Origin of the sequence: Prevotella sp. P3-122, from assembly GCF_002251365.1 — a bacterium.
In the GTDB taxonomy this organism is placed as follows: domain Bacteria; phylum Bacteroidota; class Bacteroidia; order Bacteroidales; family Bacteroidaceae; genus Prevotella.
The window spans coordinates 1-57,671 of record NZ_NPJH01000091.1 but is presented as its reverse complement, the minus strand read 5'-3'; the positions used below and the strand labels follow the sequence as shown (position 1 = coordinate 57,671).

General features: G+C 51.3%; 38 protein-coding genes, 1 tRNA gene and 1 riboswitch (1 of these 40 running past the window's edge). Of the genes, 23 read left to right on the top strand and 16 right to left on the bottom strand.

The annotated features are described in order from the left end of the window. Window positions 1–408, bottom strand: the 5' portion of a protein-coding gene (locus tag CIL02_RS14650; protein WP_094402838.1) for an Lrp/AsnC family transcriptional regulator. It extends 66 nt beyond the left edge of the window; the window shows 408 of its 474 coding nt (coding positions 1–408); its start codon is at window positions 406–408; the stop codon falls past the left edge of the window. A gap of 240 nt (window positions 409–648) precedes the next feature. Continuing rightward, window positions 649–3,087: a S9 family peptidase gene (locus CIL02_RS14645; RefSeq protein WP_094402836.1), complete on the bottom strand. Its 2,439-nt coding sequence runs from the start codon at window positions 3,085–3,087 to the stop codon at window positions 649–651. 431 nt (window positions 3,088–3,518) lie between these two features. Here CIL02_RS14645 and CIL02_RS14640 point away from each other — a divergent pair, with 431 nt between their 5' ends. The 5 genes from CIL02_RS14640 to CIL02_RS14620 all read left to right on the top strand — a co-directional run bounded on the left by CIL02_RS14640 (window position 3,519) and on the right by CIL02_RS14620 (window position 16,368). After that, entirely contained in the window at window positions 3,519–8,945 is a 5,427-nt protein-coding gene (locus CIL02_RS14640) for an alpha-2-macroglobulin family protein (protein WP_170935121.1), read from the top strand. Continuing rightward, entirely contained in the window at window positions 8,942–10,021 is a 1,080-nt protein-coding gene (locus CIL02_RS14635; RefSeq protein WP_094402833.1) for a DUF1573 domain-containing protein, read from the top strand. The genes CIL02_RS14640 and CIL02_RS14635 overlap by 4 nt, the downstream gene beginning before the upstream one ends. Window positions 10,022–10,041: 20 nt before the next feature. After that, on the top strand, window positions 10,042–10,896 hold the full coding sequence (locus CIL02_RS14630) for a 4-hydroxy-3-methylbut-2-enyl diphosphate reductase (protein ID WP_094402831.1): 855 nt from the start codon (window positions 10,042–10,044) through the stop codon (window positions 10,894–10,896). A gap of 187 nt (window positions 10,897–11,083) precedes the next feature. Then, a complete protein-coding gene (locus CIL02_RS14625; protein ID WP_170935120.1) occupies window positions 11,084–11,419 on the top strand; it encodes a helix-turn-helix domain-containing protein in 336 nt (111 codons plus the stop codon). A gap of 1,112 nt (window positions 11,420–12,531) precedes the next feature. Continuing rightward, window positions 12,532–16,368: a TIM-barrel domain-containing protein gene (locus tag CIL02_RS14620; protein WP_170935119.1), complete on the top strand. Its 3,837-nt coding sequence runs from the start codon at window positions 12,532–12,534 to the stop codon at window positions 16,366–16,368. A gap of 656 nt (window positions 16,369–17,024) precedes the next feature. On the opposite strand, the gene CIL02_RS16465 is transcribed toward CIL02_RS14620, so the two are convergent. Further along, window positions 17,025–17,186 carry a hypothetical protein gene (locus tag CIL02_RS16465; protein ID WP_170935118.1) on the bottom strand — a complete coding sequence of 54 codons (162 nt, stop codon included), beginning with the start codon at window positions 17,184–17,186 and terminating at the stop codon, window positions 17,025–17,027. A 227-nt stretch (window positions 17,187–17,413) separates the two neighbouring features. Between CIL02_RS16465 and xylE the strand changes: the two genes are divergently transcribed. Further along, complete coding sequence (xylE, locus tag CIL02_RS14615; RefSeq protein ID WP_094402826.1) at window positions 17,414–18,880, top strand: D-xylose transporter XylE; 1,467 nt, start codon at window positions 17,414–17,416, stop codon at window positions 18,878–18,880. A gap of 677 nt (window positions 18,881–19,557) precedes the next feature. On the opposite strand, the gene cmk is transcribed toward xylE, so the two are convergent. Both cmk and porQ read right to left on the bottom strand, forming a co-directional pair. After that, window positions 19,558–20,253, bottom strand: a complete 696-nt coding sequence (gene cmk, locus CIL02_RS14610; protein WP_094402824.1) for a (d)CMP kinase — start codon at window positions 20,251–20,253, stop codon at window positions 19,558–19,560. After that, on the bottom strand, window positions 20,250–21,194 hold the full coding sequence (gene porQ / locus CIL02_RS14605; RefSeq protein WP_094402823.1) for a type IX secretion system protein PorQ: 945 nt from the start codon (window positions 21,192–21,194) through the stop codon (window positions 20,250–20,252). The genes cmk and porQ overlap by 4 nt, the downstream gene beginning before the upstream one ends. A 103-nt stretch (window positions 21,195–21,297) precedes the next feature. Here porQ and CIL02_RS14600 point away from each other — a divergent pair, with 103 nt between their 5' ends. From CIL02_RS14600 to CIL02_RS14540, 13 genes are all read left to right on the top strand, one after another. Then, a complete protein-coding gene (locus tag CIL02_RS14600; protein ID WP_094402821.1) occupies window positions 21,298–22,002 on the top strand; it encodes an energy transducer TonB in 705 nt (234 codons plus the stop codon). A 44-nt stretch (window positions 22,003–22,046) separates the two neighbouring features. Continuing rightward, a complete protein-coding gene (locus CIL02_RS14595) occupies window positions 22,047–23,021 on the top strand; it encodes a polyprenyl synthetase family protein (protein WP_170935117.1) in 975 nt (324 codons plus the stop codon). 22 nt (window positions 23,022–23,043) lie between these two features. Beyond that, the gene (locus CIL02_RS14590) at window positions 23,044–23,841 is read left to right on the top strand and encodes a TatD family hydrolase (RefSeq protein ID WP_094402820.1); all 798 of its coding nucleotides are present in this window, start codon (window positions 23,044–23,046) and stop codon (window positions 23,839–23,841) included. A gap of 101 nt (window positions 23,842–23,942) precedes the next feature. Next, window positions 23,943–24,030, top strand: a tRNA-Ser gene (locus CIL02_RS14585). Between the two features lie 185 nt (window positions 24,031–24,215). Next, window positions 24,216–25,097, top strand: coding sequence for a MotA/TolQ/ExbB proton channel family protein (locus CIL02_RS14580; protein WP_094402818.1), 882 nt, complete (start codon window positions 24,216–24,218; stop codon window positions 25,095–25,097). A 4-nt stretch (window positions 25,098–25,101) separates the two neighbouring features. Further along, window positions 25,102–25,608, top strand: a complete 507-nt coding sequence (locus CIL02_RS14575) for a hypothetical protein (protein ID WP_094402816.1) — start codon at window positions 25,102–25,104, stop codon at window positions 25,606–25,608. After that, entirely contained in the window at window positions 25,605–26,141 is a 537-nt protein-coding gene (locus CIL02_RS14570) for a biopolymer transporter ExbD (protein ID WP_094402814.1), read from the top strand. The genes CIL02_RS14575 and CIL02_RS14570 overlap by 4 nt, the downstream gene beginning before the upstream one ends. Beyond that, the gene (locus tag CIL02_RS14565; RefSeq protein ID WP_094402813.1) at window positions 26,138–26,593 is read left to right on the top strand and encodes a biopolymer transporter ExbD; all 456 of its coding nucleotides are present in this window, start codon (window positions 26,138–26,140) and stop codon (window positions 26,591–26,593) included. The genes CIL02_RS14570 and CIL02_RS14565 overlap by 4 nt, the downstream gene beginning before the upstream one ends. Before the next feature lie 89 nt (window positions 26,594–26,682). Further along, window positions 26,683–26,782: riboswitch (TPP riboswitch) on the top strand. A gap of 28 nt (window positions 26,783–26,810) precedes the next feature. Then, window positions 26,811–29,066 carry a TonB-dependent receptor gene (locus CIL02_RS14560; protein ID WP_094402811.1) on the top strand — a complete coding sequence of 752 codons (2,256 nt, stop codon included), beginning with the start codon at window positions 26,811–26,813 and terminating at the stop codon, window positions 29,064–29,066. Between the two features lie 4 nt (window positions 29,067–29,070). Next, a complete protein-coding gene (gene pnuC, locus CIL02_RS14555) occupies window positions 29,071–29,655 on the top strand; it encodes a nicotinamide riboside transporter PnuC (RefSeq protein WP_094402809.1) in 585 nt (194 codons plus the stop codon). Continuing rightward, entirely contained in the window at window positions 29,631–30,314 is a 684-nt protein-coding gene (locus CIL02_RS14550; protein WP_240513731.1) for a thiamine diphosphokinase, read from the top strand. The genes pnuC and CIL02_RS14550 overlap by 25 nt, the downstream gene beginning before the upstream one ends. Before the next feature lie 153 nt (window positions 30,315–30,467). Continuing rightward, window positions 30,468–30,785 carry an L-rhamnose mutarotase gene (rhaM, locus tag CIL02_RS14545; RefSeq protein WP_094402806.1) on the top strand — a complete coding sequence of 106 codons (318 nt, stop codon included), beginning with the start codon at window positions 30,468–30,470 and terminating at the stop codon, window positions 30,783–30,785. 89 nt (window positions 30,786–30,874) lie between these two features. Next, on the top strand, window positions 30,875–33,565 hold the full coding sequence (locus CIL02_RS14540) for a 3'-5' exonuclease (protein ID WP_094402894.1): 2,691 nt from the start codon (window positions 30,875–30,877) through the stop codon (window positions 33,563–33,565). 125 nt (window positions 33,566–33,690) lie between these two features. On the opposite strand, the gene clpB is transcribed toward CIL02_RS14540, so the two are convergent. From clpB to hflX, 5 genes are all read right to left on the bottom strand, one after another. Next, window positions 33,691–36,279 carry an ATP-dependent chaperone ClpB gene (gene clpB / locus CIL02_RS14535; RefSeq protein WP_094402805.1) on the bottom strand — a complete coding sequence of 863 codons (2,589 nt, stop codon included), beginning with the start codon at window positions 36,277–36,279 and terminating at the stop codon, window positions 33,691–33,693. 157 nt (window positions 36,280–36,436) lie between these two features. Then, complete coding sequence (locus CIL02_RS14530) at window positions 36,437–37,246, bottom strand: RsiV family protein (protein ID WP_094402803.1); 810 nt, start codon at window positions 37,244–37,246, stop codon at window positions 36,437–36,439. Window positions 37,247–37,379: 133 nt separating this feature from the next. Beyond that, on the bottom strand, window positions 37,380–39,026 hold the full coding sequence (locus CIL02_RS14525; RefSeq protein WP_094402801.1) for a fumarate hydratase: 1,647 nt from the start codon (window positions 39,024–39,026) through the stop codon (window positions 37,380–37,382). Window positions 39,027–39,077: 51 nt separating this feature from the next. Then, entirely contained in the window at window positions 39,078–40,934 is a 1,857-nt protein-coding gene (locus CIL02_RS14520; RefSeq protein ID WP_094402892.1) for a DUF4954 family protein, read from the bottom strand. Next, a complete protein-coding gene (hflX, locus tag CIL02_RS14515) occupies window positions 40,934–42,181 on the bottom strand; it encodes a GTPase HflX (protein WP_094402800.1) in 1,248 nt (415 codons plus the stop codon). Before hflX ends, CIL02_RS14520 begins: the two co-directional genes overlap by 1 nt. Window positions 42,182–42,649: 468 nt before the next feature. Between hflX and nagB the strand changes: the two genes are divergently transcribed. From nagB to CIL02_RS14500, 3 genes are all read left to right on the top strand, one after another. Next, window positions 42,650–43,435 (top strand): glucosamine-6-phosphate deaminase, encoded by a 786-nt coding sequence (gene nagB, locus CIL02_RS14510; RefSeq protein WP_094402798.1) that lies wholly within the window; start codon window positions 42,650–42,652, stop codon window positions 43,433–43,435. 38 nt (window positions 43,436–43,473) lie between these two features. Then, window positions 43,474–45,465: a glucosamine-6-phosphate deaminase gene (locus CIL02_RS14505; protein WP_094402797.1), complete on the top strand. Its 1,992-nt coding sequence runs from the start codon at window positions 43,474–43,476 to the stop codon at window positions 45,463–45,465. Window positions 45,466–46,041: 576 nt separating this feature from the next. Beyond that, complete coding sequence (locus CIL02_RS14500) at window positions 46,042–48,087, top strand: TonB-dependent siderophore receptor (RefSeq protein WP_094402795.1); 2,046 nt, start codon at window positions 46,042–46,044, stop codon at window positions 48,085–48,087. An 85-nt stretch (window positions 48,088–48,172) separates the two neighbouring features. Here the strand turns inward: CIL02_RS14500 and dnaA are convergent, their stop codons facing one another. From dnaA to CIL02_RS14475, 5 genes are all read right to left on the bottom strand, one after another. After that, complete coding sequence (gene dnaA / locus CIL02_RS14495) at window positions 48,173–49,579, bottom strand: chromosomal replication initiator protein DnaA (protein WP_094402794.1); 1,407 nt, start codon at window positions 49,577–49,579, stop codon at window positions 48,173–48,175. A 388-nt stretch (window positions 49,580–49,967) separates the two neighbouring features. Continuing rightward, complete coding sequence (locus CIL02_RS14490; RefSeq protein WP_094402792.1) at window positions 49,968–50,870, bottom strand: MlaD family protein; 903 nt, start codon at window positions 50,868–50,870, stop codon at window positions 49,968–49,970. After that, complete coding sequence (locus CIL02_RS14485) at window positions 50,867–52,078, bottom strand: N-acetylmuramoyl-L-alanine amidase (RefSeq protein ID WP_094402791.1); 1,212 nt, start codon at window positions 52,076–52,078, stop codon at window positions 50,867–50,869. The genes CIL02_RS14490 and CIL02_RS14485 overlap by 4 nt, the downstream gene beginning before the upstream one ends. A gap of 51 nt (window positions 52,079–52,129) precedes the next feature. Then, the gene (gene folB, locus CIL02_RS14480) at window positions 52,130–52,513 is read right to left on the bottom strand and encodes a dihydroneopterin aldolase (RefSeq protein ID WP_094402789.1); all 384 of its coding nucleotides are present in this window, start codon (window positions 52,511–52,513) and stop codon (window positions 52,130–52,132) included. Between the two features lie 81 nt (window positions 52,514–52,594). Further along, complete coding sequence (locus tag CIL02_RS14475; protein WP_094402788.1) at window positions 52,595–55,156, bottom strand: adenosylcobalamin-dependent ribonucleoside-diphosphate reductase; 2,562 nt, start codon at window positions 55,154–55,156, stop codon at window positions 52,595–52,597. 291 nt (window positions 55,157–55,447) lie between these two features. Between CIL02_RS14475 and CIL02_RS14470 the strand changes: the two genes are divergently transcribed. Continuing rightward, complete coding sequence (locus CIL02_RS14470; protein WP_094402786.1) at window positions 55,448–56,188, top strand: nitroreductase family protein; 741 nt, start codon at window positions 55,448–55,450, stop codon at window positions 56,186–56,188. Between the two features lie 307 nt (window positions 56,189–56,495). On the opposite strand, the gene CIL02_RS14465 is transcribed toward CIL02_RS14470, so the two are convergent. Beyond that, on the bottom strand, window positions 56,496–57,650 hold the full coding sequence (locus CIL02_RS14465; RefSeq protein WP_094402785.1) for a hypothetical protein: 1,155 nt from the start codon (window positions 57,648–57,650) through the stop codon (window positions 56,496–56,498). Between the last annotated feature and the right edge of the window lie 21 nt (window positions 57,651–57,671).

Below are 57,671 nucleotides of genomic sequence, written 5' to 3'. Positions count from 1 at the left end.
AGTCTCACTGCGCGACAATCCGAGCGGCTGCAGCTTGTCGTGAATGATATTGAGAAGATGATGGTTGTTCAGGGCATATATCTTGATGAACATGTCGAAACCACCTGTGGTATAGTGACATTCCACCACCTCAGGAATTTCCTTCAGTTTCTCGACCACATCGTCGAAGTCGGAAGGATCCTTTAGGTACAGCCCTACGTAGGCACATGTCTCATAGCCTAACTTTTCAGGGTTGAGCACAAACTGCGAACCAAGGATAACACCTGTACTGACAAGCTTCTGTATGCGCTGGTGAATGGCTGCGCCACTGACATTGCACGCTCTTGCCACCTCAAGGAATGGCGTGCGGGCATCTTGCGCAATAAGCTCTAAAATTTTTCTGTCCAAAGAGTCTAATACGTGTCCCATCTTATTATTGATAACAATTAGCGAGGAATGCAACTTACGGAAAGTAAGCGAGCACGGCCTCTAAACAACACTATTTTGTGCAAAGATACAACGTTTTGTTCGTATCTGCAACTTTTTTGCCGTTTTTTAGCTCAGAATAGTTCTACAATGGAACACTTGTGTAACAATCCGTAACTTACGGTTTACCACCAAGCGGGGTGCAACATGGTGGCAAGCCGTCAATCTGCGAGAAGGGTGGAACTACAATTGTTTAGGTGTATATATGGCGTTCCACCACGCATCGTCGTTCTTCAGGTATTTCTCAAACCATGCCATGATGGAGTTTATCCATTTAGCGCGCTTCACTGGGTCCATGATACCATGGTTCTCTCCCTCCACCTCAATGAAGGCCGTAGGCACGCCGAGCAATTTCAAGGCTGTATACATCTGAATAGACTCGCCCAGCGGCACATTGGTGTCGGCAGTACCATGAGTGAAGAGTATGGGCTTAGTAATCTTGTCGGCATTGTACAGAGGCGACCTGTCTACGAAGAGATCCTTGCGTGTCCAGGGGAAGCTGTTGGCGGCCGAGGTCTCGCTGTAGGAATATCCCCAGTAGCCCTCTCCCCAGTAGCTGGTGTGGCTTGAGATGCCTGCATGCGACACGCCGCATGCAAAGGGGTTGTCCTTAGTCATCATATACTGTGTCATGAAGCCGCCGTAGGATGCCGAGATGCAGCCTATATGGTCGGCATCGCATTGTGGCACATCCTTCACGAACTGCCGTGTGGCATCTATGATGTCTTGTGCAGGTCCCTCTCCCATGGTGTTCACATGCCTTGAGGCCCATTCCTGCCCGAAGCCCGAAGCTCCCGACGGATTAACAATAAACGTTATATATCCGAGTGCGTTCCAGTAGTGTGCGGGATAATGAGAGCCGTTGCCGAAACGGCGTGACGTTGGCGAGCATCCTCCATAGTAATGCACTATGACAGGATATTTCTTTGCCGGGTCGAAGTCTGCGGGCAGAGTGTAGAAGCCTGTAACCCTGTAGCCTCTCTCTGTCTCGAAGCTCCATGGCTTTGCCTCGCTCAGCCTCAGCCCTGCATAATCGTCCCTGTTGGGTGCCATTACCAGTGCGGCCTTGGCCTTCCCGGCAGGAGCCGTGATGTTGTACACCTCGTATGGTACAGACACCGACGAGCCATGTACCATGATGTTTCCGCCCTTGCTGGCAATGCTCATACCCGAGAGTTCCTCAAGCGGCTGTCTGACCATTTTCGATTTAAGTGTCTTCATGTCGAGCCTGTAAAGGCTTACGCTGTCGCCGTTCTGCGCTGTGTAATAGAGACATTTGTCAGCAGCCGACCATTCCATGTCCTCGATGCTTGTCGCATCGTCGGCAGTCACGGGTGTCACCTTCAGTGTCCTTGCATCCATGAGATAGAGATGATAGTCAAACATATTTGGTGTCTGTCCCTCAGGAACCCTGTTCCCTATGCCGCCGAATGCCTCGGTGCTTGCCGAGAACGCCACGAGGTCTCTGCTACCACAGTATAGGGCACCTCCGATGAAACCGTCTTTCTCCACGAGCATTCTTGTCTTCATGGTTTCCAGGTCAAGTTCATAGTATGTCCGGCGTGTGGTTGGCCGCTGCTGCAGCGTGTCTGATACCACGGAGAAGAGCAGGTATCGTCCGTCGGGAGATATATCCGACAACGACACATGCCTGTAGGAGTATGTGAGGGGCTGCGTGAGGCCAGTTTCGAAGTCGTACTTAGCAAGCGAATAGCGTGTGCGCCATCCCGGCTGCCTGTCGTCCGGATGAACAATCTCGAAGACACCATCCTCCTTCTTCGTTCCCTCAGTCTTTGGGGAGATTACAGCATATTTCTCTGTTGGAGAAATGACGAACCACTCATCGGGGAAGTCCTTTGCCAGCACAGTGACACTGCCCGTCAGCGGGTCAACGACCTTCAGGGACTTCTTTCCGCCAACTTTCTCCGTGAAATAGTACCTGTCTGAATTTGGCATCCATGTTGCCTCACCATTTAAAATTCGCTTCTCACCAGTCTTCAGGTCTGTAAGCCACTGCTCGCTTACGACCTTGTTCTCGGCATCATACCATCTGTACGCCACGAAGGCCCAGCGGCCCGATGGTGAGAGCGACGCGCGGGTAGTAACCTTGGTGCCAAGCACGTCTGACATGGAAAAGCGGCGCATACCATCCTCCAACAACGCAAGTCCGTCCTCTGGTACAGACAGCACGATGGCAGTGCTGTCGGCAACAAACTTCACGCTTATGCTGTGATAGCCAGGCTGCAGCGTTATTGCTCCAGACTGCTCCTTGCCGTCAGCAAACACCTTGTAATCCTTGCAGCCCATGACGCCTACCTTAATGTCTTTAAGATATTTTGCAGCCATCACGTCAAAGGCCACGATATGGACATCGCTACTGTCGAGGGCAAGTGCAGCAACATCCACAAAGGGCTTGTTCTCCACAAGAGACAGTGGCAGACGCATATCGAGGGGCTTTCTCTCAGCATACTTTTTCTGGGCATTGTCAACGCTATCCAACACAACCGGGCTCACGGCACGAAATGGTCCCGCATGCCTTACTTTCTTGATTTCCAAAGTGTCTGCAGATACTGTCACCTGCAATGTCATTACAATAATGGCAATCAATAATCTCCTAAACATAATCTATAAATATTTGTTCGTTCAATCAATTTCGTTCCTGACTCCCCGCTATAGCCATTGACAGACAAGAGCTGCTTGAAGAGCGGTTAACATAGGTGAGTCACATCAAATTCCACATTTATGCAAAGGTAATAAATATACGGCAAACAGCAAAGAAATCAGTTAATAATTTGCACAGCAAATATTACCTTATCTTTGGGAACGGACAATAAAACAACAGGAAAATATTCACTGGCAATATTACAAAGCGTACTCTTCTACAATTCACTGACGCTTACAATGCATACTGGCAGTTACGAAAAATTATCGAACTCACGTTAATCTAACATTAATTATTTGAAAAGAAGGGTATATTTGAAGCAAAGTAGGATATATTTGAAAAAAAAACATTATCTTTGCATTGTATAATGTAAATGCGACAACAACACGTTATGAAACGACTTCTAATAACATTCTTGCTGGGTTCCATGGTTGCCGCTCTCACTGTAAAGGCTGAGAGCTATACATCCCTGTGGAAACAAGTGGACAACGCCATACAGAAAGACCTTCCTGCTACACAGGTAGAGATACTGTGCCGCATAGCCGAAAAGGCCCAGACAGAGAAACAATACGGACACATGCTCAAGGCACTGCTAATGAGGGCAGACGTGAGTATGCAGGTATGCCCAGACTCGGCTGACACGGAAATGACAAGGCTGCACAACAGCGAGCGAACCGTGAGCGACAGCGTGGCCGTGGCCGTGTTGCGATGCGCACTGGGGCGCATATACCACAATAGAGCCGTTGGAACCAACAATGCCAAGGACAGAAAACTGTTCGTGCAACGCAGCAAGGACTACTACCGCCTGTCAATGGCAGACATCGACTTGCTCGGCAACGTCAAGGCCGAGGAATACAAGCCATTAGTAGTGGAGGAAGCATACAGCAGGATATTCTACAATGACCTGCTGCACATCATCGGCTACGAGGCCAAAGCGTTCAAACAGATGCACGACTACTATGCCGCCACGGGAAACAGGTACGCACAGTGCGTGACAGCACTGGAGATGGTGAGGGCTCAGAAAGGTGAGAATGAGGCGGAGGTGAAGAAGTCAAGATACCTGCAGAGCTTAGACTCGCTGATAACCATCTACGAAGACATGAAAGTGGCTGGAGAACTGGCAGTGGAGAGGTACAAGTGCATGGAGAACACCAACGATGCCACGGCCGCCGAGAAGGTACAGTACATAAACTACTCGCTGAGCAAGTGGGGCGGATGGCCTGGCCTGAACTACCTGCGCAATGCCAAGACAGAGCTTGAGCGGCCATCGTTCAACATCAATGCCGGCGACATCATGCTGCTGCCCGAGACACCGCGACTGGTAAGGGTGAATTCCATAAGGAACATTTCGCAGCTCAACCTCGCATTGTACCGTACATCGCTGCCCGGCGACACCAGGCTGAACCCTGACGACGGGAAGGACCTTGTGCAGATACAGAAGCACATAGTTGGTACAGTGGTGCAGAACGAGCAGCTGAGGTACGTAGGACGCGCACCCTATGAGGAGAGCGCCGACTCGCTGACCCTTGCACCACTGCCTGTTGGCGTATACCTTCTGGTAGTGAGCACCGACAACAAGGACATAGCGCCACAGCGGTGTCTACTGCACGTGTCTGACTTGTTCACCATATCCGAGACGCTCCCCGGCAAGAAAGTCAGGATAGCGGTTGTCAACGCCACCACCGGTAAACCCGTGAGCGGTGCCAAGGTGAGGCTGTCGACAAGCCAGGCATGGGAGAAAAACAGCGGCGTGACGGAGACGCTCACAACAGGCCGCAACGGTGAGGTTGTATACCAGTACACTAACCGTAAGCCTGTGCGGGCATACGCCTATACCAACCATGACAACGCCTGCGCCGAAGTATCGGTGGCTCCGGAATATTACGACCCTAATCCGAAAGACGCCACTAAAGTCGTTGTAAATACCGACCGCACGCTATACCGTCCGGGACAGACCGTCCACGCATCCGCCATTCTTTGGCAAGCAGACAGCCATAACCAGACAGCGGCACCCAAGGTTGGAGAGGCCGTGACGTTCGTACTGCAGAACGCAAACTACGAGGAGGTGGAACGCAAAACCGCAACTACAGACGAGTTTGGACAGGCCGCGGCAGATTTCACTCTTCCCGAAGTGGGGCTGACAGGCAATTGCTGCATCAGCGTTCAGGCTTCACGACGCTGCATCAAGCAGATAAGAGTGGAGAAATACAAACGGCCGACATTCGACATAGAACTTGAGAAACCCGACAACAAATACTCAGCCGGCGACACCATCACCGTGGAGGGAACGGCACGTACGTTCTCGGGCATGCCCGTGCAGGGAGCAAAGGTAAGCTATACCGTGACACGAAGGGCCTCGTGGTGGTGGAGGCCATGGAACATGCCAGAAGAGACGATACTCTCAAAGGACTCTGCCATCACGGACGACAGCGGACACTTCAGAGTGAGGATGCCAATGATGCTGCCAGAGCAGAAGAACTACTCTCACATGTACTTCAACATCGAGGCTGAGGCCACAGTGACTGATGGTGCAGGCGAGTCACACCAGAGCACGGTGAGCATTCCGCTGAGCAACCATACGACGGTGCTCACATGCGACATGCCCGAGAAGAGCCTCGCCGACAGCCTCGGCACAATAACGTTCGGATATATGAACATTGCCGGCGAGAAAATAGCAGCCAAGGTAAGCTACACCATTGACGGGAAACAATTGGAGGCCAACACCAATGAGGCTACGGACATAAGGGCACTGAGGTTGCGCTCGGGACAGCACAGCATGACGGCCATCTGCGGCGAGGACACCATAAGACGACAGTTTGTGGTATTCACCCTACAGGACAAGAAAGCACCCATAGAGACGCACGACTGGTTCTACCAGAGCTCCAGCAACTTCCCGGCCACCATACAGGTGGGGTCGTCTGACGAGGAACACCACATATATTATACCATACTGACAAGCGGCAAGATGCTGGAGTCAGGAATAATGGAGGGGCACGACTGTCTGCACAGTCGCACGTTCAGCTACAAGGAAGAGTACGGCGACGGCATACGCATCACCTACGCATGGGTGAACAGGGGAAAGCTTTACAGCCACTCGGCAACCATCAGCCGTACAGAGCCCGACAAGGTGCTCAGAACAGAATGGAAGAGCTTCCGCGACAAGCTTGTGCCAGGACAAAAGGAGACGTGGACGCTCACTATCAGCCGCGGCGACGGCAAGCCGGCCGATGCTCAGCTCCTTGCGACTATCTACGACAAGTCGCTCGACGCACTGCAGAGCCATAGCCTGCAGACCATCAGCAATCTCTTCGCACACCCAATGCCATGGGCAACATGGATAGGCGGGTCGCATGCCACAACAGGATTGTACGGTTTCCAGGACTTTAAGATGCTGCCAGAGAAGCATATCACGCTGAGCCATCTTGATGACAAATGCTTCAATATTCCATATACCTTCATGCGTATGATGAAGATGAGGGCATACGGCAAGCAAAGTGCAAAATTGACGGCTGTCGAGGAAGGCGCACAGAACATCTCGATGGACATGGCCGCTACGGCCCTGATAGGCTCAATTGCCGGAATAACAGAAGCACAGTCAGACGCAACAGGCAATGGCACTCAGACCGACAGCAAGCTGAGGGAGAATTTCGACGAGACAGCCTTCTTTGCCCCAGACCTGAGAACCGATGCCAAGGGCAATGTGGAACTGAGTTTCACGCTGCCGGAGAGTGTCACCACGTGGCGGTTGCTGGCACTGGCACACGACCGTGAGATGAACGCAGGAACCATCGAGGCGGAGGCTGTGGCAAGCAAGAGTGTCATGGTACAGCCCAACATGCCACGGTTTGTAAGGGAAGGCGACAATGCCACAGTGGTTACCAGGCTTCTGAACACTACTGACAACACCGTAACGGGTGTGGCACGAATGGAGCTTATCGACGCAGAGAGCCTGAAGGTAGTTGAGACTCTGTCAAGAAACTTCAGCATAGCAGCCAACGCGACATCGGAGGTGGCGTTCGGATTTACAGCACGTGAGGGTATGCTCATATGCCGCATAACAGCTGCTGGCAAGGGGTTCTCCGACGGTGAGCAGCACTATCTGCCCGTGCTCACGGACAAGGAGCTGGTGACAAACACCCACCCCTTCACACAAACAGGCCCCGGCACATATAACGTGGACATACAGCAGCTGGCCGGCAAGGGACAAGACAGGAGGGTGACGGTGGAATATACCAACAGCCCGATATGGACGGTCATACAGGCCCTGCCCACCGTCTCCGACTATAGGGACAACAGCGCCATATCACTTGCATCGGCCTACTATGCTACCGTTCTGGCATCAGACATACTGACGTCGGTACCTGGCATCAGGGAGACCATGGAGAGCTGGAAGACCGACAAGGTATCGCTGGCGAGCAACCTACAGCGCAACGAGGACCTGAGAAGCATTGTGCTCGCAGAGACTCCATGGCTCGCGGAAGCCAACAGCGAGAGCGGACAGAAGATGATGCTGGCCAACTACTTCAACAGGAACAACCTGACATACAAGCTGAAGACGATATACAAGACTCTGTCCGAACTGCAGAACGAGGACGGCTCGTTCAGCTGGTGGAAGGGAATGAACGGCAGCACATACATAACCACCGAGGTGGCAACGCTGCTGGCAAGGCTCGGCAAGATGGCAGAAGGCAACAATGACACAAAGGACCTGCTGGGCAAGGCAATAACATTCCTGCGCAAGGCTTACGACGAGAGGGTTGACGCAATGAGGAAGGAGAAGTCACCACAGCTTGCCAATACGGACATCGACTACCTATACCTCTGCACCATCGCCGCAGACAACACCAGTGACAACCAAGCATACACATATCTGAGGAACCTGCTGCTGAAAGCCGACCGAAGAACGGACATCAGGACAAAGGCCATGACAGCAATCATTCTCGGAAAGGACAACTCAATAGCCAAGGAGTACGTGCGCTCGATAAAGGAGTTCACTGTGGCGACGGAGGGCTTCGGACGGTATTTCGACACGCCACGGGCTGTCTACAGCTGGAGAGACTATAAGATACCCACACATGTGGCTGCCATAGAGGCCATAACAGCCATCACACCCGACGACCACGAGTGCATAGACGCAATGAAGCTGTGGCTGCTGCAGCAGAAGCGCACACAGGCATGGGACACTCCCGTGAACAGCGTCGATGCCATCCACGCCCTGATGACAGACTGCAAGGAGAGCATTGCGGACGGAGCAAGAACAACCATCAAGGTGGACGGCAAGACACTGGACAACACGGAGCCTACCTCCGGAGCAGGATATGTGCGCAGCACCATAGACAACGCAAAAGCCAGGACCGTGAGCTTCGAGAAGACTGGCGACGGCACCTCATGGGGCAGCGTATATGTACAGGAACTGGCCGCCAGGAAGGACATCACGGATACCACGGCAGGACTAAGCATAGAGCGCAACGTGGACATTCCTGCCGGGGAACTGAAGGTTGGAAGCAAGGTAAAGGTAACAATAACTGTTATCGCTGACCGCGACTACGACTTCGTTCAGATAAAAGACCTTAGGGCAGCATGCCTGGAACCTGTGAATCAGCTGAGTGGCTACCGTAACGGATGCTACGTGGCACCCCAGGACAACTGCACAACCTATTTCTTCGACCGCATGTCCAAAGGCAAGCACACTGTGGAGACTGAGTATTTTGTCGACAGGGAAGGAACATACCATACAGGCTCGTGCATAGTGGAATGTGCATACAGCCCGGAATATACCGGCAGGACTAAACCAATAACCATAACAACAAGAAAATGAGCAAAAAGAAATACAGGAATATTATCGCTGCCATACTGATGATGGCAACAGGAACAGCACAGGCACAGACAATAGAGTCGGCACTGGAGCTGGTGGACTGCGGACAGGTGGAATTCAGAAAGCCGATAACGGTAAACTTCAAGCTGAAGAACAATACAGGCAAGCCTTTCAGCATCACCGAGGCAACCACCGACTGCGGATGCACAACAATAGAAATACCGCGCGCCACCATCGCGGCAGGCGAGGAATACAAGGTGACAGCCGTCTACGACGCAAAGACGCTGGGTCGCTTCGTCAAGCGCGCGTATCTAACACTCAACAATGGTCTTGAGCCCCTGCGACTGACCATCAGGGGCATTGTTGTCGACGAGGTGGTAAGCTATGCCGGAGGCTACCACTATACGCTCGGAGCACTCATGGTGGACCAGAACGACATTGAGTTTGAGGATGTCAACCGCGGAGCGAAACCATACAAGACCATACACATCCTCAATACCAGCGACCAGCCGTCACAACCTCAGATAATGCATCTGCCTCCATACCTCTCGGCAGAGGTGTCGCCTACGACCATCGCCCCTGGACACTCTGGCGAGGCTACCATTACTCTCGACTCCCACAAGCTACGGGATTTCGGACTGTCGCAGACGAGCATATACCTCGGCTTCGCACAGGGCGACAAGATTGCTGCCGACAAGGAGATAACGGTATCGGCGGTGCTGCTGCCAGACTTCGAGATGCTGAGCCAAGAGGAGCTTGAGGACGCACCTCACATAACGCTCTCTGCAGATTCACTCAATCTGGGAGCATTCAACGGCAAGAAGAAAAAGCGTGGCGAGATTGAGATTACCAACACAGGACTCTCGCTGCTCGACATCAGGTCGCTGCAGATGTCGACAACAGGACTGCAGCTATCACTAAGCAAAACCAAGATAGAACCTGGAGAGAGTGCCAAGCTAAAGGTAACAGCCAACGCAGAGGACTTCAAGACCATCAGGAAGACACCTCGCATACTGATGATTACCAACGACCCCAACAATGCCAAGGTAGAGATAAAGGTAAAGGCCACCTTGAGGTGACTAAAACGGACAAAGAACACATGCTACAGATAGAAATTGACAACGGCAGCGGCTTCTGCTTCGGAGTAACCACGGCCATCAGGAAAGCCGAGGAGGAACTGGCGTCAGGAAAACCCCTGTACTGCCTTGGCGACATCGTTCACAACAGCATGGAAGTGGAAAGGCTCCATGAGAAAGGACTCATTACCATAAATCACAGCCAGCTTGCTACCCTGCACGATGCCAAAGTGATGTTGCGAGCACATGGTGAGCCACCAGAGACCTACGAGACAGCACGCCGGAACAATATAGAGATTATCGATGCCACGTGCCCCGTGGTGCTGGCACTTCAACGCAGGATAAAACTGCAATACGATGCTGCTCCCGAGGCACAGATCGTAATCTTCGGCAAGAACGGACATGCCGAAGTGCTCGGCCTTGTAGGACAGACTCGCCAGAATGCCATCGTAATAGAGAAATTCGAAGATGTCACACGTCTCGATTTCGGACGTGACATATACCTGTATTCACAAACCACCAAAGGGCTCGACGAATTTCAGGACATTATACAATATATAAAGGAGCACATATCCCCCTGCGCTACATTCAAGAGCTTCGACACAATCTGCCGTCAGGTTGCCAACCGCATACCCAATATCGCCGCCTTCGCCGTCAGACACGACCTTATCCTTTTCGTTAGCGGCAGGAAAAGCTCAAACGGGAAAGTGCTGTTCGGCGAGTGCCTAAGAGTGAACCCAAACAGCCATCTTATAGAAAGTGCAGAAGAAATTGAAAAACAATGGCTAAAAGATGTATCAACAGTTGGAATATGCGGTGCCACAAGTACCCCTAAATGGCTCATGGAAGAGTGTCGAGATGCCATTTTAACAGGCTAATGATAAATTGAGATAACATAAATGACAAATTGGGATAAGTAATAGTGTAATAGGCTTTTATATTTTCTGCTTTTTGCTTAATTTTGCCACGGATAGTTAGTTACTACTAATCAATATTAAGAATAAAGTTCTTTTAATAATGGCGAAAAAGAAAAATCAAAAGGCGAACGAAGGAAGCGATTGTTCCATGGATAAAAAAATGTTCACCCGCATCAACGCTCTTATCTTGAAGGACGACAACTACCTTACCCCAAAGCTGTCTCGTGACTTCATCCTAAAGAGAACAAATGTACCCAAGAACAAATTCGCTCCACTGTTCAGAAAATATCTCGGCATCAAGTTCACAGACTACGTGAACGGTATGAGACTTGACCATGCGGCAAAGCAGCTGCGTGAACATCCTGAGTACACGGTCGAGACCATAGCACAGGAATGCGGTATACCAAAGCTGCAAACCTTCTATCGTCTGTTCTCTCTGAAATACGGCATGCCCCCGGCCGAATACCGCAACAAGCACCTGTAAGACTACTCACCGAATGTAAACCAGACACCTATAATGACTTGTGTATGCGACACAAGCCAGATAATTTTAGGGAAAGATTGTATCAGGCTCCATTTTGATATGTAAAGAAACACTATTAGCAAATAATCCCGCTTAACTGCATTTATACATTCGAAATCTAATCACTTACATGTGATTGCTGATTGTTATTTTGATTTAAAAGCTGACTTAGTAAATTTGCAACCAAAACTACAGAATTTTTCGGGACTTCACAACCAATCCAAACGCTTCATTAATTCAAACACAAACCTATATTAGAAAGAAGAAAGGCTGATAATGCATTAAGTCGGCCACGTCATTCACTTTCAATGCCGATGAGGGTTATTCAGGCTACATTTACATAGGAGGGTATCCACCCCTTTTATATTTAGATGTGCGCCTCGAAGCACGAGGACAGGACAATGTACCTATAGGAAACAAGGTGCAGCCTTGCTGGCAGAGCCGGAACATTGACCTGTTTTCGTGCTTTTAGGTTTTTTGCTTATTTCATAGTTATATTAGGGATTGTCGTTTAATTCTGAGAAATTGATATTGATTGACGAGGGTATGCCATCAGAGGTTGCCCTTGTCTGTTTTTTTTCTGAGTTTTGTCGTTTTTTGAGGTGATTTATGTATCGTCAGGACACAATTATCCCTTGCACGAGGGATAATGTTTGACCGATATTTGTTTAGGCTGCCTGGCTGAGTTCTGCCTTTGCAATTCTCCTTGCCAATTGCACCGTATTAGCCGTATGGATGCCGAAGAAGATTATCAAGATTTAAAGCAGTGGAAAAAGGAAGGGGAATGGGCAACACACTGCTTTTCGTAAACACTACGATAAAACACAATGTTCAATGTCTTTTACGAACGTGACTTATCGTAAAACAGAAGATATATGCGTTTTTTGCCAACTTTTTGCCGAAATGTTTGTATATTACGAACAAACGTATTACTTTTGGAGCGGAATTTTCACCTTGAGCAAGTCACACATTGTGCATTTTCACTTCCGAGAGATGGTGCCGAAGGTAACCGATAGAAAAATGAATTTAAATAGGAATAAAAGACGATGACCAACTATTTTAACCTAAAAAAGATGAAAACAGGAAAAGCATTGTTGCTCGTTTTGACGCTGCTGTGTGTGACAGTGGCAAAGGCGCAGCAACGTTACACATTCAGGGCGCAGGACTATGTCAGCACCGACAACAACCGCGCCCCGCAGTCGGCATTCAGCTACGATGCCTCGGCCAACACGCTGACCATCACCGCCAGCGGCACCAACAACATCGCCTTCCAGATGGACAAGGCGCAGGCCGACGGCAGGTACTTCGTGCTGGGCGACCAGCAGTACTACGTGGTGGAGGGCACAAACCTGAAAGCCACACCTGCCACCAACAGCTACGTATGGTGGTTCAACGGTGCCAACAAAGGTACGCAGGAGGCGTCGACCATGTCGTTCGACACCGACCACGGCACCACCATCGTGGTGTGGAACATTGCCGAGAACGAGGTGATGCGCTCGAACATGAACTTCGCCAAGGAACCAATAACCATCGGTTCGAACGGTGCCGCATTCATCAACGCACTGGGACTGACCAGCAGCACCGGCACCAGCACCATCAGCAACATCGACTACCTGGAGAAGTACGGCATGGCAGCACTCTACCCCTGCACATGGGACAGACTGGGCTACACCGCCGAGTCGCTGACCAGCGAGATTGCCGGCAGGATAGACACAAGGATAGGCGAAGCAGAGAGGAAACTGCAGACAGGCACCAGCGAGGAGCTGGCAAAGGCCCTGGACGAGGCACGCGAGGGCAAAGCTGCACTGACAGCCACCAGCTACAGCGAGGCATACAAGGTGCTGCGCCGGCTGGAGGACGTGCTGCTGACAGCCGCCATCACCGTGGGCGTGAGCAGTGTGGAGAGCATTGAGGGCGGTCTGCACATCACCCAGGACAAGCTGCACACCTACATCCTCTTTTATAATAATAAGGTGGTGCGCGTGCTGAAGAGCCATGCCGCACTGGCAGCCATCGACAAGCTGAGCATGTCTGTCATAAAGGACTACGACAAGAGCATCGCGCTGACATACGACGGCATGAGCGGCGAGGGCGACATCAAGGTGAGCAGCCAAGACGTGACGATATGCATCAGCCGCAAGGACGGACACATCTCGGCACTGCGTGCCGACGGAACTCCACTCGTCAGCGAGAAGCCTGGCGGCACCATGATGGAGGAGCGCAGCGGCGTCACCCCATACGACACCTACACCATACGAACCACCTTCGCACTGGACAGCGACGAGTGCGTGTACGGTCTGGGACAGATACAGAACGGCGACCTGAACCAGCGCAACAAGACCATCCTGCTTGAGCAGGACAACATGAAGGTGTGCATCCCCTTCTTCCAGTCGACCAAGGGATATGGCATCTTCTGGGACAACTACTCGCCCACCACATGGTGCGACGATGCCAAGGGAACATACTTCGAGAGTACGGGTTCGGAGATTGACTACTACATCCTGGCTGGCGACCCTACCGACGACGTGGTGACACTGACACGATGGCTCACGGGCGAGGCTCCGCTCATGCCTCTGTGGAACTTCGGACTCTACCAGAGCAAGGAGCGCTACCGTTCGGCAACCGAGACGATGAACGTGATACGCGAGTACCGCAAGCGACAGGTGCCCATAGACTGCGTGGTGCAGGACTGGCAGTACTGGGGCGAGGAGAACGACCACCGCTACTGGAACTCGCTCTACTTCCTCAACAAGACCTACTTCAGCAACTATCAGGAGATGATTGACGACGTGCACGCCAACAACGCACACCTGCTCATCTCCATCTGGGGCAACTTCGGATACGAGACTCCTGCCTTCAAGGAACTGCAGGCGCTGGGACGCATGATTCCAGCCAACAGCTACCCATGGAACCAGGGCGTACAGCCATACGACGTGTGGAGCACCACAGCCCGCGACATCTACTGGAAACACCTCTACGAGGGACTGGTGAGCAAGGGCGTGGATGCCTACTGGATGGACTCCACCGAGCCCGACTACCAGAAGAAGAGCGACTCGGAACTGGACTACATAAGCGAGAACGGACGCTCGTGGCGCACCATGCGCAACAGTTTCGTGCTGGGCCACATCAGCGGCGTCTACGACCATCACCGCGCCCTGCAGGCAAGCAACGAACAGCTCGCCGGCAAGCGTGTCAGCATCCTTACACGAAGCGGATTCGTAGGTCAGCAGCGCTATGCCGCACAGACCTGGAGCGGTGACATCAGCGCATCGTGGGAGACACTGCAGAAGCAGATTCCAGCCGCCCTCAACTTCACCGCCTGCGGCATCCCCTACTGGAACAACGACAACGGTGCCTTCTTCGTAGGCTACAAGTGGGGTAGCAACGGTCCCTTCAACGACGACAACTACCGCAACCTCTACCTGCGCTGGACCCAGTTCTCGACCTTCACCGGCATGATGCGCTTCCACGGCAGCGGCCACAACTGCGAGATATGGCAGCTTGGTGAGGAGAGCGACACCGACGGACACTACGCCCAGGTGCTGAAATACATCAGGATGCGCTACCGCATGCTGCCCTACCTCTACAGCTTCAGCTGGCAGGTGAGCCAGAACCACCGCACTCTGATGACGGCACTGCCGCTGGCATTCCCCGGCGACAAGGAGTGCCGCGACAAGAAGTTCGAGTATATGTTCGGCGACGCCATGTTGGTGTGCCCGGTGGTAAACGAGGGCCAGACCATCACCCACAACTATCTGCCAGCCGGCACACAATGGGTTGACTTCTGGACCGGCGAGACACTGCAGGGCGGCACCACCCACACCAAGCAGGCAAACCTCGACATCATCCCTCTCTACATCAAGGCTGGAAGCATCCTGCCATGGGGACCCGACGTGCAGTACAGCACCGAGAAGAAGTGGGATAACCTGGAGATACGCATCTACCCAGGCGCCGACGGCGACTTCACTCTCTACGAGGACGAGAACGACAACTACAACTACGAGAACGGCGCCTACACCGAGATACCTATGCACTGGGACAACGAGAGCAAGACGCTGACCATCGGCGCACGACGCGGCAACGGTTTCGAGGGTATGCTCGCCAACCGCTCGTTCTGCATCGTCATGGTCAACCCTCTGCGCGGAGCCGGCGACGCACACTGCCAAACGTACTCTGCCATCGTGCAGTATGACGGCAGCGAGACCTCGGTCGTCCTGAGCGACCAGTTCAGCGCCGAGCAGTCGGAGGACGTCACCAGCCAGTACATCGTGAACCCCAGTTTCGAGGACGACGTGAAGGGTTGGACACGCGACATCAACACCACATGGTCGGGCGTCAACGTGGGTGGCGGCACAGGCGACCCACAAGCCACCGACGGCACTCACATCTTCGGCGTTTGGGATGCCAACGTCGGCAAGAAGGCAATGCTGAGCCAGCCCGTCACACTGCCACGAGGCAGTTACCGACTGACGGTTGACATGCACGCACCCGACAACAACGCATCGCGACTGGGCGACCAGCACCTCTTCTGCGGCGACAAGAAGGCTCTGCTGCGCGACCAGGTGAGCAGCACCGGACGAGGCGACATGACACCTCTGCAGACCATCGCCCTGGAGTTTGACGTAGCCGAGGACGGCACCACGCTCAACATCGGTGTCAACCAGACAACCGCCCCTACGCAGACGTGGTACAAGGTGGACAACTTCCGACTCATCCACATCAGCGAGAAGGCAGAACTGAAGGCTGAAAACGTGGTGATAAGCATCGACAACGTCCCTACCGACCAGCCTGCCATCAACAGCGGCAAGAAAACCTTCTACAGCCTGTCGGGCATGCGCCTTGCCAAGCCACAGCGTGGCATCAACATCGTCAGCAAAGGTGACAAGACACAGAAGGTAGCCTGCTTCTAAGAGCAACTGGCAAGTGTGGCGCCAAGACTCTGTGGCGGCGTCGCTTCTGCAGCGCTACCCGCACGCCACGGTACACGGACACCGTGAGTTTGCACGAAAGGCATGCCCCTGTTTTGATGCACGAAGCGAATACTCAGAACAGGAACGGCATGGCAACACGTAATCACACAATAAAAGGAACGAGGATACGCATATTGGTTTGCGCATCCTCGTTCCTTTTTTCATTTGTCCGATAACTACCGATAACTCTCGCTCGGCATCCGCTTGCGGTGACGCTTCGCACGAAGTGCAGAAGAACTCCCGAAAACTCCGGTTAACTCCCCTTTTATCGCAGCATCCTACGCAGTTTGGAGAGTGCCGTGCGGCCTACTCCCTACTCCGCCAGATTTCTATCCTTCAATTATTAACCTTTTAACTTACCACAGCCATGATCAATGAACATCGCAAACAACTTTTCAGCTTTCTTTGGAAGCTCTTCACTGCTATCATTGCTGTAATTTCCGGTTCGCTGGGTGTTTCCGCTGCCACCCACGCCATCCAGCCTCTTGTAGGTTGAGCAGCACCCCTTGTATGACATTCATCTGACAGAAGAAGAGGCTGTGTCAAAAGTAACAGACACAGCCTCTCTCTTTTTTTATACCTCCCGTCCTTCTGGCTTAATCGGGATTCTCTTCACTCCAAATGTTCCAGTCTTTCTTCTCCTCTTTCACATCAAAGGGACCTTTTCCTCCTGTCGGGATGTAACTACTCTCAAACAAATGCGTCTGCACTGTTATCCTGACAGCCTTCGACCTTGGTCTTGTATACAGTTTCTTCATCTCCGACTATTTTACAAAATATTTCTTTCCATTCTTAATGTAGAAAGTAAAAGGAGTTTTGGATACAAAACCAATCAGGTTGCCGTTTTGTTGTTTTTAAGTAATTATTCGTCTCTTAGGAATAGCTGACTGGAAAAATCATGTCCAAAGTTTTGCTGTTATTCCTTTTTTTTGATTACTTTTGCAGGCAAAACCAATCCTAATAAATTTATTAAAACTACTTAATCATGAAACAAACTATGAAAGGAAACAGCGGATATCTTTTCTCCATCGTCCTTGTTGCTGTATTGGGAGGTCTGTTGTTCGGCTACGACACGGCCGTAATCTCCGGTGCCGAGAAGGGACTGCAGGCATTCTTTATGGGGGCAAGTGACTTCACTTATACCGACGGCTGGCACGGATTCACCTGTGCCAGTGCGCTCATCGGATGTATCATCGGCAGTGCCATTTCCGGTATGCTGGCCACCAGGCTGGGGCGTAAGCGCTCTCTCATCCTTGCCGGGGTGCTCTTCTTCCTTTCCGCTTTAGGAAGCATGTATCCTGAGTTTATCTTTTTCCAACAGGGCCACCCCTCGCTCTCGTTGCTTGTCGTGTTCAATATCTACCGTATCATCGGTGGTATAGGTGTGGGATTGGCATCCGCCATCTGTCCTATGTATATAGGAGAGGTGTCGCCCTCGCATATCCGCGGTATGCTGGTGAGCTGGAACCAGTTTGCCATCATCTTCGGTCAGCTGGTGGTCTATTTCGTCAACTTCCTTATCCTGGGTTCCCATGCAAACCCTGTCATCGAAATGATCAACGGAGTCAACGCGATTGTCAATCCCGAGGCTGCCTCATGGACTATTGCCACAGGTTGGAGATATATGTTCGGTAGTGAGGCTTTGCCGGCAGGACTCTTCGCCCTGCTCATCTGTTTTGTACCCGAGACACCACGCTATCTGGTGATGATCGGCCAGGAGTCGAAGGCCCTGTATGTGTTGCAGCGCATAAATGGCGTGAAGGCTGCCGCCGAGATTATAGAGAGCATCAAATCGACGGTGACCGAAAAGACCGAGAAGCTCTTTGCCTATGGCTTCCTCTGCATCTTCGTCGGCATCATGCTCAGCGTGTTCCAGCAGGCCATCGGCATAAATGCCGTGCTCTATTATGCACCCCGTATCTTCGGCGACATGGGTATGGACAACCCGATGGTACAGACGGTCATCATGGGTATTGTCAACATCTCGTTTACGCTCATCGCTGTCTTCACCGTGGAGAAACTGGGTCGCAAGCCACTGCTCATCATCGGCAGCATCGGTATGGGTGTAGGAGCAATAATGGTAGCCATTACTTTTGGCAACAATGACTTCCGAATGATCACCATGCTCGGAATCATGCTCTATTCGGCCTCGTTTATGATGTCGTGGGGTCCAATCTGTTGGGTGCTCATCGCCGAGATATTCCCCAACACCATCCGCGGCAAGGCCGTGGCCATTGCCGTTGCCTTCCAGTGGATATTCAACTGGATTGTCAGCTCCACCTTTGTGCCGATGTTCAACATGCACCTTGTCGAGGGCGACCATTTCGGCCATTGGTTCACCTATGGTCTCTATGGTGCCATCTGCATCCTTGCTGCCCTCTTCGTCTGGCGCATGGTGCCCGAAACCAAGGGCAAGACTCTGGAAGACATGAGCCGTCTCTGGCGCAAATAGTTGTAGTCCGGAAGAACTAAACGGCAGTAATTTCCTTGGGGACTACAGTGCCACTTATGGAGAGTCTTTCCTCCCTTTTCTCACTCAGAATAGGACTGACGATGTCATGCAAAGCTTTACGGGAGCAAATGCAAAGCTTTGCGTGGGCAGTTGCAAAGCTTTGCGTTGGCGGATGCAAAGCTTTGCGTGAGAGATGGGCTAAACTGGAAGATAGCTTAGCCATAATAACAGCAGGAGATGTTTGGTTCGGCAACCAAAAAAGGTAACACGTCTCACGACGTGTTACCCCCGGATAAAAACAGTAATTAACTCAAAATTTATAATCTATATTTAATCTCTGTAATCCTACTCATATGATTGCGGAAATGTATTCCGGCGAGGAGGGCGGTATCGTACCGCCGCCCAAATTCCTATCACAGGTGTTGAAGCCTGACCTCCTTCTGCCTTCGTGAAATACGTGATTTGTGTTGTTGCGTATTTCTCAATAACATAAACAAAAACTTAATCTCCGTTTGTTGATAATTGTCTTTTGTCTGCAATATAGTATGTGCTTGTATCTCTTTACGTCCACAAAATTACAAACAAGCTACAATATGGCAAAATGAAATCAGCGAAACAACCTGATTTTTCAGTAAAACACCGAAACGGGAACAAGTTGTACCTTTACAGGCAAATCACTACTTGTTTCCACACACCCGACAATATTCCTTCATAAGCCACTGATCCTGCTCCTCGATGGTCATCTCGCTATTGTCGAGCACCACAGCGTCGTCAGCTTTACACAGGGGGCTTACTTCCCGATGGGTGTCGATGTAGTCTCTTTCCTGTACATTCCTCAATACGGCATCGTAGTCAGCATCGGCACCCTTGGCTTTCAACTCGTCATATCTGCGTTGTGCCCTTACCTCGGGACTTGCCGTCACGAAGATTTTCAGTTCAGCATCCGGGAAAACTGTTGTGCCGATGTCCCTGCCGTCCATGACAACTCCCTTTTCAAGTCCCATCTGTCGCTGTTTGGCAACCATTGCCTCTCTAACAAACGGCAAGGCCGCTATGGGGCTGACATGATTGCTCACTCTCAGGGTTCTGATTTCTCCCTCTACAAGCTCATCATTGAGATATGTATCAGGCTGCCCTGTCTGAGCGTTAACCTTGAAAGAAATACTGATATTGCCCATTTCAGACTTCAGGGTATCAGCATCCACAGTGCCGTCTTCAGCAAATAATCCCCTGCGTAGAGCATAGAGGGTGACAGAGCGGTACATGGCCCCTGTGTCTACATATATATATCCAAGTTTCTTGGCCAGCTGCTTGGCCATCGTACTTTTGCCGCACGACGAATACCCATCGATGGCTATGGTAATTTTTCTCATAATGTATATGATAAATTGATTAATACAGAAGAACTTGAGACGTGGTATTTGCCGTAGGCCGCATTGATGTGCAGCCTGTCAAGGTTTAGACCAGCTCCAAAGGACAATCCTGCCCCGTGGCTTGACTCTTCCTCCCCGTTTACAATCCTCATCTCGTTGGCACGCCTCAGATTATATCCCATGCCTACCCACATGGTCTGCGAGAACAGGACATCGAGACCAAACACCCAGTGGTTGATAAACTTGTAGTCGGTGTGGTTGAGATCGACGAGGGAGGCTGAGAAGCGCAAAGGAGTGCCTACGAGCCTCTTCGACGCTCCTATCTGCAGGTCGACGGGCATTTTCTCGTATTCGTCATCGTAAGGGTCGAGTTGTCCGCCAAGGTTCTTCACCACAGCAGACACAGACCAGCCTTTCTCCGCGTCTTGATAGTTAACCCCTAAGTCCACGCCCATGGCCAGCGAACTGTAATCACCAATATATGACGAGATGCACTTTACTGTGACACCTCCGGCTATCTTGTCGGTAAGCATATACGAGAAATATCCTGCCAGCGAGATATCCTTGGCAGAGAAGTCGCCTGTTATTACATTATTCTCATCCACCTCCTTCATTTTTCCGTAATTCATGTACTGTGCCGACACAGCCCATGCCGCCCGTTCCCTGACCGTGCGGCACCAAGTAGCACTTGCAGTATTTGCTCCCGACATATAGTTCATGAAGTTCAGCCCCAACGTATTGTCGCTTACCGATGTGAGCAATGCTGGATTATGGAATATCATCGAAGCGTCGTTCTCCACAACGGAGATGACATCTCCACCAAGTGCTGCCGCATGTGCACTAACAGGCAGTCGAAGGAAGTTGTATTCCGTCTGGCTCACCTGCGCTTGGACGGTACAGGCCGTAAATGTTAACAAAAGTGCTAAAGGAGCTCTATTCATTTTATTTTTCGTAATTTATCCGCAAAGATACTCTTTTTTTCAAATATCTGACGTAATTTTGCGTTTGAATTTAGAAATATAACGTAAAACAGGCAATTTTAGTGTGGAAATAAAGAAATCAAAAAAGGCAAACATCGACGAGCAGAGAGGCAAGGCCTTTCTGTTAGGGCTTGTTATTGCCCTGTCCCTGGTGTTTGCTTCCTTAGAGTACACATTCAGTCCTGACAGATATGTTGGCACGGACTATATACCCGATGACGTTCTGGAGGAGATGGCGCTCACCCCTGCCATGGAACCTGAGGACATGGTAGCTGCCACAACTGAGGAAAAGCCTGCTGCTGCTGACAAGGTAAAGGCCGTAGAGACACTGTCGAAAGACGCTACAGCCACTATCGATGAAAACAGCCTGATGCTTATTGGAGAAGCCGACGCGCTGTTGGCTGAAGCCAATACAGACCAGGCGCAGCCCCAGGTTCCCGCTTTGGCACAGGATACCACTGTTCTTCGCACCACCGACAAGCTACCCGAGTTTCCGGGAGGCATCACGGAATTCATGAAATGGCTCACCAAAAACCTGCGCTACCCAGAGCAAGCCCGCAGCAACAAGATCCAGGGCAAGGTGGTAGTATCATTCATCGTAAACAAGGATGGAAGCATATCGTCACCAACGGTGCAGAAATCCGTTGACCCTCTACTCGACCGCGAAGCCCTGAGGGTGATACGCATGATGCCTCATTGGAAACCGGGCATCATGGACTCCAAGCCCTGCCGCACGATGTTCGCCATACCGGTAGTGTTCAACCTATAACAGCACACGACATTAATAACCCATTATATACACAAAGAAAGCTTATGATGACAGCCGACGAAATTCTGAATGAAGTCAATGCGTTTATTGACAACATGGCTTACGACCGCAAGCCAGCCTCACTGTACGAGCCTGTGAAATACGTGCTTTCCATAGGAGGCAAGCGCATACGCCCCGTGCTCATGCTCCTTGCCTACAACCTGTTCAAGGATGACCCGAAGAGCATACTCATGCAGGCGTGTGCCCTTGAGACATACCACAACTACACCCTGCTGCACGATGACCTTATGGACAATGCAGACCTTAGGCGCGGCTGCCCGACCGTACACCGCAAGTGGGACGCCAACACCGCCATACTCTCTGGCGACTCCATGCTCGTGTTGGCCTTCGAGCGCATGGCGCAATGCCCGCCCGAGAAACTTGCAGATGTGATGAGGCTCTTTACCGTAACGGCACTTGAGATAGGCGAAGGCCAGCAGTACGACATGGAGTTCGAGCAGCGCGACGATGTCACTGAGGCCGAGTACATAGAGATGATAAGGCTCAAGACGAGCGTGTTGCTGGCATGCGCGCTGAAGATGGGAGCGATGCTGGCCGGTGCTTCAGAGAGCGATGCCGACAACCTCTATAAGTTTGGCGAGCAAATAGGTCTTGCCTTCCAGCTGCAGGACGACTACCTCGACGTTTATGGCGACACAAAGGTGTTTGGTAAAGCTATCGGAGGCGACATTGTATCGAACAAGAAGACATACATGCTCATCAACGCCTTCAACTGCGCCAACGAGGCACAGAAAGCAGAGCTTGTGAGATGGACATCGGCCAAGGACTTCGACCCTTCCAAGAAGGTGGAGGCAGTGAGAAACCTGTATAACGAGATAGGCATCGACAAGCTGGCACAGCAGAAGATAGAATACTACTTTGCTCAGAGCCGCAAGTTCCTCAATGAGGTCGGCGTGAGCGATGAGCGCAAGAAGGAGCTCGCTGCCTATGCGGAGAGAATGATGCACAGACAGTCCTGATATCCATTAATAAATAATGAGTATGCTTATCGACACACATGCACACCTCGACGGTGAGGAGTTTGCCGCAGACCTGCCAGTGGTAATCGAGAGGGCGAAAGCCGCAGGGGTGGAGAAGGTGTTCGTACCGGCCATAGACCAGAAGACTTCAGGGACGGTGCTACAGCTATGTCGGGAAAACAAGGGCTTTGCCTACCCTATGATTGGCCTGCACCCCGAGGAGGTAAGGGCAGACTATGCGGAGGTGATTGGGCAGATGAGACAGATGCTCACGGCGGAACACATCGCCATAGGCGAGGTAGGACTGGACTTCTACTGGTCGCGGGAGTATGAGAACGAGCAGCTACATGCCTTTGAGGAGCAGGTAAGGTGGAGCATAGACAGCCATCTGCCGCTGATGATACATTGCCGAAAGGCCCAGAACGAGATGGTCGCCATAATGAGGAAATACAGGGGGCAGCTACATGGCGGAGTATTCCATTGCTTCACGGGCAACCGCCTTGAGGCAGCCGAGTTGTTGTCGTTCGACGGATTCGCGCTCGGCATCGGTGGTGTGCTGACATTCAAGAGCAGCCATCTGCGTGAGGACCTGCCTGCCGTGGTTCCACTCGAACGCATAGTTCTTGAGACCGACAGCCCATACATGGCTCCCGTGCCCAATCGGGGCAAGAGGAACGAGAGCTCGTTCATTCCGCTCATATGCCAGCAACTGGCGCAGAGCTACGGAGTGAGTGCCGACGAGGTGGCAAGAATAACCACTGCCAACGCCCTCCGCATATTCGGAATTGACGACGGCAACCATGGAGTCATATCACGATGACACCCCGCTACAGACATTACACAACGTTAAAGAACTTTAAAACACCTATGCCAACAGCTGTTATTTGGAACAAAACATATAATTTTGCACTCCGAACGCAAGGAAAGATGCTCGAGTGGCTGAAGAGGCACGCCTGGAAAGCGTGTATACGTCAAAAGCGTATCGGGGGTTCGAATCCCCCTCTTTCCGCCCTGTTGCGATTGTTCCCAGGGTTCCGTACCGGCAGCCCTTGGCAGTTTACGTTTAGCAAACTCCATTTTCACAGTCATCATATTCTACAATACCGTTACCCGTCAGCTGCCTGAACGGGCAGGCTTCATTTATGCATCGCAGACCAGCAGGCCGGGCAACAAGACAACAGACAATCAAGAACAATGAAACATTTACTCAAATGGCTGACAGCAGCCACATTACTCACCGCCATCATCTGCAACAACACTCCCGCCAGGGCTGCCGCACAGCAGGAACAGACAGCACAGCAGGAACAGACATTGCAGCAGGACAGCAGTGCCATTCTGGACAGCGCGGCATTGGATGACGACATCATAGCTGCCGAGACATTCCTTAGCAACGACACCACAATGGCAGACAGCGAGCCTGCAGGAGTCCACAAGATTCTGAAAAAGAAGTTCATCGAGGGTAATGCCGGCTTCATGTCGCTCGTAGCCCTTGCCTTAGTGCTTGGCCTGGCGTTCTGCATAGAGAGGATAATCTACCTTAGCCTCTCCGAGATAAACGCCAAGAGATTCATGGCCGACCTTGATGCCAGGATAATGGCTGGTGACATAGACGGTGCGAAGAGCCTATGCCGCGACACGCGGGGGCCTGTGGCGAGCATCTGCTATCAGGGGCTTGTGCGTATCAGCGAGTCCACTGATAACATAGAGCGCTCCATAGCCAGCTACGGCTCCGTGCAGAGCGCAAACCTGGAGAAGGGATGCTCATGGATAACGCTCTTTATCACCATCGCTCCGTCACTCGGTTTTCTCGGCACCGTCATAGGCATGGTCATGTCGTTCGACAATATCCAGCAGGCCGCAGACATCAGCCCCACCATCGTGGCATCGGGAATGAAGGTGGCACTGATAACGACTATCTTCGGTATCATCGTCGCAATAGTGCTGCAGGTGTTCTACAACTATATTCTCTCAAAGATTGAGCATCTCACAAGCCAAATGGAGGAGAGTGCGATAACACTGCTCGACACCATCACGAAATACAAGCAAACATCGCAGACAACAGGCAAAACAGTATAGACAAATGCTTAGACTTACCGACATCAAGACATGGACGGCCGCACAGATAAGCCGGCGTATATTCCTCGCCATCACGTCAATGTCCCTACTGCTGTTCGTGCTGTTCTGGACATTAGGCTTTGACACTCCCTATGAGGACAGTCCTAACTTCAACGCCCCACTGCTCACCGATGCCCTGCTGTGGCTAATGGTGATGCTGCTGCTTGGTGCATCAGCCTTAACAGCATGGTCGGTAGCGACATTCATCAGGAAAAGAGGAAATACGGATGCCAGGACAAACAATATCCCCGCAAAGGCTATCAGCTACACGATGGCCATAGTCACAACCACCCTGCTCGTGCTGTCGTTTTCCGTTGGCTCATCAGAGCCTATAAGGGCAAACGGACTGCTATACAGCTCATGGCTCTGGCTAAAGAGTGCCGACATGTTCATAATCACCTCATCCATTATGATTGCCGTCGCCTCGGCAACAATCATTACATTTTCCATTATCAACAAGCGTAGGAAATGATAAGAACCAACAAACGCCGCCGTGTGCCAGGGCTCAACACCACATCTACGGCCGACATATCATTCATGCTGCTCATCTTTTTCCTTGTCACCACATCCATGGACATGGACAAAGGGCTGCTACGCCAACTGCCGCCTAACGCACAGCAGGAGTCCACGGAGCCTATGGAAGTGCAGAAGGATAAGCTCTTGGAGATTGTCGTCAGCGACAACGACTCGGCCTTTATCAACGGAAGGCCGCTCGTCATGGCATCTCTGCGCAAGGACATACGCAACTTTGTAAGCAAAGCTGGCAAGGAACATCTGATTACCATCAATGCCTCGCCGCTGTCGTCGTATGACACATATTTTAATATTCAGAACGAGATTGTAGCCGCCTACTCCGACCTGCGCAACGGTCTGTCAAAGAAGCTATACGGCATAAGATACGCAGAACTTCCAGAAGAGCAGCGCACACGCATCAAGGAGCTATGCCCGCAGCGAGTGTCGGAGCAATATAACGAGACATCTGCAGAGAAAGGAGGCCAGCCATGAGCCTCATACGCCGCCGCCACCGCAACATGCCAAGTCTGAACACCGCCTCGCTGCCCGACCTCATCTTTGTCGTGCTGTTCTTCTTCATGATTGTCACCCACATGCGTACCGAGACACTAAAGGTTGAGTATACTGTTCCAAAAGGTACGGAGCTTACCCATCCCGTCAAGAAGTCTACGGTGGTGCATATCCACATAGGCAAGCCCATAGGCCATAAAGACAACAGCAGCTCCGCCGTCCAGATAAACGGAAGAATAGTACCCATAGAGAGAATTGCAGAGGCAGTCTCTGCGGAGCGTTCCTCCATGCTTCCCGAGGACAAAAACAAGCTCACCATTTCCCTTAAGGCCGACCGGAAAACCCCTATGAGCATCATCACTGCCGTCAAGCAGCAACTGCGCAAGGCCAATGCCCTCAACATCAGCTATTCGGCAGAGGAAAAAGAAAAATGATGGGGGAAGGATAATCGCTACGAAAAAAAGAAGTGGCGAATTATTTGTCCATTCCGATAAATATCCGTAACTTTGCAGCGGCTTTCAGAATGGAAGCTAAGGGGTGCTGTGCCTTTTGGTACGGCTGAGATTATACCCACAGAACCTGATACGGGTAATGCCGACGCAGGGAAAGGTAATCCCTTTTTATGTTATTTCTTAATTTTAAAAGGTGTACATGAAAAGAAATGTATTCTTTGTTGCCGCACTGTCGTGTGTGGCAAATCTTTATGCGGTCGAGCCTGTCGACACGACCACTGTTCACATGTTGCAGGATGTACAGGTTACATCCACACGCGCTGACAAGCGCACCCCAATGGCCTATACCAACATCGGCAAGGCACAGCTGAAACAAGTAAACTTCGGACAGGACATTCCGCACCTGCTCTCGCTCACTCCATCGGTGACAACGACGAGCGACGCTGGAAACGGTATCGGCTACACATCAATCAGGGTACGCGGCGTGGACCCATCGCGCATCAACATCACAGCCAACGGCATTCCAGTCAATGATGCCGAATCGTCACAGGTGTTCTTCGTCAACATGGGCGACTTTGCCTCAAGTGTGCAGAGTATGCAGATACAGCGCGGAGCAGGAACGTCGACCAACGGCTCCGGTGCCTTCGGAGCAACCATCAACATGCAGACTGAGAACATCGGCACCACACCATTTGTGGGACTCGACATGAGTGCAGGCAGCTACTACTCACACAAGGAAACACTGCGCTTCGGCACAGGACTGCTCGGAGGTCACTGGGGACTGCAGGGACGCCTCTCGAACATCGGCTCACACGGATATCTGGACCGCGCCCACACCAACCTCAACTCCTACTTCCTGCAGGCAGGCTACTTCTCGGACAACACCATGGTGAAGTTCATCACTTTCAACGGACAGGAGGAGACCTATCACGCATGGAACTACACCTCAAAGTACGAGCAGAGCCTTTACGGGCGCCGCTACAACTCTTGCGGAGAGTATTACGATGCCGACGGCAACGTACACTACTACGACAACCAGACCGACAACTATCACCAGCAGAACTACCAGCTCATCTGGAACCAGATATTCAATCCGAACTGGGACCTCAACGTGGCACTCCACTACACCAAGGGACAAGGCTACTACGAGGAGTATAAGGTGAACAAGGACCTTCAGGAGTACGGTCTCTCTGACGTGGAGTTCAAGACTGACCTAGTAAGGCAGAAGAAGATGGACAACGACTTCTATGGCGCCATCGCATCAATCAACTACCACGACAACGAAAGTTTCAAGGCCACTCTGGGCGGAGGCTGGAACAAATACGACGGTGACCACTTCGGTCTGGTAAACTGGGTGAAGGAGCCACAGAAGGAAATGTACCCTGGTTTCGAGTACTACCGCAATACTGCTTGGAAAACCGACTTCAATGTCTATGGCAAGGCCGAGTGGGAGTTTGTAAAGGGCCTTAGCGCATTCCTCGACCTTCAGTACCGCCATGTAGGCTACCGCATGGAAGACCCTGCCGACTGGTATATCGGTGGAGAGGCCAGCGGTCTGTGGGCACACGACGACTTCGACTTCTTCAACCCCAAGTTCGGTCTGAACTATCAGATCGACGACAACAACAGGGCATACGCCTCATACTCGCTGTCGCACAAGGAGCCTACCCGCAACGACTATCAGGACAACTATGTATCTAACCTCAAGGCGGAGAAACTGCAGGACTTCGAACTGGGATACAAGTATGAGAGCAGCAAGTTCGCCGCAGGCATCAACTTCTACTACATGTTCTACAACAACCAGTACGTGCTCACAGGCGAACTCAACGACATAGGCGAGATGAAGGCCAGCAACGACAACTGCGGAGAAAGCTACAGGGCAGGCGTTGAGCTGGAGGCAGCATGGAAGCCCGTATCATGGTTCCGATGGGATGCCAACGCTACATTCTCCAAGAACCGCAATAAGAACTGGACCGTTACGCTCGACGACTACGAGACTGTAGTAAACCTCGGTGAGACACATACCTCATTCTCGCCCGAAGCCATCTTCAACAACATCTTCACCTTCACCTACAAGGGCTTGCAGGCAAGCATCCAGAGCCAGTATGTAGGCGAGCAATACCTCACCAACACCGACTTCAAGAGCTACATCAACTACAACGAGGACGGCAGCGTAGACCAGGAGGTCGGCATGATGCTCAAGGACCACTTCACAACCAACATCAACCTCTCCTACACCTTCGGATTGAAGAAGTTAGGCATAAAGGAGGCTACCATCGGCCTGTCGCTCTACAACGTCTTCGATGCCAAGTACGACAACAACGGCTGGGCATGGTCGGAGTTCCGCAAAAACGGCGACAAGGTCGAGGCTTACTGTGTGGACGACCTCTACGAGGCAGGCTTCGCACCATCTGCACCATTCAACTGGATGGCACATTTGTCAATAAACTTCTAAGCCGATGGATTTCCTGTCAGAACATTGGCTTGACATACTCACCACGATACTCGGGCTACTATACATAGTACTCGAGTATCGTGCCAGTATAGCCCTGTGGATTGTAGGCATCATCATGCCTGCCCTTGACACATGGCTCTACTGGAGCCATGGGCTGTATGGTGACGCGGGCATGGCTGTCTACTATACCATTGCCGCAATCTACGGCTGGGCAATATGGAAGTTCGGCCGCAAGCACGGACAGCAGACAGGCGGGCAGATGCCCATCACGCACATGCCGTCGAGGCTCTATATTCCATCGTTAGTGTTTTTTGCCGTGGCATGGGCTGCCACCTATTATATTCTAGTAACCTTCACCGACTCTACGGTACCACTACTCGACGCCTTCACCAATGCTCTGAGCTTCGTCGGCCTCTGGGCGCTGGCACGCAAATACATAGAGCAGTGGTTCTTCTGGATTATAGTCGACGCCATCTGCTGCTATCTCTACATCGCTAAGGGCATTCCTTTCAAGGCCGCTCTCTATGGCCTGTATGTCGTTATAGCAATAGCCGGATATTATAAATGGAAAAAGATGATGAAGCAATGAGCCACTATCCTTTATTGTCCACAGACAGCCGTTTCCCGGCAGTGATACTTGCCGATGGCGACTACCCCACTCATTCCGTACCATTGTCAGTATTAAGTTCATCGTCATGTCTTGTTTGCTGCGACGGTGCCGGTGCCAAAGCCATCGCCCACGGGCTCTCGCCAATTGCCGTTGTCGGCGATGGCGACTCATTGCCGATATCTGTCCGCGACACGCTGGGCGACCGCCTGCACATAGTTACCGAGCAGAAATTCAACGACCTCACCAAGGCCACACGCTACGTGATGGAACAGCTGGGAGGAGTGTCGTCAATAGCATACATTGCCGCAACGGGAAAGCGAGAGGACCACACACTCGCCAATATCTCCCTCATGGCTTATTACGAGCGCACCTTCGGGCTGAGCCCCGTGATGATTACCGATTACGGCTACTTTGCCGTTGCCCGGGGCCGCAACAGCTTCGGCACATTCCCCGGCCAGCAGGTTAGCATCTTCAATATCTCCTGCAAACGAATTTCCGGTGAGGGATTTCGATGGCAACCGTACACGTATACCATGTTCTGGGAAGGCACCCTCAACGAGGCTACACGCAATATCGTTACAATAGATGCCGACGGGGTGTATATGGTTTACAGGACATTTGATAAAAAAAACGTTTAAGATATTTGCGCCATCATCCCTTTTTTCGTATTTTTGCATGGACAACCACATGAAGACCACTGCTCCTGCCATTCCAGGATAGCAGGGTTCCAATATTTGTGGACGAACAGCCTTACATTATAACAGATTATTCACCACATAAAACTAACTACAATGAAACGATTTGCTTTTAAGATGTTCCTCAAGCCCGGATGCGAGAAAGAGTATGCCAAGAGGCACGCTGCCATCTGGCCGGAACTGAAACAGATGATTAAGGATGCAGGCGTAGGCAACTACAGCATTTTCTGGGACAAGGACACAAACATTCTCTTCGCCTACCAGGAGTGCTCCAAGGACACCAACAGCCAGGACACCGACAATGTAGACCCGATAACGCAGAAATGGTGGGACATGATGGCCGACATCATGGAGGTCAATCCCGACAACTCGCCTGTAACCATCCCCATAGAGGAAGTCTTCCACCTGGAATAAGGCAACATCTTCAAATACTATAGCCTCACCCGATTCCCATAAGCACAAAGGGGGACGGGTGAGGCTTCTTCATACAGCACATGACATATATGACGGCAACCAACTCCTGGACTCCCGATGACAGCCAACGCGAAATTCTCGCTCTTGGCTCTGGCCACCACCTTGTATTGGCACCTCCCGGCTGCGGCAAGACACAAATGCTTGCCGAGCGCGTGGCGCAGGCACACCATGCAGGAACCGACTTCTCTGACATGCTCTGCCTGACCTTCACCAACAGGGCTGCCCGCGGCATGCGCGAGAGGCTTCTCACACGCATAGGCGCAGCACATGATGCAGACAGCCTTTTCGTGGGCAACGTCCACCGTTACTGCTCGAAGTTCCTCTTCGACAACGGACTTGTACCATCAGAGTCGGCCGTCATCGACTCCGACGATGCCCTGAGCATTCTCGCACGCTACTTCGGAGAAGACGAGGAGCAGGCAAAAGCCAACGGCTCGCGAAGAAAAACATATAATGATGTCATAAACCTCTCACACCTCATGCACCAGATAGCGCAGGGCTACCCAAGGAAGCTGCGCACACACACCGACTGCCTGTCGGCAGACGACATTGGTGCCATGAAGAAATTCTGCCGATGGCGCGATACGCCATTTACACCCGAGGCCATGACTGATCTCTACAACCATGCCGTTACCTACGAGGATGACCTGAACGGCATGTCTACCGACATAGGTGTGGGCTACAACGTGGCCAATATGCTTCGGAAAATGAAGTTCGCACACGCCTACGAGGCATACAAGGATCAGAACCAGCTACTCGACTTTGAGGACTTGCTGCTGCTGGCATACGATGCCTTGTCAAAGCCTAACAATTTCAAGAAATACTCCTGGGCACAAGTCGACGAGGTACAGGACCTGAATTTCCTGCAACTGGCCATCATCGACCTTCTGCTCACCGACTCCCCTACCATAGTATACCTCGGCGACGAGCAGCAGGCAATATTCTCATTCATGGGAGCCAAGATGGAAATCATGGACGAGCTGAAGAACCGCTGCCATGGCCACATCCACCATCTGGGCACCAACCACCGGTCGCCATCCTATCTTCTTGATGTCTTCAACACCTACGCTACCGATGTCATGGGCATCGACCCACAGCTGCTGGCCAAGTCCTCAAACATGGCTAAAGCAACAGTAGGAGACTTGGGCATAATAGCTAGTACGACTATCGAGGCTGAGTACGAGGATGTGGCACGCCATGCGGCAGAGCTTGTCAGCAGCCATCCCGGTGAGACTACTTCCATAGTGGTAAACTCCAACAACGATGCCGACAACATAGGCAATGTGCTCACTAAGCTCGGCATACCCCATTTCAAGGTCTCTGGTACTGACCTTTTCTCCACTGATGACATAAAGCTCCTGTTATCCCATTTCTCCGTTATTGCCTCCGACTTCAACTTCATTGCCTGGGCGCGCTTGCTTTGCGGCTTCCACTTATGTGCCACCAAAGCCTCGGCACGCAGCCTCGTCAGGCAACTGCGCCTAAGGGCCATGACACCATCTGACCTGCTGCGCAGTGACGGCAAGAGCTATGTAGAGAGCTTCGCCGAGGCTGCCCAAGGCGATATTGTGGTCTTCGATACCGAGACCACGGGACTGAACGTCTACGAGGACGACATCCTGCAGATAGCCGCAATGAAGATGCACAACGGAACTATTGTCCCTGGCTCGGAATTTAGCGTGTATATATCTACCGACCGCCATATTCCAGAGATGCTGGGAGACATTCCCAACCCCATTATCGAGGAGCGCCTTCATCATGAGCTGCTGTCTCCAGCCGAGGCTCTGCAGCGTTTCCTCGACTATGCCGGCGGAGCACCGCTGCTCGGACACAACGCAAGCTACGACTACGACATCATGGACTTCAACATACGCCGCTATCTCCCCGAAACCGACTGGTGCGTGTGCCATCCGCTCTGCTTCGACTCCCTGAAACTCGCACATCTGCTCTTTCCAGGCATGAGCCGCTATAAGCTCCGCGACCTCATCACGCAGCTTGGACTTGAGGGTGAGAACTCTCACCTTGCCGATGCCGACGTCTATGCCACCTGCAGCCTCGTGACACGTTGCATCAGCAAAGCCTGTGAGTACATTGCCGGGCAGCACCGCTTCATGCAGCAGGGCAACATGCCCCACTTGGCTGAACTCTTCAAACAACGCTATGCCGAAATATACAACGACACCACTGACAAGCTTCACCAACATGCAGAAGAAGGCGCAAAGCCAATACTCGTCAGCATGATGGAGCAAGTTTGGCAGCAGATGCTCGAGGAGCAATTTGTCAAAAACAATCCTAAGATGACCCACCTATTCTCGTACTTAGCGGAAGAGATGATGCACGGAGAGGCAACAGCCACACTAAAGCATCTCCTCGATGCACACGCCATCGAGATGAACACCCTGCGAGAATCCGACCTGTGTGGAGCATCCTCCATGGCCGAGCGGCTATTCATCAGCACTATCCATAAGGCCAAGGGGTTGGAGTTCGACAACGTCATCGTCTTCGATGTTATCGACGGGCGCTTCCCCAACTTCCACAATGCAAACATCAAGTCTCTTAACGAAGAGGACGCGCGCAAGCTGTATGTCGCCATAACGCGAGCCCGCAAGCGGCTGTTCATATCCGTCTCTACAACCAGGCTGCGGTACGACGGCACAACGACAGCCTTACAGCCCAGCCGTTTCCTTAAGCCTATTGCCGGAAAGATGCAGCAACAATAGTGGCGACACAGTTCCCCACATTGTCCACATTAGCCTGCGGCACACAAAAGAAAGGCGTTCCGAAGTCTGATTGCAACCAGACATTCGGAACGCCATAACTGTATGAAGACACCTATTGATGATTATCAGTTTTGGAAGGTGAGACCACCTTCCCTTGCATCAATGACAACGGGCTTGTCGGGTACCACATTGCCCGAGAGCAGCTGTTTGGAAAGGTCGTTGAGCACACACCTCTGTATGGCTCTCTTTACAGGACGTGCTCCAAACTCAGGGTCGTAGCCAACAGAGGCCAGATAGTCCAGTGCGGCCGATGTCCAGTTTAGGGTGAAGCCTTGCTGTGAGAGCATGTTACGCACGGCGTTCATCTGCAGCTCCACGACATCCCTTATCTCCTGCTTGCTCAGCGGCAGGAACATTATGGTCTCGTCGATACGGTTGAGGAACTCCGGACGGATGGTCTGCTTGAGCATCTCGAAGAGCCTGTTCCTCATAGTCTCCAGCTTATCGGCAGACAGGCAGCCTCCTGCGGTCTCCGTCTCCTGGCGTATAAGCTGCGAGCCAAGGTTAGATGTCATAATAATGATGGTGTTCTTGAAGTTGACGGTACGCCCCTTGTTGTCGGTAAGCCTTCCGTCATCGAGCACCTGCAGCAGGATGTTGAACACATCGGGATGCGCCTTCTCTATCTCGTCGAAGAGCACCACGCTGTACGGTTTCCTTCTCACTGCCTCGGTGAGCTGTCCTCCCTCATCATAGCCGACATATCCCGGAGGAGCACCGATGAGCCTGCTGACGCTGAACTTCTCCTGATACTCGCTCATGTCTATTCGCGTCATCATGGTCTCATCGTTGAACAGGTACTCTGCCAGTGCCTTAGCCAATTCAGTCTTGCCGACACCCGTAGTACCAAGGAATATGAACGATGCTATAGGCCGCTTGGGGTCCTGCAGTCCCGCACGTGAGCGTCTGACGGCATCCGACACGGCCTGTATAGCCTCTTCCTGTCCTATGACCCTTTTGTGCAATTCTTCCTCCAAGTGGAGCAATTTCTCGCGCTCGCTCTGCATCATCCTCGTTACTGGTATGCCCGTCCATCTGCTGACTACCTCAGCAATGTCATCGGCAGTAACCTCCTCTCGCACCATGGCCTCGGCTCCCTGGGCCGACTTCAGCTGCTGCTGTATGCTGTCTATGTCGTCCTGCAGTTGCTTCAGCTTGCCATACCTTATCTCAGCCACTCTCTCGTAGTTGCCTTCCCTCTCAGCTTTCTCGGCCTCGAAACGCAGGTCCTCCATCATCTGCTTGTCCTGCTGTATCTTGTTTACAAGCGCACGCTCGCCCTCCCATTTGGCGCGGAAGGTCTTCTCCTGATCCTTCAGTTCGGCTATCTCCTTGTCAAGGAGTGTAATCTTCTCCGTATCGTTCTCCCTCTTGATAGCCTCACGCTCTATTTCAAGCTGCTTCAGCCTGCGCGTAAGCTCGTCCAGCTCCTCGGGCACGGAGTCGTGCTCCATACGCAACTTTGCCGCAGCCTCATCCATGAGGTCAATGGCTTTGTCTGGCAGGAAGCGGTCGCTTATATAGCGTTCCGACAGCTTTACAGCCGCTATGCAGGCATCGTCCTGAATACGCACCTTGTGGTGGTTCTCATAACGCTCCTTCAGTCCTCGCAGTATGCTGATGGCATCAGTCTCGTCAGGCTCGTCGATGGTCACTGTCTGGAAGCGTCGCTCCAGCGCCTTGTCCTTCTCGAAGTATTTCTGATACTCATTGAGAGTGGTGGCACCGATAGCCCTCAGCTCGCCTCTTGCCAGCGCAGGCTTCAGGATGTTGGCGGCATCCATGGCCCCCTCGCCTCCTCCTGCCCCCACAAGGGTATGAATCTCGTCGATGAACAGTATGATGTCGCCATCGGCAGCAGTAACCTCCTTGATGACAGCCTTCAGCCTCTCCTCAAACTCTCCCTTGTATTTGGCTCCAGCCACCAGGGCACCCATATCGAGCGAATAGAGCTTCTTGTCCTTGAGGTTTTCTGGCACGTCTCCCTTGACAATGCGCTCAGCCAGTCCCTCCACTATGGCCGTCTTTCCTGTTCCCGGCTCACCTATCAGTATAGGATTGTTCTTCGTGCGTCGGCTCAGTATCTGAAGCACACGCCTAATTTCCTCATCACGGCCTATCACCGGGTCGAGCTTGCCCTTACGGGCATCATCAATGAGGTTCTTGGCATACTTTGACAGCGACTGATAGTTCTCGTCGCCCGACTGCGACTTAACGCTCTGTCCCTGCCTGAGCGTGCTGACGGCCTTCATCATCTCATTCTCCGAGCAACCGGCATCGCGAAGAATGCGGCTGGCAGTAGAGGTCACATTGACAAGGGCAAGCAGTATGGGCTCTACGGAAACAAACTCGTCACCCATCTGGGTGGCATAATCCTGAGCCTTGGCAAGCACCTTGTTGGAGTCATTGCTGAAATAGGGGTTGCCACCCTGCACACGCGGCAGATGCTGTATGTCGCTTGTCACAAGAGCATCTATCTGCTGAGCGTTAACTCCAAGTTTCTGGAATACGAAATTGGCAATGTCGCGGCCTTTCTCCAGTACACCCTTGAGGAGGTGTACCGGCTCAATGCTTTGCTGTCCGCTCTGCTGGGCAGTATTGACGGCAGCCTGCACGGTCTCTTGTGCCTTAATCGTAAATTTGTCGAATGTCATATATTACTCCTTTCTTACATTATGGTTTTCTTTGTCTACGTAGACGTGAAGCCCACATCCACGCACCCATTTCCCACAAAGAGTATGCCCACGGAGAAGAATGCGACAAAATGACTGAGGAACAAGACAATATGGCATGATAGAGGAACTTCCGCACCTAAATATTGCCGCAGAGGCGTTGAGCCGTTACCGTGAGGTTGTCGTTGAGTTTGTCGTATGGTATGACAAAAGTTGGGCGGCCTGCTGCGTAGGGTGCAATCTCGTAGGGATTATACACGAACTGTATGCCGTCGGCAGTAAACAGCGGAGGACACTGAGGCATGGGCATTGTGTAGATATAATTCTCGTCGAAGAGTAGGTTCTTCAGTTCGTCATCGGTTTTCACGTTGAAATACTCCCTCAGTCCCTGGCGCATGAGTTCCTGAACTTTCTCCCCGTTGCTGTTGCGTATTACCTCCCATCCGACACGTCGGCAGTCACTTTTCCGTAACGTAATGCCAAAGTGTACGCCAAGTCCGTGGGCACCACCCTGATAGGTCTCACAGTTATAGGCAATGGTGAGGAACTGTGGTGTGTCGGCAACAGTAGTGATTCTGACGTTCCAGTAGAACTTGTTGTCAGCATCCGATACCTCCTTCAGCTGCTGATAGTCAGGCAGCCAGTCTTTGATGGTCTGGGAATGATAATACGACATGATAGCATGAGGAGAGGTGTACTCACCCTGGTATGTGCCACCGAGAGCCTCGCTGGCATATTCGGCAATAGCCTGCGCCAAGGCGGAGGTTGTGTCGGCAGGATGCTGAATGGCTATGGCGAAATGGCCCATGTCGATGTCGGCAACCAAGCTGTCGCCTACCATCTCGACAGATGTAGCGCAAGCCTCTTTCGGGCTGCATGAAAGAAATACTCCCAGTCCGCAGCATGCACTTGCAGCAGACATCAGCAAAGACAATGATTTCGTTCTCATTTTGGTTTTTGTTTATTGGTTATTTATAGTCACAGGTGCTATAACAACGCGCACCATTATATATATAACAATGGGACGCAAGCAATCTTGCATCCCATCATGTTAATTATCACAAAAAACGTTCTCTTACATCTTACTTGCATGGAGTCCAGGGCTTCAGCTGCTTGAAGAAGTCGTTGCCCTTGTCATCGACGAGGATGAATGCGGGGAAGTCCTCTACCGTTATCTTCCAGATGGCCTCCATGCCCAGCTCTGGGTACTCCACGCACTCTATGCTCTTGATGGAGCTTTGTGACAGGACTGCTGCCACACCGCCTATGGTGCCGAGATAGAAGCCTCCATGCTTCTTGCACGCCTCTGTCACACAGTCACCACGGTTGCCCTTGGCTATCATCACAAGGCTGGCGCCATTGTCCTGGAATTCGTCAACGTATGGGTCCATGCGGTTTGCCGTAGTCGGTCCCATAGAGCCACATGGATAACCCTCTGGTGTCTTGGCTGGTCCGGCATAGAGTATTGGATGATCCTTGAAGTATGCCGGCATCTCCTCGCCTGCATCAAGACGTGCCTTGAGCTTGGCGTGAGCGATGTCGCGGGCAACGATGATGGTACCCTTGAGGTTGACGCGGGTGCTTACGGGATATTTTGTAAGCTCGGCACGCACGGCATCAATACCCTTGTCAAGGTCTATCTCTATGCCCTTGGCGCCCTCGCCCGGACGGCGCAGCTCCTCGGGAATAAGCTCTGTGGGGTTCTCGTCCATCTTCTCAAGCCAGATACCGTCCTTGTTGATTTTTGCCTTTATGTTTCTGTCGGCCGAGCAGCTCACACCCATACCGATAGGACAACTTGCTCCGTGGCGCGGCAGGCGGATAACTCTGATGTCGTGGGCAAGATACTTGCCTCCGAACTGTGCTCCGAGTCCAATCTTGTGTGCTTCCTCCAAAAGCTTGTTCTCAAGGTCGATGTCACGGAACGCCCTTCCTGTCTCGTCGCCTGTGGTAGGCAGGTTGTCATAGTACTTGATGCTTGCGAGCTTCACCGTGAGCAGGTTCTTCTCTGCCGATGTGCCACCAATTACGAAGGCTATGTGGTAGGGAGGACATGCAGCCGTTCCGAGCGACTTCATCTTCTCTACGAGGAAAGGCAGCAGTGTGCCCTCGTTCTGTATGGTAGCCTTTGTCATGGGATAGAAGTAGGTCTTGTTGGCCGATCCACCACCCTTTGCCACCATGATGAACCTGTACTCAGCTCCCTCCACTGCCTCTATATCAATCTGGGCTGGCAGGTTGCAGCGGGTGTTCACCTCATCGTACATGTTGAGGGGAGCATTCTGCGAGTAGCGCAGGTTGTCCTGAGTATACGTGTTGTAGACACCGAGCGACAGAGCCTCCTCGTCCTCAAAGCCAGTCCATACCTGCTGTCCTTTCTCGCCATGAATGATGGCCGTACCAGTATCCTGGCAGAAGGGCAGCACGCCCTTAACTGCAGTCTCAGCATTGCGCAGGAACTGCAGAGCCACATACTTGTCGTTCTCGCTGGCCTCAGGGTCTCTGAGGATAGCTGCCACCTGCTCGTTGTGGGCACGGCGCAGCATAAACTCACAGTCGTGGAAGGCCTGCTGAGCCAAAAGGGTCAGTGCCTCCTTGCTTACTTTCAAAATCTCGTGCCCCTCGAAGTCTGCTGTGCTGACTCCGTCCTTTGAGAGCAGGCGATACTCCGTATCGTCCTTGCCCATCTGGAACATGGGCGCATACTTGAAATCCGGTGTTGTTGCCATAGTTTTATTAGATATTATATATATATAAATATGTATAGTGTCTTTTATCTCTTACTCTTCAAAATCCACCTCATGGTCAAGACTGTCTATGAAGTTTCGGAACACATCCTCCTCCACATCCCCCATAGCGTATTCCTTTTCGGCATCCTTTCTTATCTCGGCAATCCATGAGCGCCGTGCCGTAATATAGTCGGCATGAATGCGTGCTGCATCCTCAAGCGTCAGCTCGTCGAGATGATAGTAGTCGAGTATCATGCGGTATGTCCATGTCCACTGGTATTCGCGGTAGTGGTTGTCTATATCACGGAACCTCTCCACTACAGAGTTGACATCCGACAGCGTGCCGTCCTTTATCTCATTCACAAGTCTCTGCTCCTCCGATGCTGGCAGCAGCAGTCCAGAAAGGTCGTTCCAGTCGCCAAGCCCCACATCCGTAGTAGGAGGATTAAGCTCTGGGTCTCGCTTAAGCACCCTCTTGAGCACGGCCCCCATGTATATGCGCAGGGCTATATCGTAGTATTTTATGCCCTTGCGCAAGGACGAGGCGTTGATGACATACTCATGGTAATTGTATGTAGAGACATTGTCTCCAGAGGCCTTCCGCAGATCCTCAAGGATGGTCTTGCCCTTCAGTATCTCTCCCACGGAGAATGGCGACAGCCAGTCGAAGTTGACAATACTCTTCTGCGAGCCTGCGGGGCGCACGTCCCTCTTGGGCCATTTTCTTATGTCTCGGTATAGTCCTACAGTAGTGATGTTTCGGCCAGGTGCCAGGAACATGGTGTCGCCGCCCGCTATGAGGTATGAGAAAGGCAGATTGCGTGTGTTGGGATGGTGCATGAGCTTGCCCATGCAGACAGAGAAGGTTCCAATGGTAGCCGGCATGAGCAGGTAGGCTCCGCTGGCCGTCTTCGTTCCTCTCTCCAGAACTCCCCAGTGCATAGGTCCCATCTTGTAGGCGTGGTTGGAGAAGTTGGTTGCCGAGCCGGCATTGTAGAACGAGAACATTCCGCCAATGAGCAGCGAGCTCTTGTGGTGGCTGGCCGTGAAGGGACCGCAGAAAGCCGCACACGCCTCGCCGTTGCTCATGTAGGAGTTGGCGAAGAACACCGATGCCGATGCCGTGAAGCCGTTGCTGAGCTGGCATGCCTCGCCCACGAAGCAGTCCTGTATCTTCACGCTGTTGATGATGCTTGAGCCGTCAGAGACTATGGAGTTCTCGCATATAACGCCCGTGCCAATATATACCGTGGCATTTGGAGAGCTCATTATGGTACAGTCGCTGAGCCTCGACGCTCCGTCTATCTCGCAGTCGTCGCAGATGACGGTATTGGTAATCTCCTTGGTATTGACTATCTTCACCCTGTCACCGATGACACCCCTCTCGGGAATTGTCGCCGCCACCTGTTCCCTGACCATTGTCCGTATGCGTGCCTTCAGTTCCTTGTCGGAAAAGTGCTTTACCATAAAAGCCGCAAACTGGCTGTTGAGGTCACGGAAGAGCACCACGTTGCCGTCGCCCACCTCGTTGAGCACCGATATAAGGTTGCCTTCTCCGTAGGTTGCGCCTTCAGTGGTCTCTATTGTGGACACGTTGGCTATGTGGCAGTCGTCACCAATGGTATAGTTGTTGATAAAGTTGCCTATCTTCTCTATCAGGCAGTTGTCGCCGATGGTGACATTGCGGAGCGTGGCATCGTTGATACCGGAATGCTTCACAAAGCCCTTGCTCACCTCGACATTCTTTTCGAACGCACCCAGCCTTATGGTGCCATAGAGCATCACCCGGTGCATGTAGTTGGGTCTGAAGTCCTCAGCCACCATCACGTCTGTCCAGTCCTCGGCCCAGCAGTTGTTGGCCTCCAGAATGTCTATCTCCCTGTCAGTAAGTTGTCTGTAGTTGTCCATCATTCTTCAATAGGGTATAAGAAATCATTGTATGGATATTTCTGCACATGCAGCTCGCGCACCTTTGCATACAGCGTGTCGCGCAGCTCATCGACATTCATCTTCTCTCTTGCCGATATGAACAGGCAGTCATCGTTTAGCTTTGCCATCCATGTCTTCTTCAGCTCGTCGAGCGAGATATTCTCCTTCGTGGGCGGAGTAAGGTCGTCGGGCTCTTTCTCTGTCCATGAATAGTTGTCTATCTTGTTGAAGACCATCATCAATGGCTTGTCAGCGCATCCGAGGTCCTTGAGCGTATTCTCTACTACCGTTATCTGCTCCTCGAAATCTGGATGGGAGATGTCCACAACATGCAACAGCAGGTCGGCCTCGCGTACCTCGTCGAGTGTCGACTTGAAGGAGTCCACCAGGTCTGTGGGCAGCTTGCGTATGAAGCCCACGGTGTCGGCAAGCAGGAATGGCAGATTGTCAACAACAACCTTTCTCACCGTGGTATCAAGCGTGGCAAAGAGCTTGTTCTCGGCAAAGACCTCGCTTTTGGCAAGAAGGTTCATAATAGTCGACTTGCCGACATTGGTATATCCCACCAGCGCAACCCTTATCATCCTGCCTCGGTTCTTGCGCTGTGTGGTTTTCTGCTTTTCTATCTCCACAAGCCTTTGCTTGAGCAGGGTTATGCGCTGGAGTATGATACGGCGGTCCATCTCCAGCTGAGTCTCTCCTGGTCCTCGCAGTCCCACACTGCCCTTGCCTCCTCCTGAGCCAGAGCCTCCACCCTGCCGCTCCAGGTGCGTCCACAGGCGTTGAAGCCTTGGGAGCATGTAACGGTATTGCGCAAGCTCCACCTGAGTCTTGGCGTTGGCAGTCTGAGCCCTCATAGCAAAAATGTCGAGAATGAGCGACGTGCGGTCAAGTATCTTCACTCCCAGCTCCTTCTCAATATTTCGCATCTGCTTGGCAGAAAGCTCGTCGTCGAAGATGACCATTCCCACCTCCCGCTCGTTGTCTTCCTCGTCTTTAATGAATTGCTTAATTTCCTCAAGCTTTCCTTTTCCAACGTATGTTGTCTGGCTTGGCCCTGCCACTCTTTGCGTGAACCGACGTATGGTTACAGCTCCAGCGGTGTCGGCAAGAAATTCCAGCTCATCAAGGTATTCCTTTGTCTTGGCCTCATCCTGCTCCTTGGTAATCAGTCCCACCAGGACGGCAGTCTCGGCCTTAGCCTCTGATATTACAAATTCTTTCATCTGCGGTGCATAATATGCTTGCAAAGATAGTGCAAATGAGTGGAATATCAAAACAAAAACACAGATTTGTTTTTTTGGGGAAGAAGACTGAGGTCTAAGGACTAAGGACTAAGGACCTCATCCCTCCTTAGACCTTACACCTCCCCACACACTGTAAACGTTTGCGTGGAAAAACGCAATAAAAATGACAACAGATTTGACATACATCAATATTTTCCCTACCTTTGCACACGAAATTAAGCTACAGACATAATATATTATCGATTTTCATAAGATCATAACTACATAATAACGCAAACTGCTGAAACATTCAAAAAATAATTGTTCCGATGTGATATCGGGACAATTTTTTTTGTATCTTTGCAAACCACAGACGACACATAAAGAATGTCACCATACGACATAAACCTAAGCAGAAATCTTATACACCAAACTTTTACACAATAATCTTTAAACACCACAATCATCATGAGACTTATAATAAAACCAGACTACGGGCAACTGTCGGCATGGGCCGCAGAACATGTCATCGAGCGCATCAACAACGCACGGCCTACACCAGAGCGCCCCTTCGTTCTCGGACTGCCTACCGGTTCCTCACCCGAGGGTATGTATGCCAATCTTGTCGAGGCGTATAAGCATGGAAGGGTAAGTTTCCGCAATGTAATAACATTCAACATGGACGAGTATGTTGGCATTCCGGAAGAGCACCCCGAAAGCTACCACTCATTCATGAAACGCAACCTCTTCGACCACATCGACTGCCCACAAGAGAATATACACATACTCAACGGCAACGCCGACAATCTGGAGGCAGAGTGCGCTGCCTACGAAGATGCCATCAGGAAGGCCGGAGGCATAGACCTTTTCATCGGAGGCATCGGACCCGACGGGCACATAGCGTTCAACGAGCCAGGCAGCTCCTTGGCATCGCGAACGCGCATCAAATCTCTCACTACAGACACCATCATCGCCAACAGCCGCTTCTTCGACAACGACCTCACAAAGGTGCCACGCCAGGCTCTGACAGTAGGCGTGGCCACAGTTATGGATGCCCGTGAGGTGATGGTTCTGGTAAACGGACACCACAAGGCACGTGCCCTGCAGGCTGCCGTGGAAGGGCCTCTAACACAGATGTGGACAGTCAGCGCAGTACAAAATCATCCACACGCCATAATCGTTGCCGACGAGGCCGCCTGCGACGAGTTGAAAGTGGGAACCTACAAGTACTTCAAGGATATAGAGGGCAAGTAGTTTAATAACTAACAGAACCCACCTTAAAAGATATTTCCATGAACTTAAACCTGTCATCACAAATCGTTCTCAACACCATTCCCGAACAATTCTACCGGCCACGCACGGCTGTTGAGAGGTCGGAAATCACAAGGGCAGAAAAAATGCCTACCGAGCTGTTCACTTCCGTAGACGAGGGAGCGGCACACATCGCCGACGCCATAGAGAAAACCATCAGGCTAAAGGCCGACAAGGGGCAGAACTGCATCCTCGGACTGGGCACGGGAATATCGCTCACCCCCATCTACGACGAACTTGCCAGACGGCACCTCGAGTGCGGGCTAAGCTTCAGAAACGTCATCGTTTTCAACGCTTACGAGTACTACCCACTTACTCCTGACGCCGCACACAGCAGCATCACCCAGCTACGCGAGAGGCTTCTCTCGCGCGTGAACATCAATCCCAACAACGTATTTACCCCCGACGGAACCATAGCGCAAGACAAGGTGCAAGCATACTGCCGCCAGTACGAGCAGCGCATAAAGGGCATGGGAGGCATCGACATCATGCTACTGGGCATTGGCCGCCTCGGAAACATTGCCACTAACGAGCCGGGAAGCGCGCTATCGAGCACCTCACGCATCATCCTCCTCGACCACACATCGCGTGAGGAGATGACCATGAGCTTCGGCTCTGAGACTCCCGTGCCGCCATGCTCCATCACAATGGGCATACAGACCATCCTGCAGGCACGCAAGATATTCCTCACCGCATGGGGCGAGAGCAAGGCAGACATCATATGCAGGGCCATAGAGGGACAGATGACCGACGCGTTGCCGGCATCGTTCCTACAGTCACACCAGAATGTGGAGGTGGTCATCGACCTGCCTGCGGCAAGCAGGCTCACACGCATCGTCCATCCATGGCTCGTCAGCTCATGCCAGTGGACAGACAAGCTGGTGCGCTCAGCACTCGTATGGCTGTGCCAGCTCACAGGGAAGCCTATCCTGAAGCTCACCAACAAGGACTACAACGAGAACGGGCTCTCGGAGCTGCTTGCACTCTACGGCTCGGCGTACAATGCCAACATCAAGATTTTCAACGACCTGCAGCACACCATCACTGGATGGCCTGGTGGCAAGCCCGGTGCTGACGACACCTATCGCCCAGAGAGGTCGGCACCATATCCCAAGAGGGTGCTCATCTTCTCTCCACATCCCGACGACGACGTCATCTCCATGGGAGGAACCATCCAGAGGCTCGTCACACAGGGGCACGACGTGAGCATAGCCTACGAGACAAGCGGAAACATTGCCGTCAACGACGAGGAGGTAACACGCTTCATGCACTTTATCAATGGTTTCAATCAGATATTCGGCCACAGCGCCGACATCGTAATCAACGAGAAATACCGGGAAATCAAGGAGTTTCTGCGCAACAAGAAAGCGGGCGACATTGATACCGCGGACGTACGAGCCATCAAGGGACTCATACGACGGGGCGAGGCACGCACGGCATGCACGTTCAACAACATACCACTATCCAAAGTCCATTTCCTCGACCTGCCGTTCTACGAGTCGGGAAAGATCGAGAAGTTGCCCATGAGCGAGAAAGACGTTGAGATTGTACGGCAGCTGATATGCGACATCAAGCCCCACCAGATATATATTGCGGGCGACCTCGCCGACCCTCATGGCACCCACCGCAAGTGTACCGATGCCGTACTGGCCGCTATCGACCTTGAGAGGCAGGCACAGACACCATGGCTCAGCGAGTGCAGGGTATGGATGTACCGAGGCGCATGGGCCGAATGGGACATCGAGAACATAGAGATGTGTGTGCCTATGAGCCCGGAGGAGCTACGACAGAAACGAAACGCTATACTCAAACACCAGAGCCAGATGGAGAGCGCTCCATTCCTCGGCAACGACGAGCGATTGTTCTGGCAACGGGCCGAAGACAGGAACCGAGCCACAGCAAAACTCTACGACGACCTCGGCCTCGCATGTTATGAGGCAATGGAGGCTTTCGTGGAATACAAAATCAGATAGTTGGCTGTGATAAGGGGCAATGTCAAGAGAGCGTGCCAACGTGACAATTATTATATATAAAAAAAATGTAGGAGAGGAAATTAACGTACTCTATAGTAATCGAATTTCCTATTATAAGGTTTTACTATTATACTGTTGTCATGTTGAAACCGACATGTCCGAAGCACGATGACCACACGCTCCAAGCAGAAAAGGGTTCAGCAGACATTTCCTGGGGCTACAGTGACCCGTATGGTGAGTCTGTCCTCCCTTTTCTCTTATTCAGAATAGGACTGACGATTTCGGTGCCAGTTTTGTCCATCTCTCACGCAAAGCTTTGCATCCGCCAACGCAAAGCTTTGCAACTGCCAACGCAAAGCTTTGCAACCGCCAACGCAAAGCATTGCAACCGCCAACGCAAAGCTTTGCATCTGACAACACAAAGCATTGCTCACGCAAATGGGTGCTATTTGTATCAAGCGCAAGTGGGGTATCATAGTTTTATTTTTTCCAACTGACACATGATTTCCCGCGTGAATATTTTCACATTTATCCAATTCTTCTTACCTTTGCAGCCGTTTTACCAAAAACAGCTTTATGAACAAACAGATTTTCAACAAGCGCTCTCCTATCCTGTTCAAGCATTTCAGCAGGAAGGGCTACGCACTCTTCGCATGTCTCGGACGAGAGGTGCTGATAGGGATGCTGAGTGTCGCCACGCTGACCTATGCGAAGGCCGACGGCATCAGCACCCGCACCTATCTTGCCGACGACTCATTGTCGCACGAGGAGGTGAAGCTCGATGAGGTTGTGGTAACCGGGTCGAGGGCGCCGCTGACTGCCTTGCAGTCGGCGAAAATCGTTGAGGTGATAACGCGCGAGGATATTGACCGTGCGGAGGCTACCACCATCAACGACATTCTGAAACTAACTACCGGCGTGGATGTCCGTCAGCGCGGTAGTTTTGGTGTACAGACGGACATCTCCATCAACGGCGGCACGTTCGACCAGATTACCATTCTATTGAATGGCGTGAACATCTCGAACCCACAGACAGGCCACAACGCTGCCGACTTTCCTGTATGTATTGATGACATTGAGCGCATAGAGGTGCTCGAAGGTGCTTCGGCAAGGGTCGTTGGATCCTCGGCATTCAGCGGTGCCATCAACATCGTGACAAGGTGCGACGACAGCAGCAACATCAGGGTTGCGGCAAACGCAGGAAGTTTCGGCACGTGGGACGGGAACGCATCGGTGGCTATTGCCAGCGGCGCATGGCGTAACAAGGTGAGCGGAGGATATGGTCAGAGCGATGGAGGGACGCAGAACAGCGACTTCAGGAAAAGACAGATGTTCTATCAGGGAACATTCTCCACTCTGGGACTGAAGCTTAACTGGCAGGCCGGAGCAATATCTAAAGACTACGGAGCCAGCACATTCTACAGTGCGAAATACAACAATCAGTACGAAGAGACAAGAAGATATATAGCCTCGGTGGGAGCAGAGCTGAAGCCTGCATGCAAGGCTGACGGATGGCTATCTACGCTGACGCTGACTCCAACGGTCTACGCACACCGCAACTACGACCACTACCAGCTGATAAAAGGCATGGAGGGAGCCAGCGCAGGGGAGAACTACCACAGGTTGGATGTCTATGGCGCCTCGCTTGGCATGCACTTCAAATGGGCGGCAGGAACAACGGCTCTCGGTGCGGACATAAGGAAAGAAAGCATACTCAGCACCGCATACGGCGACTATCTCGCCGAGGAGGAATACAAGAACATCCACGGCTCTGACAGACAGTACTCGCGCAAGGGGGAGAGGACCAACACAAGCCTCTTTGCCGAGCACAACATCCTGCTGGGAGGATTTACGCTCTCGGCCGGTCTGCTGGCATACTACAACTCTGATATCAACGCCAACATGGGCGTGTACCCTGGCATAGACATCAGCTACAGGCCAAACAGCAACTGGAAATTGTATGCCTCATGGAACGAGGCACTGAGGGTTCCGACATATACTGACTTGTATACGAGTAACTCCGTACAGCAGGGCGACGTGTCGCTGAAGCCGGAGAAGACATCGATGTTCAAAATCGGGGCGAAATACCGCACACATGGCGCAGAGCTGTTGGTAAGCGGCTTCTACAGTCACGGAAAGAACATGATTGACTGGGTGTACGAGACGGAGGAAGCCACGAAATACCACGCATTGAATATCGGAAAGATCGACAACATGGGATTTACCGCCGAGGCCATACTGCACCTAAGCGAGCTGTTGCCTGGCGGACCGCTAACAAGGCTGAAAGCCGGATATGCCTATATCTATCAGGAACACGAGACGGATCACCAGATATACAAGTCCCTCTACGCGCTGGAGTATCTGAGGCACAAGTTCATCTGCTCTCTCGATCACAAGATATGGAGCAAGCTTAGCGCAAGCTGGAGCCTGAGGTGGCAGCAACGCATGAACGGCTTCCATCCCTATGCCAAGCTCGACTGCAAGGTAATGTGGACGGCAGACAACTACCGACTGTATGTCATGGCCGACAACATCACAAGCCACAGATACTACGACATAGGTGGTGTGAAGCAGCCTGGAATATGGATAATGGCTGGTGGCTCGATAAAGTTTAACTTATAGCAAAAACAATACCCCTCCCACAAAACGGGAGGGGCTTTTATTTATTATACATAAGTAATAAGGCGTGGGAATATGGGGAGAGCCATCACCCTTTCAGCTTGAAGGAGTTCTCGATGCTCTGTATCTCGTCCAAGAAATCCTTGTCTATCTTAAGGCGTGTCTCCACTTGCGAGCAGCTGTGTATGACAGTAGAATGGTCACGGTTGCCTACCAACTTGCCAATGCGACTTGCAGGCATCTTGGTGTACTTCTGTGCAAGATACATGGACACCTGACGGGCTACGACAAGGTCGCGCTTGCGGCTCTTGCCGCCGACGGCCGATGGCGAGACATTGAAGTGGTTGCATACGGTCTCTACTATCTCGTCTACCGTCAATGGCTTGTCGTCTACCTTCACGGCACGCTTGATTACCCTTTCGGCAAGCCGCATGTCGATGTTGCTATTGTAGACGATAGAGTATGCCATTAGGGAGTTGATAACACCCTGAAGGTCGCGCACGCTGCCATTGGCTGTCTGGGAGATAAACTGTACCACGTCGCGGGGTATCTTCAGGCCATCCTTACGTATCTTGTTCTCAAGAATGTCCACGCACAGCTTCTCGTTGGGTTTCTCTAACTCGGCTATCAGACCACAGGAGAAACGGGTGAGCAGACGCTCGGGCATGCCCTGCAGGTCGACAGGAGGACGGTCGGAGGCAAGGATGATGCGCTTGCCGTTTCGGAACAGATGGTCAAAGATATGGAAGAAAGTGTTCTGCGTAGCGGGCGATGTCATCCACTCCTGTATGTCGTCAACTATCAGCATGTCGATGGTCTGATAGAAACGTATGAAATCATTGATGGTACGCTGCAGGACGGAGTTGGTATACTGCACCTGGAAGAGTCGCGCACTGATGTAGAGCACCCGCTTCTGGGGATATAGCTGCTTGGTACGTAGTCCGATTGCATTGATGAGGTGTGTCTTGCCACATCCTGACGGACCGTATATGAACAAGGGATTGAACTGTGTAGTGTTGGGATGGTCGGCTATGGACATGCCCACAGATCGTGGCAACTTATTGCTGTCGCCCTCAATGTAATTGGTGAAAGACAAGTGGGGATTGAGCTGCGGGTCAAGCTGCTGTGGCTGGGCAGCATCGAGAATAGTCGGCGACTCGTTGGCACGAGTGCGGGCTTTTGGCTTGTCTATGTCTACGGGGTCTGCCTCTATGTCCTGAGACAGCTTGTGCTCCTTGTCGGTAACGACACGGTAGTTAAGCCTTATGCCAGGACAGAATGTACGACGCAGAACTTTTATAAGCAAGTCGATATAGTTCTCCTCGAGGTACTCATACACAAAGGGGCTGGGTACCTGTACCAGCAACGCCTTCTTGTCCTCGTCGAAAGACTCGAAGACGATGGGGCTAAACCATGTATCGTATTGCTGTTGTGTAACGTTCTCACGTATGAGCGCAAGGGCGTTGTCCCAACGAGCATCAGGACTTGCTTTCATCTATATAATATGTATTAATATATTGCGTTTGTAGACTATTTCAATTTATTCTGAGTGCAAAATTAATAAATTATTTTTTATGCGGCAAATCACCTATGCTACAACATCATCCATTGATTGTCCGTAATCAGCTTGTAATGTGGACTTTACTATCTGTAATAGTATAGCTTTCCATAATTGTACTTTTGCTATGTCTAATCTTCTGATAACAAACTGGTTGAATAGCTTTTACATGTATGTGCCAATTTTCAGTGGAACAAGTAGTTATAAACCCTAAAAGCATAAGAGTCAATAGTCTTTCACAAACCTTGAAAGATTGTGAAACATTACACTGTCAAATTTAGACGCATTTTAAATTATACCATATTGTACACCTTGTCCTAACCTATCACTTGTCTTTCTTGCCGAAAAGCGAGAAATGAACATAGCGTTTCGGGTGCTGGCGCAAGTCGATAAGCAGGGAGTCGGCGCTGCCCATGGTAGAGGTGAGGTTGTAATACAGCGACGGATCGTTCATCAACAGCCCCAGACTGCCATCGTTGCTGTTCAGCTTGGCAGTAAACGCACCTACCTCTGCTAATGTCTCGTCTACCTTGGCCATAGTGCCTGCCACGTCGACAGCTGCGAGGTTTGCCGTGAGGCGCTCGGTGTTGTCAAGAACATTGTTGGCCTTGCACATCATGGTGGGTACATTCCTGTTGAGTCCCGACATCATGGTGTTAAGCTCACGGGTGGTAACGGTGAGGTTGGATGTTATGGTCTGCACATTGGCAAGCGACTGCCTGATGGCAGGGTCGGCGAGTATGGCGTTGAGACTCGACACTATGGAGTCGAGCTTGGGAAGCATTCTCTCGAAAGTAGGCAACATGGCAGCAAGCTTTCCCATGGCGCCACCGTTGATGGCACCGATTATGGTGTCACCCGGCTCCACTCTCTCACGGGGATTGTTGGCAAGTAGCAGGTTCATCTTGACATTACCCATGAGGTCGCTGACAATCTCTGCTGAGCTACCTTTGGGTATGCGCATGGTATTGTTGACATCGAACTTCACGACAACATCTCCATTGGTCTCGTAGTCGTAGACGATATCCTTGACTACACCCACCTGGTAGCCATCGGCAAAGATTGGATTGGAGGCCGACAGCCCGCTGATATCCTTGAACTTCACATAGTAAGTGTGGTCGTTGGCGAACAACGACATACCCTTAAGGAAATTCATACCAAAATACAGCACCACAAGTCCGACAATGGCCACAAGGGCTATGCGCACTTCCTTAGTAAAATACTTCATTTTGTTCTGTTGTTTTTGAATTCACGTATTGCTTCGTTGACGTTCATCTTCGCACCATTCCTGAATGCTATGATGAATGCCTCGGGGAATTTGTCGAGCACCTGCTTACGCAGGCGGTATATCTCGTTGTAGTTGGCCGACGCTCCTACAGTATACTTGTAATAGCCAGCCTCCTGATAGTAATCGTAGTCCTTTAAGCCCTTCAGGTGGGCATCACCATTCTTGAGCTTTGACGAGGCCACAAGGATCTGCACCTTGAATATTGGTACTTTGTCAGCCACAGCTTTCGCCCCACTTTTATTCTTACCGCCACTCTGCTGCTGAGGCGTCTGCACGGCTGTTTCGTCCTGCTGCTTGGCCTGCTGCTCATCCTGCTGCTTGGCCTGCTGCTCGTCCTGCTGCACAGGTGGTGTATAGGGAACATTTACTATCTTGTTGTACATCCCGCGATAGGCATTGAAGGCATTCATCATTCCACGGCTGTAAAGGCCGACGGCCTCAGGCGAGTTCAGGAAACGCTCCTCGTCAGGCGTGGAGATGAAGCCCAGCTCTACCAGACAGCCAGGCATGGTGGAGAGCCTTAGCACGGCAAGGTTCGCCTGATGGGCTCCGCCATTCTGCCTTCCCGTAGCAGCACAGACGTTCTTCTGCATTTCCTTGGCGAGGTGAACACTCTGCTCCATGTTCTTGTCCTGCATGAACTCAAACATGATGTTGCTCTCGGGAGAGTCTGGGTCGAAGCCCTGGTAGCTTTCCTTGTAGTCGTCCTCAAGCAGTATCACGGCGTTCTCACGCTTTGCAACCTCAAGGTTGGTAGAGATGCCACTACCGCTGCTGCCCTTTCCTAAAGTGTAGGTCTGGAAGCCTCGTGCAATTCGTCCACCGCTCAGCGCGTTGATGTGTACCGAAATGAAAAGGTCGGCCTTTACCCTGTTGGCTATGGCGGCCCTTTCCTTAAGCTCTACGAAGACATCGCTCTTGCGGGTGTAGACGACTTTCACATCGGGACACTCCTGCTCGACCAGTTTGCCAAAAGCCAGGGCATACTTCAGCGTGAGGTTCTTCTCTTTGGATATGGCTCCCGGAGCACCATCGTCACGACCGCCATGACCGGCATCAATGACAAGGGTAAACGACTTGTTCTGTGCAACTGCAGGGAGCATCCATGAGAGGAGAAGCATCACTGAGAAGACTACTATCTTGTACATATTATATTATGTGTTTGCAAAAGTAAGGAAATAAAACAAGAAAACCTAAAACTACCGATTAGTTTTATCATTTATTAAGTGTAGCTCGACTCCAGCTCCATGGCAATCGGCCCCAAAAGGTGGATTGAGTTTCGTTACCTTGACATCAATCTGGGTAACATCTGAATATCGGCGGCTTATGCGGTCGGCAATTCTGTAGGCCACACGCTCCACCAGCTGGCTCGGCACAGACATTTCCTGTCGGACAATCTCGCACAGCCCGGCATAGTTTACCGTATCGTCAACATCATCTGACAGCATGGCCACGCTGACATCGTAGCCTACACGAAGGTCTACGGAGTAGTCATTACCCGTAAAACGCTCCTGCGGCATCACGCCATGGAAGGCATGAAACCGCAGGTCGTTGATATATATGAAGCTTTCCTTCAGAAACATTTTTTTCAAGTTGACAAGTTGACAAGTATATGATTGACGAGTATACAAGTTAACAAGTATACCAGTTGACAACTTAAGAGATTATCCACAGCGGCTGGCACCACAATTGCTGCATATCAGGCATCCCTCCTGATAGACGAGGGTCTCCTGACCGCAGTTGGGACACTTCTGCCCCTTTGCCTCGGTACCATCCACAATATATTTCTTAAGCGCACGTTCCACACCGTTCTTCCAAGTATTGATGCTCTCGCTCTTGAGCTGCAGCGAGCCTACGAGCTTGATGACATGGTCGATAGGCATACGGTAGCGGAGCACTCCAGAGATGAGCTTGGCATAGTTCCAATACTCTGGGTTGAATTTCTCGCTCAGTCCCTCAACGGTAGTCTTGTAGCCGCGCTTGTTCTCGAACTGGAAGTCGTAGCGGCGGGAGCCGTCATCACCGATATGCTTGATAATCTTACCCTTGGTAACGCTCTTGGGAAGCATGATGCCCTCGTCGTCGTCCTGTAGACCAGTGAATATCTCGTATGGATATCCATCGAGCAGTCCTACGAAGGCAACCCACTTCTCCTTATTGTTCTGGAACCTTACGACATCGCACTCCAACTCCTTAGGGCGTACCTCCGTAACAACCGGATGCTTGCATGGCAGTGGCTCGTCCTGTGCTGAGCTATCTTTCTTCTTGTCTTTCTTCGATACTGAGATCATCACTCCTGAGCGGCTGCCATCCCTGTAGATGGTGCATCCCTTGCATCCGGACTTCCATGCCTCAACATAGAGTTTGTTGACAAGTTCCTCGTCGACATCGTTGGGCAAGTTCACAGTGACGCTGATAGAATGGTCCACCCATTTCTGTATGGCTCCCTGCATACGCACCTTCATGAGCCAGTCTACATCATTGGCTGTAGCCTTATAGTAAGGCGACTTCTCCACAAGGGCGTCAATCTCCTCCTGGGTATATTTTTTGGTAGTGTCAATATTGTTCACCTTCATCCACTCAAGGAACTTCTTGTGATAGACGATATACTCCTCGAATGAGTCACCCACCTCATCGACAAAGTCTACGTGGACATCGGTGTCATTGGGATTAACCTTACGGCGGCGCTTGTACACAGGCATGAAGACAGGCTCTATACCACTTGTGGTCTGCGTCATGAGACTGGTAGTTCCAGTAGGAGCAATGGTAAGGCAGGCGATGTTGCGGCGGCCATACTTCACCATATCCTCGTACAGTTGTGCGTCGGCCTCTCTGAGACGGTTGATGAACGGATTGGCCTCTTCCCTCTTGGCGTCGAATATCTCGAAGGCACCACGCTCCTTTGCCATCACCACGGACGAGCGATAGGCATTAAGCGCCAAGGTGCGATGTACGGAAACAGAGAAGTCGGTGGCCTCATCGGTACCATAACGCAAGCCCATGGCAGCGAGCATGTCACCCTCGGCGGTGATGCCGACACCGGTACGGCGGCCCATTCCGCTCTTCTTCTTTATCTTCTCCCACAGATGATACTCGGCACCCTTAACCTCGTCGGACTGTGGGTCTATCTGTATCTTCTCCATGATGAGGTCTATCTTCTCCATCTCCAGGTCGACGATGTCGTCCATGATACGCTGTGCAAGCTGCACGTGCTTGGCAAACTTGTCGAAGTCGAAGGTTGCCTCTGGAGTAAACGGATTATTTACATAGCTGTAGAGATTTATGCTCAGCAGACGGCACGAGTCGTAGGGACACAATGGAATCTCGCCACAGGGATTGGTGCTGACCGTACGGAAGCCCAAGTCGGCATAACAGTCAGGAATGCTCTCCCTGAGTATGGTGTCCCAGAACAGTACGCCAGGCTCAGCACTCTTCCATGCGTTGTGTACAATCTTCTTCCACAAGTCCCGGGCAGAGATTTCCTTCCTTACGTCAGGATTGTCAGAGCCGATAGGGAACTGCTGGACGTAAGGCTTGCCGTCGACGGCGGCCTGCATGAACTCATCGTCAATCTTCACCGAGACATTGGCACCAGTAACCTTGCCCTCAGTCATCTTGGCGTCAATGAACGCCTCGCTGTCGGGATGCTTCACGCTAACACTAAGCATCAGGGCACCACGACGGCCATCCTGGGCAACCTCGCGTGTGGAGTTACTATATCTTTCCATAAAAGGAACAAGACCTGTCGACGTGAGTGCGGAATTGTTCACAGGAGACCCCTTCGGACGAATATGGCTGAGGTCGTGGCCAACACCACCGCGCCTTTTCATCAGCTGAACCTGCTCCTCGTCGATACGCATAATAGCGCCATAGGAGTCGGCATCGCCCTCAAGACCTATGACGAAGCAGTTGCTAAGACTGGCCACCTGCTGCCTGTTGCCGATGCCCGTCATTGGGCTGCCAGCAGGGATGATATATCTGAAATGACCGAGTAGCTCGAAGATTTCCTGTGCTGACAGCGGGTTGGGATACTTGTTCTCAATCCGGGCTATCTCATTGGCAATACGCCAATGCATATCCTCGGGCGAACGCTCATAAATGTTTCCGAAACTGTCCTTCATGGCATACTTGTTCACCCAAACACGGGCTGCGAGCTCATCACCATCGAAGTACTTCAAAGAAGCCTCGGAGGCTTCCTCGTAAGAAAATGTCTTTGTAGATTCCATTGCTTAGTATAATGATGCGGCAAAGATAGACATATTTTCCGAAATACAGAAATTATTTTTTGGAAAACTTTCTTTCAATATTTCACATAAAAGTTTTCCAAAACAGATAACTTTATGAGTGCCATAAAGATACTACAAGTATCATAAAGTAAAGCCTGTTTTTTAACCAGAAACAAATTCACGATAAATTTTGCGTCATATTTCATTTTTCTGTGTATCTTTGCACTGTCATATTACATATTAAATATAAAAGCGGGAACCATCCATTACCGCCAAAACAAAAATAAACACATGAAGAATATAACAACAAGAAGAAGCATAAGGAAATATTCCGACCGCGAAGTAAGCAGCCAGCTCCTTGACACCCTGTTCCAACAAGCTGCGAGAACACAGACTATGGGTAACATGCAACTATACAGCGTAATAGTTACCCGTTCTAAGGAGATGAAAGAAAGACTGGCACCAGCACACTTCAACCAGCCCATGGTAACGGGCGCCCCCGTAGTGATAACAGTGTGCGCGGATTTCAGGCGTGCCACAGACTGGTGCCTGCAAAGACATGCAGACCCGGGGTACGACAACCTCCTGTCGTTCATCAATGCCAGCACCGATGCCCTGCTGTTCACTCAGACATTCTGCAATCTCGCCGAAGAGGAGGGATTGGGTGTCTGCTTCCTTGGAACAACCGTCTACATGCCGCAGCTCATCATCGAGGCCCTGAAGCTGCCAAAGCTTGTCATGCCCGTAGCCACACTGACCGTTGGATGGCCAGACGAGCAGCCCGCTCTCTCCGACCGTCTGTCCACCGATGCCTTCGTCCACGGAGAATACTACCATCCCTACTCTGCCGACGACATCAACCGCCACTACGCTGCCAAGGAAGCACTGCCAGAGAACCGCGAGTTCGTAAGAATAAACAACAAGGAGACACTTGCGCAGGTATACACCGATATCAGATATACACGAAAAGACAACGAGGCCATGTCGGAAGGCTTCATGGAGGCATTAAAGAAACAAGGGTTTCTGAAATGAAGGCAATGGAAATCGTTGAACATAACAGACCTTTGACTTGCACCGTGTGTAATATTCTATAAATGCAATGCTTTGCATAGTCCGATGCAACAAAAAGCATTGGCATCCAATCGCTTTCGTTATAAGAAAACGTGAATATCACAGCGTTAACTTAATATTTGAAGCAGGTTAACCCAGTACGTTTTTCAAAACGATTAACTGAATACCTTAATTAATAAATAGGGTGACCAGTTTGATGTGCAAAAAATGGATATCCTAATTCTGAAGTTCATGTCGGTAATTGTCGCGCTTACATCGCGACAATTACCTATTTGTAGTTGCCATCACTAACTCCACACAGTTTTTCTACAGCGCCACATATACGCTCCAACATCGAAATAATTGTCTTCTGGTTGTCAAGCATTTGCTGAAATTGGCTTGCGCCGTCTTCCTCAGCCACGCCAAAAACCTTGCTGCTTGCATGCAGAAGTTTGTTTTCCGATGTTATTTCTCTTATATAGGTATCAATATATTCCGTGTTTCTGCCCATAAGCGAGGCCAACTCGCCAAGGCTGGCATTCGGACTGTCAATATACAATGTCGCAAATGTGTGCCGACATGAATAATAGCTTGTACTCGCTATATCAATCGGGCATTCTCTCAAAACCGAATTGTTGAGCTGTCTCCACCATATCTTTAGATTTCTGTTTACTGTGCCATTTAGCTTTTTCACCTTATTATATATATAGGTGTCGTCAGCCAATTCGCTACAAATTGGAAATAGATACTGCCGTTTATGCTTTTTGGCATCCTCGAACAATACTTTAAAGAGATGATGGCGCTTTACGTGTTCCTTTGGAATAACAATCTTTACCTCTTTTCCGGTTTTTCGTCTAGATGTCACTATGATGAAACAATGTCTTTTCTCCAACACACCTTCTTTTATGGATGCCATCTTCAACATCAGAAGATCTGCAAACGAAAGCCCCTGAAGATAAAAGCCCATTATAAAGCACAACTGGGAAAAGACTTTTATGTAACAACTGGATGACACCAATAGGGCAACACTTTCTCTTCGCTTTGCAATGTGATTGTTGTAGTTTTCCCAAAATGACTTCTCACAGGCATCAAACTGCATTCTCGTCAATGCCTGATGATGCTTGTGCTTACAAAAATACCTTTTCTCGTCTATCAACGAACATGGATTTATATCAATGAAACCATGTCGCTCGCAGAATAAAAACAACGATTTCACTATACCATATATAATACATGCGCTGTTTGGAGCATAGGTGTTTTCAAGATAACGGCAAAACGATGAAATGTCAGCATCGATTACCTCACCGATAATATCACATTTTGCATTCAGGTGTCTTTCAAACAAAGACAGGGCATACCTGTATAGACGTGATGTGGTATCCCTTCTTGTCCTCGTCTGCATAAAACCCTCTATAGCCCCACTGATTTTAATCTTTTTATTCATTTATGCTTGTTAACATTTATA

Coding starts and splice junctions, on each gene's coding strand:
- CIL02_RS14645 (WP_094402836.1), bottom strand. CDS start 3,087: ATGTTTAGGAGATTATTGATTGCCATTATTGTAATGACATTGCAGGTG.
- CIL02_RS14640 (WP_170935121.1), top strand. CDS start 3,519: ATGAAACGACTTCTAATAACATTCTTGCTGGGTTCCATGGTTGCCGCT.
- CIL02_RS14635 (WP_094402833.1), top strand. CDS start 8,942: ATGAGCAAAAAGAAATACAGGAATATTATCGCTGCCATACTGATGATG.
- CIL02_RS14630 (WP_094402831.1), top strand. CDS start 10,042: ATGCTACAGATAGAAATTGACAACGGCAGCGGCTTCTGCTTCGGAGTA.
- CIL02_RS14625 (WP_170935120.1), top strand. CDS start 11,084: ATGGATAAAAAAATGTTCACCCGCATCAACGCTCTTATCTTGAAGGAC.
- CIL02_RS14620 (WP_170935119.1), top strand. CDS start 12,532: ATGAAAACAGGAAAAGCATTGTTGCTCGTTTTGACGCTGCTGTGTGTG.
- CIL02_RS16465 (WP_170935118.1), bottom strand. CDS start 17,186: ATGAAGAAACTGTATACAAGACCAAGGTCGAAGGCTGTCAGGATAACA.
- xylE (WP_094402826.1), top strand. CDS start 17,414: ATGAAACAAACTATGAAAGGAAACAGCGGATATCTTTTCTCCATCGTC.
- cmk (WP_094402824.1), bottom strand. CDS start 20,253: ATGAGAAAAATTACCATAGCCATCGATGGGTATTCGTCGTGCGGCAAA.
- porQ (WP_094402823.1), bottom strand. CDS start 21,194: ATGAATAGAGCTCCTTTAGCACTTTTGTTAACATTTACGGCCTGTACC.
- CIL02_RS14595 (WP_170935117.1), top strand. CDS start 22,047: ATGATGACAGCCGACGAAATTCTGAATGAAGTCAATGCGTTTATTGAC.
- CIL02_RS14590 (WP_094402820.1), top strand. CDS start 23,044: ATGCTTATCGACACACATGCACACCTCGACGGTGAGGAGTTTGCCGCA.
- CIL02_RS14580 (WP_094402818.1), top strand. CDS start 24,216: ATGAAACATTTACTCAAATGGCTGACAGCAGCCACATTACTCACCGCC.
- CIL02_RS14575 (WP_094402816.1), top strand. CDS start 25,102: ATGCTTAGACTTACCGACATCAAGACATGGACGGCCGCACAGATAAGC.
- CIL02_RS14570 (WP_094402814.1), top strand. CDS start 25,605: ATGATAAGAACCAACAAACGCCGCCGTGTGCCAGGGCTCAACACCACA.
- CIL02_RS14565 (WP_094402813.1), top strand. CDS start 26,138: ATGAGCCTCATACGCCGCCGCCACCGCAACATGCCAAGTCTGAACACC.
- CIL02_RS14560 (WP_094402811.1), top strand. CDS start 26,811: ATGAAAAGAAATGTATTCTTTGTTGCCGCACTGTCGTGTGTGGCAAAT.
- pnuC (WP_094402809.1), top strand. CDS start 29,071: ATGGATTTCCTGTCAGAACATTGGCTTGACATACTCACCACGATACTC.
- CIL02_RS14550 (WP_240513731.1), top strand. CDS start 29,631: ATGGAAAAAGATGATGAAGCAATGAGCCACTATCCTTTATTGTCCACA.
- rhaM (WP_094402806.1), top strand. CDS start 30,468: ATGAAACGATTTGCTTTTAAGATGTTCCTCAAGCCCGGATGCGAGAAA.
- CIL02_RS14540 (WP_094402894.1), top strand. CDS start 30,875: ATGACGGCAACCAACTCCTGGACTCCCGATGACAGCCAACGCGAAATT.
- clpB (WP_094402805.1), bottom strand. CDS start 36,279: ATGACATTCGACAAATTTACGATTAAGGCACAAGAGACCGTGCAGGCT.
- CIL02_RS14530 (WP_094402803.1), bottom strand. CDS start 37,246: ATGAGAACGAAATCATTGTCTTTGCTGATGTCTGCTGCAAGTGCATGC.
- CIL02_RS14525 (WP_094402801.1), bottom strand. CDS start 39,026: ATGGCAACAACACCGGATTTCAAGTATGCGCCCATGTTCCAGATGGGC.
- CIL02_RS14520 (WP_094402892.1), bottom strand. CDS start 40,934: ATGGACAACTACAGACAACTTACTGACAGGGAGATAGACATTCTGGAG.
- hflX (WP_094402800.1), bottom strand. CDS start 42,181: ATGAAAGAATTTGTAATATCAGAGGCTAAGGCCGAGACTGCCGTCCTG.
- nagB (WP_094402798.1), top strand. CDS start 42,650: ATGAGACTTATAATAAAACCAGACTACGGGCAACTGTCGGCATGGGCC.
- CIL02_RS14505 (WP_094402797.1), top strand. CDS start 43,474: ATGAACTTAAACCTGTCATCACAAATCGTTCTCAACACCATTCCCGAA.
- CIL02_RS14500 (WP_094402795.1), top strand. CDS start 46,042: ATGAACAAACAGATTTTCAACAAGCGCTCTCCTATCCTGTTCAAGCAT.
- dnaA (WP_094402794.1), bottom strand. CDS start 49,579: ATGAAAGCAAGTCCTGATGCTCGTTGGGACAACGCCCTTGCGCTCATA.
- CIL02_RS14490 (WP_094402792.1), bottom strand. CDS start 50,870: ATGAAGTATTTTACTAAGGAAGTGCGCATAGCCCTTGTGGCCATTGTC.
- CIL02_RS14485 (WP_094402791.1), bottom strand. CDS start 52,078: ATGTACAAGATAGTAGTCTTCTCAGTGATGCTTCTCCTCTCATGGATG.
- folB (WP_094402789.1), bottom strand. CDS start 52,513: ATGTTTCTGAAGGAAAGCTTCATATATATCAACGACCTGCGGTTTCAT.
- CIL02_RS14475 (WP_094402788.1), bottom strand. CDS start 55,156: ATGGAATCTACAAAGACATTTTCTTACGAGGAAGCCTCCGAGGCTTCT.
- CIL02_RS14470 (WP_094402786.1), top strand. CDS start 55,448: ATGAAGAATATAACAACAAGAAGAAGCATAAGGAAATATTCCGACCGC.
- CIL02_RS14465 (WP_094402785.1), bottom strand. CDS start 57,650: ATGAATAAAAAGATTAAAATCAGTGGGGCTATAGAGGGTTTTATGCAG.